Source organism: Bhargavaea ullalensis, from assembly GCF_042432615.1.
GTDB lineage: Bacteria > Bacillota > Bacilli > Bacillales_A > Planococcaceae > Bhargavaea > Bhargavaea ullalensis.
Genome location: NZ_JBHLWY010000043.1, coordinates 1 through 56,931 on the forward strand (window position 1 = coordinate 1; position 56,931 = coordinate 56,931).

General features: G+C 51.7%; 57 protein-coding genes (1 of these 57 only partly in view). 45 read left to right on the forward strand and 12 right to left on the reverse strand.

Annotation, left to right across the window (positions count from 1 at the left end):
* Positions 1-174: 174 nt before the first annotated feature.
* Both ACFFIY_RS11990 and ACFFIY_RS11995 read right to left on the reverse strand, forming a co-directional pair.
* The gene (locus ACFFIY_RS11990; protein WP_354194158.1) at positions 175-1,485 is read right to left on the reverse strand and encodes a tetratricopeptide repeat protein; all 1,311 of its coding nucleotides are present in this window, start codon (positions 1,483-1,485) and stop codon (positions 175-177) included.
* Positions 1,486-1,703: 218 nt separating this feature from the next.
* Entirely contained in the window at positions 1,704-1,994 is a 291-nt protein-coding gene (locus tag ACFFIY_RS11995) for a hypothetical protein (RefSeq protein WP_354194160.1), read from the reverse strand.
* Positions 1,995-2,087: 93 nt separating this feature from the next.
* Here ACFFIY_RS11995 and ACFFIY_RS12000 point away from each other — a divergent pair, with 93 nt between their 5' ends.
* From ACFFIY_RS12000 to glsA, 23 genes are all read left to right on the forward strand, one after another.
* On the forward strand, positions 2,088-2,648 hold the full coding sequence (locus ACFFIY_RS12000) for a hypothetical protein (protein WP_354194162.1): 561 nt from the start codon (positions 2,088-2,090) through the stop codon (positions 2,646-2,648).
* A 39-nt stretch (positions 2,649-2,687) separates the two neighbouring features.
* Positions 2,688-2,855: a thiazolylpeptide-type bacteriocin gene (locus tag ACFFIY_RS12005; RefSeq protein WP_354194164.1), complete on the forward strand. Its 168-nt coding sequence runs from the start codon at positions 2,688-2,690 to the stop codon at positions 2,853-2,855.
* 79 nt (positions 2,856-2,934) lie between these two features.
* Complete coding sequence (locus tag ACFFIY_RS12010; protein WP_354194166.1) at positions 2,935-3,102, forward strand: thiazolylpeptide-type bacteriocin; 168 nt, start codon at positions 2,935-2,937, stop codon at positions 3,100-3,102.
* A gap of 70 nt (positions 3,103-3,172) precedes the next feature.
* Positions 3,173-4,189, forward strand: coding sequence for a hypothetical protein (locus ACFFIY_RS12015; RefSeq protein ID WP_354194168.1), 1,017 nt, complete (start codon positions 3,173-3,175; stop codon positions 4,187-4,189).
* Positions 4,186-6,696, forward strand: a complete 2,511-nt coding sequence (locus tag ACFFIY_RS12020) for a lantibiotic dehydratase (protein ID WP_354194170.1) — start codon at positions 4,186-4,188, stop codon at positions 6,694-6,696. The genes ACFFIY_RS12015 and ACFFIY_RS12020 overlap by 4 nt, the downstream gene beginning before the upstream one ends.
* A complete protein-coding gene (locus ACFFIY_RS12025) occupies positions 6,669-7,409 on the forward strand; it encodes an ABC transporter ATP-binding protein (protein ID WP_354194172.1) in 741 nt (246 codons plus the stop codon). The genes ACFFIY_RS12020 and ACFFIY_RS12025 overlap by 28 nt, the downstream gene beginning before the upstream one ends.
* Entirely contained in the window at positions 7,403-8,140 is a 738-nt protein-coding gene (locus ACFFIY_RS12030; RefSeq protein WP_354194174.1) for an ABC transporter permease, read from the forward strand. Before ACFFIY_RS12025 ends, ACFFIY_RS12030 begins: the two co-directional genes overlap by 7 nt.
* A gap of 14 nt (positions 8,141-8,154) precedes the next feature.
* Positions 8,155-9,471, forward strand: a complete 1,317-nt coding sequence (locus ACFFIY_RS12035; RefSeq protein WP_354194176.1) for a hypothetical protein — start codon at positions 8,155-8,157, stop codon at positions 9,469-9,471.
* Entirely contained in the window at positions 9,465-11,189 is a 1,725-nt protein-coding gene (locus tag ACFFIY_RS12040) for a YcaO-like family protein (protein WP_354194178.1), read from the forward strand. Before ACFFIY_RS12035 ends, ACFFIY_RS12040 begins: the two co-directional genes overlap by 7 nt.
* Positions 11,149-12,390, forward strand: coding sequence for a hypothetical protein (locus ACFFIY_RS12045; RefSeq protein WP_354194180.1), 1,242 nt, complete (start codon positions 11,149-11,151; stop codon positions 12,388-12,390). The genes ACFFIY_RS12040 and ACFFIY_RS12045 overlap by 41 nt, the downstream gene beginning before the upstream one ends.
* Before the next feature lie 4 nt (positions 12,391-12,394).
* Positions 12,395-13,243 carry a thiopeptide-type bacteriocin biosynthesis protein gene (locus tag ACFFIY_RS12050; protein ID WP_354194182.1) on the forward strand — a complete coding sequence of 283 codons (849 nt, stop codon included), beginning with the start codon at positions 12,395-12,397 and terminating at the stop codon, positions 13,241-13,243.
* Positions 13,240-13,971 carry a SagB/ThcOx family dehydrogenase gene (locus ACFFIY_RS12055; RefSeq protein ID WP_354194184.1) on the forward strand — a complete coding sequence of 244 codons (732 nt, stop codon included), beginning with the start codon at positions 13,240-13,242 and terminating at the stop codon, positions 13,969-13,971. The genes ACFFIY_RS12050 and ACFFIY_RS12055 overlap by 4 nt, the downstream gene beginning before the upstream one ends.
* Positions 13,972-13,983: 12 nt before the next feature.
* Positions 13,984-14,838 carry a hypothetical protein gene (locus tag ACFFIY_RS12060; RefSeq protein ID WP_354194186.1) on the forward strand — a complete coding sequence of 285 codons (855 nt, stop codon included), beginning with the start codon at positions 13,984-13,986 and terminating at the stop codon, positions 14,836-14,838.
* A 222-nt stretch (positions 14,839-15,060) separates the two neighbouring features.
* Entirely contained in the window at positions 15,061-15,795 is a 735-nt protein-coding gene (locus tag ACFFIY_RS12065) for a sulfite exporter TauE/SafE family protein (RefSeq protein WP_354194188.1), read from the forward strand.
* A gap of 129 nt (positions 15,796-15,924) precedes the next feature.
* Positions 15,925-16,722 (forward strand): hypothetical protein, encoded by a 798-nt coding sequence (locus ACFFIY_RS12070; RefSeq protein ID WP_354194190.1) that lies wholly within the window; start codon positions 15,925-15,927, stop codon positions 16,720-16,722.
* A complete protein-coding gene (locus ACFFIY_RS12075; RefSeq protein ID WP_354194192.1) occupies positions 16,719-17,090 on the forward strand; it encodes a GntR family transcriptional regulator in 372 nt (123 codons plus the stop codon). The genes ACFFIY_RS12070 and ACFFIY_RS12075 overlap by 4 nt, the downstream gene beginning before the upstream one ends.
* Entirely contained in the window at positions 17,077-17,799 is a 723-nt protein-coding gene (locus tag ACFFIY_RS12080) for an ABC transporter ATP-binding protein (protein WP_354194194.1), read from the forward strand. The genes ACFFIY_RS12075 and ACFFIY_RS12080 overlap by 14 nt, the downstream gene beginning before the upstream one ends.
* Positions 17,783-18,712, forward strand: a complete 930-nt coding sequence (locus ACFFIY_RS12085) for an ABC transporter ATP-binding protein (protein WP_376837308.1) — start codon at positions 17,783-17,785, stop codon at positions 18,710-18,712. Before ACFFIY_RS12080 ends, ACFFIY_RS12085 begins: the two co-directional genes overlap by 17 nt.
* Positions 18,690-19,667 (forward strand): ABC transporter permease, encoded by a 978-nt coding sequence (locus tag ACFFIY_RS12090; RefSeq protein ID WP_354194198.1) that lies wholly within the window; start codon positions 18,690-18,692, stop codon positions 19,665-19,667. Before ACFFIY_RS12085 ends, ACFFIY_RS12090 begins: the two co-directional genes overlap by 23 nt.
* A gap of 143 nt (positions 19,668-19,810) precedes the next feature.
* Complete coding sequence (gene murI / locus ACFFIY_RS12095; RefSeq protein WP_354194200.1) at positions 19,811-20,599, forward strand: glutamate racemase; 789 nt, start codon at positions 19,811-19,813, stop codon at positions 20,597-20,599.
* Positions 20,600-20,801: 202 nt separating this feature from the next.
* Positions 20,802-21,266, forward strand: coding sequence for a DUF421 domain-containing protein (locus tag ACFFIY_RS12100; RefSeq protein WP_354194811.1), 465 nt, complete (start codon positions 20,802-20,804; stop codon positions 21,264-21,266).
* 77 nt (positions 21,267-21,343) lie between these two features.
* On the forward strand, positions 21,344-21,940 hold the full coding sequence (locus ACFFIY_RS12105; protein ID WP_376837294.1) for a M15 family metallopeptidase: 597 nt from the start codon (positions 21,344-21,346) through the stop codon (positions 21,938-21,940).
* A 320-nt stretch (positions 21,941-22,260) separates the two neighbouring features.
* Positions 22,261-23,190, forward strand: a complete 930-nt coding sequence (glsA, locus tag ACFFIY_RS12110) for a glutaminase A (RefSeq protein ID WP_354194202.1) — start codon at positions 22,261-22,263, stop codon at positions 23,188-23,190.
* Positions 23,191-23,333: 143 nt separating this feature from the next.
* On the opposite strand, the gene ACFFIY_RS12115 is transcribed toward glsA, so the two are convergent.
* Positions 23,334-24,209 carry a helix-turn-helix domain-containing protein gene (locus tag ACFFIY_RS12115; protein WP_354194204.1) on the reverse strand — a complete coding sequence of 292 codons (876 nt, stop codon included), beginning with the start codon at positions 24,207-24,209 and terminating at the stop codon, positions 23,334-23,336.
* A gap of 139 nt (positions 24,210-24,348) precedes the next feature.
* Between ACFFIY_RS12115 and ACFFIY_RS12120 the strand changes: the two genes are divergently transcribed.
* Both ACFFIY_RS12120 and ACFFIY_RS12125 read left to right on the forward strand, forming a co-directional pair.
* On the forward strand, positions 24,349-26,655 hold the full coding sequence (locus ACFFIY_RS12120; protein ID WP_354194206.1) for a lantibiotic dehydratase family protein: 2,307 nt from the start codon (positions 24,349-24,351) through the stop codon (positions 26,653-26,655).
* A 14-nt stretch (positions 26,656-26,669) separates the two neighbouring features.
* Positions 26,670-27,545, forward strand: a complete 876-nt coding sequence (locus ACFFIY_RS12125; RefSeq protein ID WP_354194208.1) for a lantibiotic dehydratase C-terminal domain-containing protein — start codon at positions 26,670-26,672, stop codon at positions 27,543-27,545.
* Between the two features lie 456 nt (positions 27,546-28,001).
* On the opposite strand, the gene mscL is transcribed toward ACFFIY_RS12125, so the two are convergent.
* Positions 28,002-28,403 carry a large conductance mechanosensitive channel protein MscL gene (mscL, locus tag ACFFIY_RS12130; protein ID WP_354194210.1) on the reverse strand — a complete coding sequence of 134 codons (402 nt, stop codon included), beginning with the start codon at positions 28,401-28,403 and terminating at the stop codon, positions 28,002-28,004.
* Positions 28,404-28,605: 202 nt separating this feature from the next.
* On the opposite strand from mscL, the gene ACFFIY_RS12135 reads away from it, so the two are divergent.
* The 4 genes from ACFFIY_RS12135 to ACFFIY_RS12150 all read left to right on the forward strand — a co-directional run bounded on the left by ACFFIY_RS12135 (position 28,606) and on the right by ACFFIY_RS12150 (position 31,576).
* On the forward strand, positions 28,606-28,827 hold the full coding sequence (locus tag ACFFIY_RS12135; protein ID WP_376837295.1) for a transcriptional regulator: 222 nt from the start codon (positions 28,606-28,608) through the stop codon (positions 28,825-28,827).
* A 156-nt stretch (positions 28,828-28,983) separates the two neighbouring features.
* Positions 28,984-30,333 carry a M20/M25/M40 family metallo-hydrolase gene (locus tag ACFFIY_RS12140; RefSeq protein ID WP_354194214.1) on the forward strand — a complete coding sequence of 450 codons (1,350 nt, stop codon included), beginning with the start codon at positions 28,984-28,986 and terminating at the stop codon, positions 30,331-30,333.
* 159 nt (positions 30,334-30,492) lie between these two features.
* On the forward strand, positions 30,493-30,840 hold the full coding sequence (locus tag ACFFIY_RS12145; RefSeq protein WP_354194215.1) for a PadR family transcriptional regulator: 348 nt from the start codon (positions 30,493-30,495) through the stop codon (positions 30,838-30,840).
* The gene (locus ACFFIY_RS12150; RefSeq protein ID WP_354194217.1) at positions 30,818-31,576 is read left to right on the forward strand and encodes an HAAS domain-containing protein; all 759 of its coding nucleotides are present in this window, start codon (positions 30,818-30,820) and stop codon (positions 31,574-31,576) included. The genes ACFFIY_RS12145 and ACFFIY_RS12150 overlap by 23 nt, the downstream gene beginning before the upstream one ends.
* Here the strand turns inward: ACFFIY_RS12150 and ACFFIY_RS12155 are convergent, their stop codons facing one another.
* From ACFFIY_RS12155 to ACFFIY_RS12175, 5 genes are all read right to left on the reverse strand, one after another.
* Positions 31,577-32,140 carry an RDD family protein gene (locus tag ACFFIY_RS12155; RefSeq protein ID WP_354194219.1) on the reverse strand — a complete coding sequence of 188 codons (564 nt, stop codon included), beginning with the start codon at positions 32,138-32,140 and terminating at the stop codon, positions 31,577-31,579.
* A gap of 66 nt (positions 32,141-32,206) precedes the next feature.
* Positions 32,207-33,112 (reverse strand): acetamidase/formamidase family protein, encoded by a 906-nt coding sequence (locus ACFFIY_RS12160; RefSeq protein ID WP_354194221.1) that lies wholly within the window; start codon positions 33,110-33,112, stop codon positions 32,207-32,209.
* A 71-nt stretch (positions 33,113-33,183) separates the two neighbouring features.
* On the reverse strand, positions 33,184-33,537 hold the full coding sequence (locus ACFFIY_RS12165) for an MGMT family protein (protein WP_354194223.1): 354 nt from the start codon (positions 33,535-33,537) through the stop codon (positions 33,184-33,186).
* Positions 33,538-33,540: 3 nt separating this feature from the next.
* Positions 33,541-35,076, reverse strand: coding sequence for a PH domain-containing protein (locus ACFFIY_RS12170; protein ID WP_354194225.1), 1,536 nt, complete (start codon positions 35,074-35,076; stop codon positions 33,541-33,543).
* Complete coding sequence (locus ACFFIY_RS12175; protein WP_354194227.1) at positions 35,076-35,573, reverse strand: PH domain-containing protein; 498 nt, start codon at positions 35,571-35,573, stop codon at positions 35,076-35,078. Before ACFFIY_RS12175 ends, ACFFIY_RS12170 begins: the two co-directional genes overlap by 1 nt.
* A 123-nt stretch (positions 35,574-35,696) precedes the next feature.
* On the opposite strand from ACFFIY_RS12175, the gene ACFFIY_RS12180 reads away from it, so the two are divergent.
* From ACFFIY_RS12180 to ACFFIY_RS12195, 4 genes are all read left to right on the forward strand, one after another.
* The gene (locus ACFFIY_RS12180; RefSeq protein WP_354194229.1) at positions 35,697-35,825 is read left to right on the forward strand and encodes a hypothetical protein; all 129 of its coding nucleotides are present in this window, start codon (positions 35,697-35,699) and stop codon (positions 35,823-35,825) included.
* Positions 35,826-36,009: 184 nt separating this feature from the next.
* Positions 36,010-36,297: a hypothetical protein gene (locus tag ACFFIY_RS12185; RefSeq protein WP_354194231.1), complete on the forward strand. Its 288-nt coding sequence runs from the start codon at positions 36,010-36,012 to the stop codon at positions 36,295-36,297.
* 672 nt (positions 36,298-36,969) lie between these two features.
* Positions 36,970-37,413 (forward strand): JAB domain-containing protein, encoded by a 444-nt coding sequence (locus ACFFIY_RS12190; RefSeq protein WP_354194815.1) that lies wholly within the window; start codon positions 36,970-36,972, stop codon positions 37,411-37,413.
* A gap of 372 nt (positions 37,414-37,785) precedes the next feature.
* Positions 37,786-38,634 carry a hypothetical protein gene (locus tag ACFFIY_RS12195; RefSeq protein WP_354194233.1) on the forward strand — a complete coding sequence of 283 codons (849 nt, stop codon included), beginning with the start codon at positions 37,786-37,788 and terminating at the stop codon, positions 38,632-38,634.
* A 124-nt stretch (positions 38,635-38,758) separates the two neighbouring features.
* Here ACFFIY_RS12195 and ACFFIY_RS12200 read toward each other — a convergent pair whose 3' ends face one another.
* Positions 38,759-38,986, reverse strand: a complete 228-nt coding sequence (locus tag ACFFIY_RS12200; RefSeq protein WP_354194235.1) for a hypothetical protein — start codon at positions 38,984-38,986, stop codon at positions 38,759-38,761.
* Between the two features lie 13 nt (positions 38,987-38,999).
* Positions 39,000-39,803, reverse strand: coding sequence for a ParA family protein (locus tag ACFFIY_RS12205; RefSeq protein ID WP_354194237.1), 804 nt, complete (start codon positions 39,801-39,803; stop codon positions 39,000-39,002).
* 256 nt (positions 39,804-40,059) lie between these two features.
* Between ACFFIY_RS12205 and ACFFIY_RS12210 the strand changes: the two genes are divergently transcribed.
* The 9 genes from ACFFIY_RS12210 to ACFFIY_RS12250 all read left to right on the forward strand — a co-directional run bounded on the left by ACFFIY_RS12210 (position 40,060) and on the right by ACFFIY_RS12250 (position 50,771).
* Positions 40,060-40,845, forward strand: coding sequence for a hypothetical protein (locus ACFFIY_RS12210; protein WP_354194239.1), 786 nt, complete (start codon positions 40,060-40,062; stop codon positions 40,843-40,845).
* 690 nt (positions 40,846-41,535) lie between these two features.
* The gene (locus ACFFIY_RS12215) at positions 41,536-42,363 is read left to right on the forward strand and encodes an ArdC family protein (protein WP_354194241.1); all 828 of its coding nucleotides are present in this window, start codon (positions 41,536-41,538) and stop codon (positions 42,361-42,363) included.
* A gap of 103 nt (positions 42,364-42,466) precedes the next feature.
* Entirely contained in the window at positions 42,467-43,003 is a 537-nt protein-coding gene (locus tag ACFFIY_RS12220; RefSeq protein ID WP_354194243.1) for a hypothetical protein, read from the forward strand.
* An 849-nt stretch (positions 43,004-43,852) separates the two neighbouring features.
* A complete protein-coding gene (locus tag ACFFIY_RS12225; protein WP_354194817.1) occupies positions 43,853-44,131 on the forward strand; it encodes a YolD-like family protein in 279 nt (92 codons plus the stop codon).
* Between the two features lie 584 nt (positions 44,132-44,715).
* The gene (locus tag ACFFIY_RS12230; RefSeq protein WP_354194245.1) at positions 44,716-45,378 is read left to right on the forward strand and encodes an ABC transporter ATP-binding protein; all 663 of its coding nucleotides are present in this window, start codon (positions 44,716-44,718) and stop codon (positions 45,376-45,378) included.
* A gap of 2 nt (positions 45,379-45,380) precedes the next feature.
* A complete protein-coding gene (locus ACFFIY_RS12235; protein WP_354194247.1) occupies positions 45,381-47,795 on the forward strand; it encodes an ABC transporter permease in 2,415 nt (804 codons plus the stop codon).
* A 34-nt stretch (positions 47,796-47,829) separates the two neighbouring features.
* Complete coding sequence (locus ACFFIY_RS12240) at positions 47,830-49,212, forward strand: VanZ family protein (RefSeq protein ID WP_354194249.1); 1,383 nt, start codon at positions 47,830-47,832, stop codon at positions 49,210-49,212.
* 138 nt (positions 49,213-49,350) lie between these two features.
* Entirely contained in the window at positions 49,351-49,743 is a 393-nt protein-coding gene (locus ACFFIY_RS12245) for a hypothetical protein (RefSeq protein WP_354194251.1), read from the forward strand.
* Entirely contained in the window at positions 49,743-50,771 is a 1,029-nt protein-coding gene (locus tag ACFFIY_RS12250; protein ID WP_354194253.1) for a hypothetical protein, read from the forward strand. Before ACFFIY_RS12245 ends, ACFFIY_RS12250 begins: the two co-directional genes overlap by 1 nt.
* A 913-nt stretch (positions 50,772-51,684) precedes the next feature.
* On the opposite strand, the gene ACFFIY_RS12255 is transcribed toward ACFFIY_RS12250, so the two are convergent.
* Entirely contained in the window at positions 51,685-52,128 is a 444-nt protein-coding gene (locus tag ACFFIY_RS12255; protein ID WP_354194255.1) for a hypothetical protein, read from the reverse strand.
* A 224-nt stretch (positions 52,129-52,352) separates the two neighbouring features.
* Here ACFFIY_RS12255 and ACFFIY_RS12260 point away from each other — a divergent pair, with 224 nt between their 5' ends.
* The 3 genes from ACFFIY_RS12260 to ACFFIY_RS12270 all read left to right on the forward strand — a co-directional run.
* A complete protein-coding gene (locus ACFFIY_RS12260; RefSeq protein WP_354194257.1) occupies positions 52,353-52,853 on the forward strand; it encodes an RNA polymerase sigma factor in 501 nt (166 codons plus the stop codon).
* Complete coding sequence (locus ACFFIY_RS12265; RefSeq protein WP_354194259.1) at positions 52,850-53,779, forward strand: anti sigma factor C-terminal domain-containing protein; 930 nt, start codon at positions 52,850-52,852, stop codon at positions 53,777-53,779. Before ACFFIY_RS12260 ends, ACFFIY_RS12265 begins: the two co-directional genes overlap by 4 nt.
* Before the next feature lie 510 nt (positions 53,780-54,289).
* Positions 54,290-56,931: the 5' portion of a primase C-terminal domain-containing protein gene (locus tag ACFFIY_RS12270; RefSeq protein ID WP_354194261.1), read on the forward strand. It continues 151 nt past the right edge of the window; only the first 2,642 of its 2,793 coding nucleotides appear in the window; it begins with the start codon at positions 54,290-54,292; the stop codon falls past the right edge of the window.

Below are 56,931 nucleotides of genomic sequence, written 5' to 3' on the forward strand. Positions count from 1 at the left end.
GCTCAACGCGATCGCTTTTGAGCGCAGACGCCAAACTTCGCGTTGGCGTCGGCAACGCCCGCGGTAAGTGAGGGCCCGCAGCGGAAATCCGAAGGATATTCAGGAAAAAGAAAAACTGCAGCCAAAGGAGCACTAGGCTCACTTTGTCTACAGTCTGAGACTCATGGCCTCTGGTCATGAGTCTTTTTCCAATGCGATCCGGTAATACTTTGCCGCCATCTTGTAAGCCCGCACGCCATAATAGTGATCCGCCAGTTCGGTGCTGATCTCTTTCAGGTCGGCCGTATACTTCCAGTCCATGGCGAGCTGCACTGCTTTTTGCATCTCTTTCTCATAGGCCGGCTCGTCGCCTTTCACTTTATGAAGGCCGGCCTGCTGATGAAGAAGAAGGACCTGCGAGTTCGGCAGATCATGGCGCTCCGTGACGGCATATGCCTGCTCCAGGTAGTGCTGTGTTTTTTCCCAGTCTTTCCAGCTTGCATATAACTCGGCCAGCCGGGTGAGCACAGAAGTGGTGTGATGTTCATTGCCTGCCATCAGGTCGGCCTCCAGGCTTTTCTCAAAATAACAGAGGGCCTTTTCGGACCGGCCGGTTTTCTGGTGGATCCGTCCGTAATTATAGTCAATGACCGCCTGCTTGGACAAGGAGGCCTTGCCGTCTGTTTCTCTATCCAGATCCTCCAGATAACTGAGCGCTTCTTCGTCCAGCAGATCCAGGCAGGAAAGCGCTTTGTCATAGTTTTCCATGCGGTGTGCCATGATGGCGAGGGAGGTGAGGCAGTCGGCGACGCCTTTTTTGTTTTCGATCATCCGGTAAAGTCCGAGCGCCTTTTCGCCATAATGGATGGCCATCTCCAGATCGGAGTCTTCATCGATCTGGGTGCGGACAAGTGCCAGGTTGTAATAATTCCTGGCCCGATCCGCGGTTCGGCTGTTTTCAGGCAGGTACTTTTCGATGAGCTGCTCATACTGATAGGCTTTTTCATATTGCTGTTTGGAATAGTAAAATCGTCCGGCTTCCCGGAAGTACCCGACCGCCACTTCCTGATGTCCGGCCTCCGGTTCATCCGGAAGCAGGTTTTCCGACCTCCGCACCAGTTCCTCGGTGCGCGGGGAGTGAAGGGCTGTCCGGTTGAAATGTCCGATCAGCATGGCGTAGATCTGATAAAACGCCTCAGGGGAATGATTTTCGAACGCGGTCATCTCCAGAAAAGACAAATCGGCTTCCGGCAACGGCTCCCCATTCACAAACGCCACGTAGACACGGTTGATCTCCCGGACATCCCGGTCACTGTCCGGCTCGAGGATGAGTGAGCGGGGAACCCCCAGCCTTTCCGCCACCTCCCCGATAAACCGCTCGGACGGTTTCGCTTTTCCCCCTTCAATCCGGCTGATGTAAGTGACCGAACAAATGCCCTCCACCAGTTCCGACTGTGTGAATCCTTTATGTATGCGGATCTGCCGCAGCCTTTCCCCCACTTTCATGTTCCCGCCCCCTGTTTCCGATGGTGACCCGCATGCAACTAATTAACCACTCCCGGTACTTTTTCCAAAAATCTGAAACTACTTAAACCGATTCGAGACACAAAAAAAAATCCCTTCAAAGAGGAAGGAATTGAGCGGATAGACCCAAGAAGGGGATGCCGGAATGCCTGTCGGGTCTGGATATTTTTCTCTATTATGTAGAGCCGGAGTCCTGCGGCTCAGTCGTATTCTTCGCCGCGATCTTTGGAAAGGGGACTGATGTCTCCCGCCGGCGTCCCGTTGTCCTGAATATCAGCCGACGCAAATCCCGGAATTCCGATTATTGCCATCAACAGAGCCATCGCCGTCATCATCTTCACTTTTTTCATTGTTGTTCCCTCCCGGTTTGTTGTAACTACATCGTAATGAAAAAGAAAGGTAAAAGAAAAGAGGTAAAATTCAGTTAATATTCCGGTCATCAAATTGAAATTAAACAACCCCTTTTTAGTAAACTCCGCCCGTTTTTCCATGGTTGAACGGGTGATTTTTTATGCGTGTTTTACTTATTGAGCTTTACTTTTGAACCGCCGTACGATTGGGCTACAGAAAGGAGGTGACCTGATGTGACAGGCACAGCCGGGCAGCCGCAGCTATTCGGTCCGGCGGGGGCAGGCGGAGCAACGGTTCCGTTCCGGATTTTCCGCAAAGATGGAAACGTGCGTGATCTGCCCTCTGCGGAGCCGATGATCCATCTGAACACTCTGGCCCAGATGCTTTATGAAGCATTTCATCATCGAATGCCGGTCGGGACGGAACTGGAGCCGATTGTGGTCCTGTTTGGAAGCCGTCCGGTTGATGGGCTGCCGGGTCCGGGAGTGTATCTGGCGGATTTCAACAACGAACTGTTCCGGTTGGTTGATCCGGATGACCCGCTGACCCTGCTGGGAGAAAGCGGCTTGTCGGAGCCGAAATCGCCGATGGCCATCGCATACCGGAAGACCGGAAATACCGATGAGGCTGCCGGGGATCTTCCGGAGAAAGGCCGGGCACTGGCACGGTCGTTCAGTTCAATTCTCGAGCTGCACGGCAACTTGTCGGATTCTGTGCAGCTTGCCCGGGAATTATCCGGGCAGCCGTTGATCCTCATGCAATGGATTACAGAAAGAGAAACAAGTCTTCGCTGAACCGAAAAAACACCCAACCCAACAAAAGGAGAGATGAACATGACGAAAAATACAGCAACCGATGTGAACAAAGAATTTGAGCTTGACGTGGATTTCCTGGACCTTGACGAGGTGAGCGCCATTCCTGAAACGACGGCCAGCTCGGGTTCGACCTCCTGCAGCGCCACATCCACCTGCGGCTCGACTTCCTGCTGCGGCTCTTGTTGAAAAGACCGGTGAACCGGGAGAACACGGATCTGCCCGCTTGAGAACAACCAATACATCCAACTAAAAAGGAGAACTGAACATGACAAACCAACCTGCGGAAACTGTAAAAAATGAATTTGAACTGGACGTCGATTTCCTGGACCTTGACGAAGTGAGCGCCATTCCGGAGACGACGGCCAGCTCGGGGTCTACCTCCTGCAGTGCCACATCCACCTGCGGCTCGACTTCCTGCTGCGGATCCTGCTGAGGGCCGCCTGAAAAGCAGCACGGACCACCGGCCGCACGCCGGCCAAAACGAAAAGAAGGATGCGGATATCATGAAAGACGTGAAAATCTTTAACTTCAACAGGGCAGCAGATACCGCGTTTGTCCGGACGCTCATCACCCGGGCTCGAGAGATAGGGGTCCCTTACTATATTTCGCGCTCCTGGGAATCCGGCCCCCATCTGACGGTCACGTTTGACGGAGATGCGGAGAAAACGGATCTGGAGCGATTTGCCGGACTGATGAACGTGGAAGCGGACAAGATTCCGGCCGGAGCCGGGGAACTTGCCCGCATCCGGGCCCAGTACGAGAAAAGTGCAGGCCGGATCGCGCTGCTCGAAGGAAAAGCTGTCCCGGCAGAGATGGCCGGACACGGAACGGTCAGGATTGTCGACAACCGATTCGACTATCACAATCCGGGCCTGACCCGGATCATCCATGACATGCGATTCGAACTCCAGCAGGCATTGGAAGAGACTTACTTCCGGATTCATGGGGACGGGGAGCCGGCAACTGTACTGATGCCCCTCCTGTTCCACCATGTGGCAGAAACCTACCGGGAAAGCGGAAGGAACAAAGGATACTTTTCCTTCATCTCGCACGTTCAGGGATTTTTCGAACTGGCGGAGAAGCAGGGCCTTCCATACAGCGAGCCGGATTTCGAAAAGCAGTTCCGGATTCACGCTCATGATATCAGCATGCTTGACGCAAAAGGCGATCCCCACATTAAGCACTGGAAGGAAGTGTGGGGAAAGATATCGGAGTCGTACAAATCAGAGATTCTGCGGCACATCGATGAGAGCTACCAGGAAACCATCCGACAGTCGGTGGGCGAATTGGAATCAGGGTTCAACAATGACTTCCACCGGCAGTTTGCCGCATTCTTCCATCGCACGGGCTTCCTGTCGAACATGGAGGCGATCAACTACCGCTTCATGGTCAACGTTCTGTATCTTTCCCTGCCCTTCCTGAAAGTCAGTGCTTTGAAAAAACAGCAGTTTATCTACATGGCTTACCGCTACAATGAAACGCTAACTTCCCGCACGTGGAGAGAGGAGATTGGAATTTGAACACAGAGGTGCTGAAAAACCCGATTGTTTTATACAGAGGAAGTGATATTCCGAAACACTGGTATGAGCAGATGGCCGCACAGTCGGAACCGATCCGTGATCTCATCCGGGAGCTCGAGGAAACCGGGAAACGGGCAGAAGCGGCCCTCGATGAGGCGGTCTCCAGCCTGGAGCGCCTGTTCGCCGAAACGAAAAACCCGGATTTGCTCAATCTCAAGCGGGATCTGTTCAACAAGCGTCTCGGAAAGCTGCGGAGCGCACTGGACAGAATGGGTCCGGCCGAAATGCCGGAAGCGATCCGGGCCTACGTTGAGAGAGAAACGGAACATGAGGCAGCCATGCAGGAATACCGGGATGGCTGCCGGAGGTCGATGACGGAAAACCGCCAGGCACTCTGGGAAAGCGCGTCAGATGAAAACTTGGTGAAATCCATCGCTTTCTACAATGACGAGATCTACGAAAAACTCGGCCGGTATTTGTCTGCACAACCGGAGAACCACAACAAAAAGCTGAGGAAACTGGACTTTTTCCTCATGAAGCTGCTGGTCAGGGGTTCCATGAAGACGAGCCCGTTCTCCTATCTGACAAAGACCGGACTCGCCGTCCGGGAAGAGCGGGAGTTTGAAAGGCAAAGCTTCTGTGAGATGAACCATTCCATCATGCTGAAGATCGTTCATCAGTTTATCCGGACCGACCCGGACGCACTTCGGAAAATCCCCGTGAAAGTTGAGCGGTTCGGGGTCCGCGGTGGCCGGATCTACTACGTCAGCCAGCACAGTGTGGACCAATCGCGCAAAGTATTCGAAACGAGCGACAAGTTCGTGGAGTATTCGCTTCACCCGGATCTGATCCGGTTCCTCTCCGCCCAAAAGCAGAAGACACTGACTTACGGGATGTTTGCGGAAGAGGCTGCGAAAATTCCGGAGTACCGGGGGGAGGAGGAGGCGCTGTTTGCCAAGCTGATCTCACTGAAGCTGCTCCGGCAGCAGGCAGACCTTTCAAGCGACCGGGGAATCCTTTTGTCCGCCAAGGAGCTGTTCCGGACATTCGGGATCGGTGAGCGCCTCGTTGCGCAGCTTGATGAACTGGACGCCGAACTGGAAGCGTTCGAGTCCAAGCCCGCGTTTGAGCGGATCCGCCACTGGAAACGAATCCAAGAGCTGGTCCGCGACATGAATCCGGAAAGCTCCGGGGCCGGCAGGGAACTGGTCTATGAAGATGTTATCTTCGGACGCACGAAACCCGACCTTGTATCCGGGCTGGTCGACGGGGAGTTCATGAAGAGCCTCGGAGATTTCCTTCTCCTGTTCGACGTCAATGTCCGGGTGCAGTATGAAATCGGCCGCCTGTTCAGCGACAAATACGGAAGTGAAGCCCGTCCGCTGACGGACAGCCGGCTGCTCAACGAAGTGTTTTTCAAGAAGATCCACCATTTCTACCCGTATTACCAGGACCAGCGATATCGCTTTGAGGAGGCAGTGTCTGATGAAGTCCGGCTTCTGGACCGGCTGCGCGACGAGTTCCTGGACAAGTTTGAAGGGCTTCTCGAAGCAGGCGGGGAGGAAGCGGAGGTGGATGCGGGAGAGCTGATCCGCACGTACAGCGGCCGGATCCCGGACCGGATCAAGCGGGACACGGACGTTTCCTCCTCGCTGTTTCTCCAATACGCCGGAGCGGGCACGGTCGTCCTCAACGATGTGTATGACGGGCATGAGAAGTTCATCTCCCGGTTCAAGGACTTCTTCGGGGACGGGCCGAACCCCGATTACGAAGAGTATGTGGACCGGGTGTTCCGGGACCGCAACTATTACGAAGTGGACGAACTGTTCGGGTTCAACGGGGGCATCCATTACCGGAAAGACCTGAAGACCGCCAAGCTGGAAGTCGGCTACCGCCAGTTTTCGGACGAAGGAGGCCACCCGGTGGCCGACATGACAGTCAGATACGACCCGGACACCCGCAAACTGGATTTTCTGGACCGGGACGGCCGTTCCTGCCGGATCACCTACAAATCGTCGCTTGTGCCGATTTTCCTGCCGGGCATCCTTTCCGTCATGCTGCACCTTTTCCAGTCGGGAAGGCTGAATTTCGATCTTGCCTCTCTTGCCAGGCCGTATAGCCGGGTGCCGCGGATCCGGATGGGGAATGTGGTTTTGTCCAGGCGGAAATGGCGGCTTGACACGGAAAAGCTGATGCAGCTGATCCGGAGGGCGGCGGATGCGGAAGAGCTGTACCTGGACGTGAACCGGTATTTTGATGAGCAACAGCTGCCGAAGCGTTTCTTCCTGAAATACTTCCGCAATGAAGGAGAGTTTACGGTGGAGAAACCGATGTTCTTTGATGTAACGGTTCCGCTGCTGCTCAAGTTCTTTGCAAACGAGCTGAAGGCTGGCGCCTATCTTGAAGAGCTGCTGCCCGATGCCGATATCCCGCTGAATGAGTTTCTGGTCGAATATTCACTTGAAAAGGAGCGGACAACATGCAAAACATCACCGTCAAAGGTCTGAAAAAGTCATACGGCAACAAGGAAGTCCTGAAAGGGCTGGACTTCAGTGCGGAACAGGGGGAAGTGATTGCGGTCATCGGGAAAAACGGAGCCGGCAAGTCGACGTTCCTGGAATCCCTGATGATGATCCGGGACTTCGATGAGGGCCGGATCGAGCTGTTCGGCAAAGACATCCGCAAACTGAATGCCAAGGCGGTCCGTGAATTGAAGAGAGACATGTCGACCGTCCTGCAACCGACCAATTTCTACAAGAACCTGAAGGTGAAGGAGCTCCTTTCCCTGTTCAATGCCTACTACGGGAAGGATGCCGATCTGGAAGGGACGATCCGCCGCTTCGAGCTCGGGGAACATCTGAAGTCACCGTTTGACAAGCTGTCGGGCGGGTGGAAGCAGCGTGTGGCGCTGGCGATCGCATTCATGACCTCCCCGAGGCTGGTCATCCTCGATGAGCCGACGACGGGGCTGGATCCGTATATGCGGGATGTCCTCTGGAAGAACATCATCCGCCACAACCGCGAGCATAAAGGCACCATCCTGCTGTCCACGCACTACATGGACGAAGTGGAGCGCTACTGTGACAAGGTGCTCCTCATCCATGAAGGCAGGGCCCGGGTGTTCGATAAGCCGGCAAACATTCTGGCTGCATCGGGCCATGCATCCATCAATGACTACTACCTTGCGCAGATCGGGGAAACGGAGGCCGTGCCATGCTGACCACCCAACTGAAATACGACCTGGTGATGTTCTTCCGGGAAATCTTCTACCTGATCTTCACGATCGTCATTCCGCCCGTCACCTATCTGTTCATGGGGCAGCTGTTCGGGGGAGCCACATACGGCGACAACCTGAACTATGTCCAGTTCTACACGCCGTCGTTCATCATCCTGATCACCTTTTCGGTTGTGTTCTTCGCGTTCGGTTTCGATCAGGTGATGAACCGTTCAATGGGGATTGAAAAGCGGATCAGCATCTCGCCCGTCGACATGCGCACGCTCCTGTTCTCCAACATCATCAAATCGGTGATCATCACGACGCTCGGGTTCATGACGATCACGTTCATCGGGATCACCGTGTACAGCCTTGAAATCGGGTTCGCCGACTTCCTGAAGTCCTATGGGGTGTTCATCCTCATCAATGCGGCGCTACTGACTGTTTCATCCGCGATTTACTCGTTCTTCAAAGAAATGAAAAGCGCGCTCGTCTTCTCGATCGTGCTGTTCCAGGTCGTCCTCTTCACTGCTGACTTCACGGTGCCGGTCGACGGGATGCCGAAATTCATCCAGGTGATCGCCAACCTGAATCCGCTCTACCACATCAACCATCTGTTCATCGACGTCTGGAACGGAATGTTCAGCCTGAACGGCGAAACGGCCATTTCACTCGGCTACATCGCGGCACTCGTGTTCATCTCGATGCTGCTGGTGACAAGAAAAGCGAAAAATTAAAGGGGGAGGAAAAGTTGAACCTATTGAAATACCGGTCAAACTGCCGGATTCATTACCGGGACGGGGCCATTCTGTTCACCGGTGACCGCCGGAAGTTCAGCATCAAGGCGACAGAGACGGTTTACACCGAAATCCACAGGATGATGGGCGAGCTGTCCGACGGGGTGACGGAATCCCGGCTTTCCGAAAGATATCCCGCCTACGGCAAGCTGCTCGAGCTGCTGGAAAAACAGGGCCTGCTGTACCGAATCGATGCAAGGCAGCTGGAACAACACGGCCGGACGGACTATTTCCGGATTGTCGAAACAGAAGCGGAAAACGTGGGTGCAGCGCTGCGGCAGATCGACGCTGCACGGATCTCCCTCTCCCCCCATTTTGAGGCCGGCCGGGAGCTGGCCGCGCTGCTCCGGGAAAACGGCTTGTCCGTCTGCACCGGCTGTGACCAGGAAGACGATGTGCTGGTGCGGGCCGGCGGACGGGACGGGCGCGTCAATGTCGTGGAAGGAAGCGGGCGGGTGCTGGCGATCGCTCCGGCAAACCGGCGGGAGATCGGATTTCTCGGATCACGCAGAGACTCACATGACTGGATTTCGCCCGGCCTGATCGCCCCATTCGTCTTTTGCGGGCTGATCATGGAAATCATCGGGAAGGGACCGGACGTTTTCCTGATCAATGAAGATGCGGAAGTGCAGCGGAAGCGGCTCTACCGGCCCGGGGACGGATTCCCGCTTGACGGAGAGGAGGCGGGGGAAGATTCCTTCGCCCGGTTCAACCGGCTTGAGCGTTTTGTCGGAAGCCGGAGTTCCCGGATCCTCTCGATCAACGGAAATCCGGAATATGACAGCTATCGTCAGCGGCCGCTTCAAGTGTGCACGATTCAGTATGCGGATCCGTCCGACACCGTGAATAATCTGTTTTTCGCGGATCTGGACTATGAGCGCCTCGCAGGATTCATTTCGGCAACCGCTTTCCGCGAAGTCATGCGCCGTGCATACGGGGACGCGCAGCCCGGCGAACAGGCCGGGTCCGGAACGGTGCTCGGTCCGGATGAGTTCCCGGAATGGGGGACGATCCGGCAGCTTATCGAAGACAAGGGAATGGACCTGTCCCTATCTGCCGGGGAAGCATCCGGCGGAGGGTATTGGATCCGCATCGGTGATCTGCAGGCCGGACGGACGGTTCTGTTTGACTTCCGGGTTGCACGGGACTTCCTTCCGCTTGCCGTATACAGCTACATCAGCGCAAAGGAGAACGGAGTGGACGGAGATGACCTTCCATTCTCGGTCATCGGCACAATCAGGGAACCAGTGGAGGTGAACGGCTCATGGTAACGATGTCGGACGTTGGCGGAGATGCCCGGAAACTGAGTGACGGGGAATTGCCGGTCACCGTCGCCCACCGGTTTTTGTTCATCGGCCCGCTGCGCAATCAAAACGGCTTCTGCCCGTCATGCCTGAAGCAACGGATTGAAGAGGTCGGCCTGTCGGATCATTATCTCGGCGGCGACTCACCAGCGGAACCGGACCGGGCTGAGCAGCGACTCATCGTCATGTATTCGGAACGCCTGCGGAATTCACGGGACCGGCATATGCTTTATGCGCTTGACCGCAACACGCAAGAAGTGACCGTCCTGTCCACCTACAAGCGAAGTGACTGCCCGGCCTGTTCATCAGATCCTGCCGACGCAAAGACCGGTGAGGATGCAGGCGGGACCGGCCGGCCGTTCAATCCGGCCGATCCGAGACTCCGCAGCTGGAAAGAGGTGACGGAGCGGATCGACCGTCATTCGGCCATGGTCCGGGGCAGCCGCCTGTCGATCATCAGCCGGGAAAACCGGTCGGGTGACTCGTTCGGCCTTCCGATGGTGGAGACGGAAGTCCGCCAAAACGGGGTTTCCCTTTTGTCCTACGGGCGTACCGGTACATACGGGAAATCACGATATACGTCGATCCTTGAATCGCTGGAACGCTATGCTACCGCGTTTCCTTACGGCCGTCCCGACGGCGTCTTCCGGGAAGGTGAAGATCCGAAAATCGGCCTGACCCTGTCCCAAGTGATGCAGGCGGCAGACATGGCGCCCGGTGATTACTCGGCGGACAAGCCCATCCGCTATCGGGAGGCGGAGGAGCTCCACAGCGGAGAACGCCGGCTCATTCCGGAGCAGCTCATTTATTTTGATTCTCATCACGTATCCGGCGAGCCCCGTTACTTGTTTGAAAGTTCGAACGGCAGTGCGCTCGGCTCTACGGTGGGCGAAGCCAGCCTGTTTGCCATGCTGGAGCTGTTTGAGCGGGATGCGTTTCTGGCCACCTGGTACGGACAGATCCCCCCTGTCCGGATTGCGGCAGGGTCGATCCACTCACCGGTCCTGAAAAGCTACATCGTCGCCCTGCAAAAAAAGGGGATCCGGGTGCATCTGTTCGACATCTCGATGGAACTGAGAATCCCGACGATCTGGGTCCTGCTCGAAAAAGTCGGCGCAGGCGATGAAGACATGGCGTTCTACACGGCCGCTGCTTCGTCGTTTGAATTGGAGGATGCGATTGAAAAGGCGCTGATCGAGGCAACGACCGCCATATCCGTGTTTCAGAATGTCTTCAGCACGGCGGAGTTCCGGGAAAGGAAAAAGAAGCTCAGCCGTCAACCGGATGCCGTCAGCCGCCTGGAAGACCACCTGTTGCTTTTTTCAAATCCGGAATCGGGCAAATACCTGGAGTTTGCGCTCGGGACACCGCATGAACTGTCGATGGATGAACTTGATCGGACGTACGAACGATTCGGGGGCAGCTATGAAGAAGTGCTCGGCGAATTCCACCGGATCCTCAAAGCCGGATCAGATCAGGTGTTCCGGGCGGTGACGCCAAATCCGAACATGGACGAGATTGGATTTGTGAACGTGAAGTATATCGTTCCCGGCATGCTGACGATGACATTCGGCCATCAGAACAGGCGGATCATCAGGCGCCGTGTCGAGCAGGCGATCCGCTTCAAGGGGAGGGGACGGCTGGATGAAAACTGGCTCAGAGAAGTCCCGCATCCGTTCCCGTGAGAACGGAGGGATGGATGCCGCTTATCTTGAAGCGTTCACGGACAACCGCCATCTCCACTTCGCCCACGGGGTCCCGCCGGGAAAACCGGATCCGTTCGGCCGGCTCCTGTCCCAGGCGTTCCCCGCTCCCGCGGACAAAGAGGCGGAAAGACGGCTTCTCCCCGTATACCGGCTGACCGAGCGCATCGTGCGGGTGGACCTGGCCAGCAATTATGTGTTCCATCCGGCGGCACCGGGCGCCAGGAACCTGAAAGCTGCCCGGATCATTTCCGGTCACGGCAACCGACTGTACGCGTACAATCCGCTGGCGGACCGGCTTGTCGACGTCGGGGAGGCGGTTTCCCCGGACACCGGAGATGTGCTCTTTGCCCTGCTTACGGACGACCGGAAGCTCCAATGGTATTACGGAGAGTTCCACCGGATGCTGTCGGCGCTCAACGCCGGACATGTGCTGTTCAATCTGGAATTCGCCCTGCGGCATTCCGGAAGGGAGTATGGCTTTGCCGACGTGCATCCGATTATTCCGGAGACGCTGCGGACGGATCCGGCAGTCCGGATCCGTACCGTCATCCGGGCGGGGGAACCGCACCCGGCGGACCGGCCGGAACCGGATCTGCTGTTTGAGGGGCTGGCTCCGGCAGATTTCCTCCGTCGCTCTGCCGATCAGCGCAAAGACGGGGACGTGTTCTTTCACAGGACGCTTGGCCGGCAGCCGTTCACCCGGATCCTCGCCAGGACGGCTGCCGCAGCGGAAGCGGCCGGAATCCGGCTTTACGCTGCGGTGAATGATGTGGAGGACACGGTGCCCGGCTATTACCGTGTCCACCGCGGGGGGCTGGAATGGACAGGCTCGTTTGGAAACGGTCCGGAAGATTTCCGGCTGCTGCGGGATTACCGGGAGCACTCGAATTTCCACGGCTTCAACTTCTGGCTCTTCATGACGTTTGATTTGGAAGAGGCGGAGGAGGATGCAGAGCAGCGCTTCATCGACATGGGCAGGCTCATGCAGTTCGTCTCGGTGTCCATGGCTGCGGAGGGCCGGGGCCTCCGGGGACTGAAAAATTATGATGATGCTTACTTCAGGAGGAAGACGGGCCTGCCCGGAAAGATGGCCATCGGCTATTCGGGGATCGTGTTCCCGAATCGCAACCAGGCCGCGTCCATCCGGATCCGGCACACAGAAAAAACGAAAGGGGGATGAGGGAATGTGGCATTCAAAACATATTTTCATTCATGACTTTGGGCTGATCGAACGGTTCCTCTGCGATCATCTGCGGGAATTGACGGAGCAGATCCCGCCCGATGAGTGGTTCTTTATCCGGTATTGGCAGGGCGGTCCCCATATCCGGCTCCGGTACCGGTTTGCCGAGGAAGAACGAAAAGCTGCCTTTGACCGGTTGTTGGAGAACACATTGAAGACGTTTGAGCAGTCGCACGGCGGCCATGATTTCCGGCCGGTGGACTACGATCCCCGGATTGTCCGGCTGGAGGGGGTGGACGATCTCGGGATCCATCCGAACTTCAGTATCCGGGACATCCCGTATGTTCCCGAACTGGACAGATACGGCGGGGAGGCGGCGATGCCGCATTCGGAAGCGCTGTTCTTCCGTTCATCGGTGACGGCCGCGTCGATCATCGGCTCGGTTGAGTGGCCAAAACGGTACGTGGCGGCGTTTGACCTGATGCAGTACAGTTTTGAAATAGCGGCGGCGCTCGGGATGGCAGAATCGGAAGAAGCGTTCTTCTCTGATTACCGACGGGTCTGGGATGCGTTTGAAACGGATGAACGGCAGGAAGCGGTGCGGGAAGCGCTTGCCCGCCGGATGGACCGGAATCGTGAAAGAGCGGAGATCCCGGCCGTTTACCGCTCTTATCTGGATGAACTTCAGAGGCTGATGAAACAGATTCTGGATCATCAGAACACATTCCCGCCCGGCACCGTCCATTATCTGATGGTCTCGCATATCCACATGATGAATAACCGGCTCGGCCTTTCCCCCGAGAATGAGCGGTTCCTGTCCGGAATCTTTCTCGGCAGGAGGGCGGCTGTATGAAGCTTTGGGACTTCAGCGGAGGATATGAGCAGCTGTTCCAGGACTATCATTACACGACGATCAACGACCCTGCATTCACCAGCATGCAAGTGTATAAGCACAGCGAAAGGACTCCCCCGCCCGTGGAGGGCGCCGTCGTTTATCCGCTGGCCTATGAACCGGACCCGGCAAACGGCCTTGAACGCGCGCTGATGAGCCGTCATTCCTGGCCGTTCCCGTTCCCGAACGAGCGGGTCATCGATTTGCCTTTCATATCCAGGTTCACCCAGCTGGCCTTTATCGGAAGTGACCGGGCAGGAAGGACGTATCCGTCTGGGGGGGCGCGCTATGAAGTCAAGATCCATCTGCTGTTCAACCCGTCCCGGGTGGTTGGCGGAGCGCTCGGAAGATTCAATGTGTGTGAAGTGGACGCGGACCGCGCATGTCTCGCGGGGAAAGCATCGGTTCCGTGGGAGCGGATCGAAGAAGCCTGCATCCAGAAAGAAAGCGTCGGCTCCGCGCAGTTCGCAGTGGTGCTCACCGCAGACCTCGAGGCGATCTCGGAGAAGTACAGCGACATCTCCTATAAGCTCATCCAGCAGGAGGCGGGTCATATCGGCCAGAACGTCCAGCTTGTCGCCAACTATCTCGGCATCCGGTCACTGCCGCTCGGCGGATTTTATGATCTGCCCCTCGGAGAAATCATCGGAACGGGGGACGCGGTGCTGTACACATTACTGTTAGGGTAGGTGATCAACAACATGTGGATATTAAAGCTCCAGGGCGCCCTTCATGAACGGGGCGGAATCCTCACGCTGGAGGACAATTTGAGCAAGTCGGTGGAAGGTGCGGTCCGAAAGGGCGATCTCGACTATGTCCTGCTCAGAACACTGCTCTATGAAGGGTTTGAGGGGCAGTCGGCAGACCGGTCCGCGGAACAGCAGTATGCCGAAGGCTTTTTGGAGAAGTTTCCCGGGCTGTTCACGCAGTGCGGGCAGGGAAGTGCCCGTTTTCTCCGCGCAGCCGTGCGTTCGGATTTCGACTTGTTCCGGAACCATTTCCTGACGGGCAGGCCGTTCATCCGTGCGGAGAGGCTGATCGGGCACCTTCTCGGAGAGCAGGGCCCATTCCGTGTCGGAAGCACATTGGATCCCGCACGGTTCGGAAGGCTCTCGGAGGAACTGGGGACCATTCCATATATCCGCCTTGAAACGGTGACGGATGAGAGTGCCGGGCAGTTTGACGCCCTGCTCCTCGACAGGAGCCGCCCGGCTGCGGGAGTCGGGGAGATGACGGACCGGATGATGTTCCTTCATCTCGGGAGGCGCCGAATCGAAATCGGCCCCCTCCTTTTCACGGACCGCTTTGAATGTCCGGAAGAAGAGCCGGCCGGTGACCCGTCAACGGGCAGCCCGGGGGAAGAGGCCCTGATGTATGCCTTTGTCCGCCGAATTCTCTTTATCGTACTGTTCGGGCTCTATGATGAATTGTCAGAGGACGTCGGCCTTCCGCTAAGAACCCGCCTGTCCATTGACCGGATCACCTTGGAAGCACGGGCGGAACCGGTCGCCATCAGGCCGGTCCGCCCCGAATCGGCGCTGACGAAGGCCCGCTGAACGGTTGTTTTGGAAGCAAAAAGAAAGGATGTCCGAAGCCTCTCCCGGAGGCACGGTGACGGCACCTCAAAAGTGTCCGGAATCCTCTCTTTTTGCTTTTTTTATGCCGTTGTAATTCATGTCGATAAGTTTAATTTAAGTAAATCATTCTGAAACTTAAAATTTACTTATCACCTATTCAGTAATATACTGAAGGCAACAACAAATGAAGGAGGTGCGGTGATGGAATATGTCGGACTGTTTTTCATCGGGCTTGTCGCGGTGATGATCGGGACGCTTGCAGGGGGCGGCGGGCTCATTTCGCTGCCGGCCATGCTGCTGATCGGCATTCCGGTCCACGCCGCAGTCGGGGCGAGCAAAATCTCAAATACGGTCAGCTCGCTGTCGACATTCCTGACGGTTCTGCTGAAGAAAAAAATCACCTTCAAGGAGCTGTACTGGATCATACCGATTTCCCTGGCAGGCGGGCTGTCGGGCGGCTTCATCGCGAACCGCCTGAGCGATTCGACGATGCTCAGCATCGCCACCGTCCTGCTTGTCGTGGCATTCGTCTTTTCGTTTCTCTCAAAGGGGGACTTTTCGGGAGACGCACCGCTGAAGCCGGATAAGCTGGCGGTTCCGAGCCTGTTCGGCATCGGAATCTATGACGGCCTGTTCGGCCCCGGCCAGGCCACCATCCTGCTGCAGCTGTTCGGCCATTTGAACATTGCCTATATCCGGGCGATCGGCTTCGTGCGGGTGGCGACATTTTCAAGTGCATTCGGCGCCGCCATCGGCTACATCAGCTCCGGCAACATCATCTGGCCGGTCGCCATCGCCCTGACCCTCGGGTCGCTGACGGGCGCCCGTGTCGGCGTTCACATCGCCGAGAAGCTCAATCCGAAATTCGTCAAGCCGATCCTGCGATTCGTCACGCTGCTGCTCATCGTGCAGATTGCGATCGAACATTTTATCTGATGCAAAGCGTTTTCCTCAAAAGGAAGGCGCTTTTTAATTTGTCAAAACACTTGAACAAATATTCCGAACGGTGTACTATATAACTAATACACCGATACACGACTATCATAAAAATGAGGAGTGATTTGCATGGGGCGCATGAGAGGGCTTTTGTACAAGGAGCGCGTGACGACACAGGGCGGTCTCCTGCTCTTGGCAATCACCGTGATTGTGACGGTTGGCGCAGCCCCGTTTCTGCTGCACCACTACGTTTCGACGGACACGACGGTGGCCTCCTTCTCCTTCATCCTCAGTGCAGTCTGGTTTCTGCTGCTGAGTTACATGCCGCTCATCTGGCTGCTCATGAGCCTTGCCATGGAGATGAAGCGGCCGGACCTGTGGCTGCATACGCCTGCTTCTTCGGGCTTGCTCATCGGGACAAAGGCGCTTTTCGCCGCTGCCGTCACGATTGCAACGCTCGTCTGGGTCGCCGTTGTTCTCGGTGCGGTGTTCCTGCTGTCCGGGGGGGCAAAAACATTGCCGGACGGCTTGACCGCCGCTTCATTTGCCGGTTTCTTCTGCGAAATCGGTCTGCTCATCCTACTGTTTTCACTGATGCAGATGTCGGTCGGATTCCTGTTCTGGTCGGTTTATCAGTCGGTGAGACTCAGGTCTTCCCGCCTTATTGCCGTTCCGGTGACCGTGGCGGGCATCCTGCTCTTTTTCTTCATCAGCGAGAAAATCAGCCGGACATCTGCAGGAAGCCGGCTGCTCGGTGCGGGGGAAATCGGCTTGCCGAATATTGAAAAGGTGTCCCGCGGCCTTGATATCGGGCTGGATATGAGCGGCAGCCTGTCCATGGGAGGTTTCTTGTTCGGGTCGGTCATTGCGCTCATCGCCTTCGGGCTCGGAACCTGGTTGTTCAACAGGAAGGTGGCGGGGGCATGAGCTTTGATTTCCTGCCGGATAAGCCGATCTACCAGCAGCTCATCGACCGTATCACGGGCGAGCTCATCCGGGGCGCCATCCGTCCGGGAGAGAAGCTGCCGTCGGTGCGGGATTATGCAGTGGAAGCCGGCGTCAATGCCAACACGATGCAGCGCGTTTACAGGGAACTGGAGGGGATGGGGATTACGGAGACGAAGCGCGGCCAGGGGACATTCGTCACGGAAGATCCGGGCCGTCTGGAAGTGCTGAGGGAAAAGCGGAAGGCGCAGCTCGTCGCGGATTTCCTGCGCGACATCGAAGCGCTCGGATTCACGAAGGAAGAAATCGCCGCATATATGTCGGGAGGGGAAGCGGATGATCAAAGTTGACCAGGCCGTGAAGACTTATGGACGCAAGCGGGCGCTCGACGGTGTCTCTGCAGAGTTTCGGAACGGACAAATCATCGGGATCGTCGGGGAAAACGGCAGCGGCAAGTCGACGCTGCTCAAGATGATGGCGGGGCTTCTGCTGCCGGATTCCGGGTCTGTTGAGATCGGCGGCACCCCGGTGACCCGGACACTTGCGGGGCGTGAAATCGCCTATATGGCGGACGCCGACCTGTTTTTCCCGTATTTCAATACGGAGCAGCTGTTCGGATTTTACGCCACTCAGTTTGACGACTTCTCCATCCAAAAAGCCCGGCAGGCGGCCGACTTTCTCGGCCTTGACCGCTCCGTCAAGCTGAAGAGCCTGTCGAAAGGGAACCGGGGGCGCGCCAAGATTGCCGCCACGCTCGGGCGGGAACCGGAAGCGTATTTGCTCGACGAACCGTTTTCCGGGCTGGATCCGATGGTGCGGGGCGAGATCGTGAAGGGGCTGATCCGCTTCACCGACCCCGAGCGCCAGGTTGTCATCATGACGACACACGAACTTCAGGACGCCGCTCCTCTGCTCGATGAAATCGCCGTCATGAAGGCTGGGCGGATCATTGCACACGAATCGGCGGAAGAAATCCGCGAAAATCATCGCGGCGGTCCGTCGGCCTGGATGAAATCACTTTATGAAAAGGAGCGTGATCCGATTGGCGCACGAAGCTGAACCGGTCGTCCGGCTGGAAAACCTGACGAAAACGATCAGGGGCAAGAAAATCATCGACAACGTTTCGCTCGACTTGTATCCCGGACAGGTGACCGGGTTCCTCGGACCGAACGGGGCGGGCAAGACGACGACGATCCGGATGATGGCCGGCCTGATGAAGCCGACGTCCGGGGACGTGCTCATCGCGGGCAAGTCGATCACCGCCGACTTTGAAGAAGCGATGACCCACGTCGGCGTCATTGTCGAAAACCCGGAAATGTACAAATACATGACCGGCTACAAAAACCTGCTTCACTTTGCCAGGATGCACAAGGGAGTCACGAAGAAACGGATCGATGAAATCGTGCGCCAGGTGGGGCTGGAAAAGCGCATCCATGAGAAAGTCGGAACGTATTCACTCGGCATGCGCCAGCGGCTCGGCCTCGCCCAGGCCCTCCTGCACTCGCCGGAGTTCCTCATCCTTGACGAGCCGACGAACGGGCTCGACCCGGCGGGCATCCGGGAATTCCGGACGTACTTGAGAAGCCTCGCCGAAAAAGCCGGCGTGTCGGTGTTCGTCTCAAGCCATATGCTCTCCGAAATCGAGCTGATGTGTGACCGGATCGCCGTCATCCAAGGCGGCAAACTCATCGACATCCGGGAAATGAAAGACGGAACCAAGCCGCACCACTATATCGAAGCCCGCCCGGCAGACCGGCTCGCGGCACTTCTTCAAACAAAGGGCTATGAGCCGGAAATGCTCGGAGAAGGGTTCGTCATCGAAGAAAAGGCAGACAACATCCCGGCGCTCGCCGAGGCGGTTGTCGGGGCGGGACTCGCGCTGTACGCCGTCCGGCCGCACCGCAGGACATTGGAAGACGAGTTCATCGAGATGACGGGAGGCGGACAGATTGCTGAAACTGCTGCAGAATGAGTGGATGAAACTGTGGAGCAAAAAGGCGACGTGGGTCATGGTCCTCCTCCTGGTCGTCGGAGTGGCGGGCATGCTCAGCCTCACCAAATGGCTTTCGACCATCGACGGGAATGAAGCTTCCGGGGGAAATGTATCGGTGGAAGGCCCGTCGGATGCGCCGGACTGGCGCTTGCAGGCGGAGGCGGAGCGTGCAGAAATATCTGTGCAGCTGACCGATTCAAAGCTGTCGGCTACCCGGAAATCAGAGCTTGAGGATCAGCTGAAGATCGCGGAATACCGCCTTGCGGAAGATGCACCGCCGCACGGCAGCTACAGCAGGCAGCAGATCATCAAAGACTCCTCGGGCATCGCTTCGTTCGCCATGCTGTTCGTCATCATCGTCGCGGCCGGCATTGTGGCAACTGAGTTCTCGGACGGCACGATCAAGATGCTGCTGGCGCGCCCGGTAAAACGGTGGAAAGTGCTGACTTCGAAGTTTTTGGCCACCGTGTTGTTCGGCTTGCTGCTCATGGCGGCCGGATTCCTCGTGTCGGTCCTGCTGTCCTTCCTGCTGTTCTCTCCTGACGGCGGCATCGAGCTCGCGGTGAAGGGCGGCGAAGTGGCCGAGGTGTCGATTTGGCCGGAGGCGCTGAACTACCTGGTCCTCGCGTTCGTGAATATTATCGTCTACACGACATTCGCATTCATGATCGGCAGTGTGTTCCGCTCCGGCTCGCTTGCGATCGGCCTGTCGCTGTTCATCTTCTTCACCGGCAACACGGTCTCTGCACTGCTGAGCCGCTATGAGATCGCCAAGTACCTGTTTTTCTCGCATGACCTCGTGTCACTGGCGCAGGGCATGGCGTTCATCGAAGGAGTGACACTGCCGTTCGCAGCGGCGGTGCTCGGCGTGTATGCCGTCCTGTTCCTCCTCGTCAGTTACATGGTGTTCTCCAGAAGGGACGTCACCGCCTGATTTGAAAAACATCCTTTCCGGTCCGGAGAGGGTGTTTTTTGATCATGGGAGGAACCGTTCGGCGGCCGGATGCGTTACAATGGAAGAATGACTTTAATCCGCTTCGCGAACGCCGAAGCGCTGCAGAAGAAGGTAAACAACAGATGAAAAGCATCGCAGTGATTGATTCCGGCAGCGGCGGCCTTACCGTCGCCAACAAATTGTTCGATCGCCTGCCCGGCGAGCGGATCATTTACGTCGGGGACCATGGAAACTGCCCCTACGGCAATAAAACCGAAAAAGAGATCAGAGAAGCCGTGTACGGGGTCATCCGTTTTCTCGGCCGGTTCGAGCTCAAGCTGCTCGTCGTCGCCTGCAATACGGCGACGGCGCTGATGCTTGACGACATCCGGAAAATGCTGGACTTCCCCGTGATCGGCGTGATCGAGCCGGGCGCCGAGATGGCTGCGGGCGCGACACGAAACGGAAAGGTCGGCGTCATTGCCACCCGGCGGACGGCGGAATCCCATATGTATCAAAAAATGATCACAGACAAATTGCCCGGAGTATCGGTGTTTGAGCAGGCATGCCCGAAACTGGTCGGCTTTCTGGAGAGCGATGAAAACCGGGAGGCGGAAATTGCGTCGGAGCTGGAACTGAATCTGGCACCGCTCCGTGCGGCGGACGTCGATACGCTCGTCATGGGCTGTACGCACTACCCGCTTGCGGAAAACCAGATCTTGAAATCCTGGGGAGCCGGTGTGAGCCTGATCGACCCTGCGCGCGGCACGGCGGAGCGTGCCTATGAAGCGCTCAAAGAAAAAGGAGAGCTGTCCGGAGGTACGCCGGAAGAGCATCTCTTCTACACCACGGGAGACGCCGTGGAGTTTTCGGAAAAAGTGAAGAAATGGACGCCGATCCTCCGGCCTGTGGTCAGGCCGGTGACAGACTGAGTCCGCCCGCCATCGGCACGGAACAGCCGCCCCCCTTAATTTACCGGGAGGCGGCTCTGTTTTTTCTGGCGGCCGGGGTGGTAAGGAGTAGAGAGCCGGCTTGCTTGCAGCAGGGGGGGCCGGGCTCCGGTTCCTCCCGAAGAGGCAGCATCGGCATCAGGAAAGAAGGGACGCTATGAGCATCGGATTGATGTTGGTCAAGATGGTCAGCGGATTTATAGCATTAATATTATGCATGAAATGGACAGGGGCCAAAGGGGTATCCAACCTGACGCCGATCGACTTTATATGGAGTATCATGCTTTCCGAGATTTTTGGCAACGGGCTCTATGATCCGGAAGTGAAATGGTACGTGGTGCTGCTGATGATCCTTTTCTGGTGCGGCCTAAAAGTGCTGTTTGACAATATTTTAAGCCGAACCGACAAAATCGAGAAATTTTTGACGGGTGAACATCAGCTGATCGTCCTGGACGGGGAGCCGCTGAAAGACCGTCTTCGGAAAAACCGGATGGATATGCAGGATCTGGACGAGGCGCTGAGGAAACAAGGGATTTTCTCGATCGAGGAAGTGAAGCGGGCATACCTTGAAAAGGACGGCAGCCTGACGGTCCAGCTGAAGGCGTTCGCGGAACCTGTGACGAAAGGCGACCTGAACCTCAATGAATAAGACAGGAAACGAATAGTGAACCCGGCAGGCCGTTTTTGCGTTAGAATGGATGAAAGCGCGAAGGGAGGCCTGGCGGGATGGCCCGGAAGAAAAAGAAGACCGCCGCGGCAAAACATCTTGCCAGGGCGGTGTTTGCGGTTGCCGTTGCCATGGCCATATTCATCTTCGTCCAGCGGGAGTGGGATTTCCGGGAAGAGCTGTCCGAACGACCGCTGCCGGAAGGTCTCCACCCCGCCGTAGAAGAAAAGGCGGCCGAACTGATCCGTCTCGCTTCGGACAAAGGCATTGATGTTGTCATCACGGACGGATACCGGTCCGACGAAGAACAGGAACGGCTTTATGCACAGGGGCGCACGGCCTCAGGACAGGTGGTGACCCATGCCCGTGCAGGGGGTTCCTACCACAATTTCGGCCTCGCCGTCGATTACGCCCTCCGTACGCCGGACGGCCGGATCATCTGGGATATCGGCTGGGACGGGAACCAGAACGGAAAAAGCGACTGGATGGAAACGGCGGAGATCGCCAAATCGCTCGGCTTCGCCTGGGGCGGGGACTGGAACGGCTTCAAAGACTACCCGCATCTGGAGATGACGTTCGGACTTTCGCTCCGTGAACTGAGGGCGGGCTGGCGGCCGGAAGACCGGGGTGCGGCGGAAGCTTCGGATGGACAGTGAAAGCTTGATAAATAAGACGGAAAAAGGGACTGTTCCGCATCCCGGCGATGGCCGATGCGCGGAACAGTCCCTTTTTGGTTCAACGATCAGTCCTGATCGCCAGTAAATGTGAGAATGAGGCCTGCGACCGTGCCGACGATGATGATCGCGAAAACCGTGAACAAGATATACAAAAACCACATGTGCGTCTCCACTCCTTTGGCAGGCAGTTCAGGTCCATTATAGCATCCGCAGGCCGTGCGGGCAATCCGGTGTTGGCTTTCCGCGGGCGGTTTCGGGTAGACTGTCGGTAGGATGTCATAATTCCAAGGAGGGATTTCATGGACTGCCGATCGGATGAGGAGCTTCATCAGCTCGTTCAGGAATCGAAAGTACATACACTGGAAGGCATGGTCGCCGACTACATCCCCGCCCTCGCAAAGGCCGACCTCGGTTCATTGTCGGTGGCGATGGCCTTCCCGGACGGCAACTGCTACTCGGCGGGGGACGTGGACAAAAAAGCCACCCTGCAGAGTATCTCAAAAGTGATCGCACTGGCGCTTGCCCTGCTCGACAACGGCGAGGAATATGTGTTTCAGCGGGTCGGGATGGAGCCGACGGGAGACCCGTTCAACTCAATCATCAAGCTGGAGACGACAAAGCCCCACAAACCGCTCAACCCGATGATCAACGCAGGTGCGCTCGCCGTCACGTCGATGATCAAAGGCGATTCCCTTGATGAACGGCTCGGCCGGCTGATCCACCTGGTCGAGCTGATCACGGGCGAGCGGGGCATCGGCTACAATGAGGAAGTCGCCACTTCGGAACTCGAGACCGCCGACCTGAACCGCTCGCTCGCCTATTACCTGAAGCAGTACGAAGTGATCGAGGACGACGTCGAAACCGTCATGGAGCTGTACACAAAACAGTGCGCCATCGAGATGAGCAGCATCGGCCTCGCCAAAATCGGACTCATCCTCGCCATGGACGGCAAAGACCCGCAGACCGGGGAAACGATCCTGCCCCCTCGCGTCGCGTCAATCTGCAAAACCTTCATGGTCACCTGCGGCATGTACAACGCATCCGGCGAATTCGCCATCCGCGTCGGCGTCCCCGCCAAGTCCGGCGTCTCCGGCGGCATCATGGCTGCCGTGCCGTACCGATGCGGAATCGGCATCTTCGGCCCCGCCCTCGACGAACGCGGCAACAGCATCGCCGGCTGGGACCTCATGGAGAAAATGTCCAAAAAATACGACCTCAGCATGTTCTGACCCAAAAGACTGCCTGCATCCGGAAAACACCGGAACAGGCAGTCTTTTGGCATGGAAAGGGTCGAAAATATGGGTATTTCGCATATATGCATAAGTGCATATTTCTAGTGCAAAATTCCGTGTAGAGTAGTAGGTGGGAGAGATTATTGGGACACAAGAAACTCCTGCTTGTACTCTTGAAGGATTTTCTTATAATAATCCAGCCCCAACAGATCGAAGAAGAACAACGCCCGCTGATACTCTGCTGCAATCTCCCCGGCCGGGCTCCCGAGCTTTTCAAGGATTGACCCTTTTTGGTAGTAGAGTTGGCCTAGGACTAACATGTCATGATGCTTTAGTGAAAGCTCAATGGCCTCTTCTGTCGTTGCTTTTGCATCGTTATATTGTTGTTGAAGAAACTGGAGTTTACCAACGTTGTAAAGGAACTTAATACGCAATAGTTCATATTCATCAGAGGCATTGTTCTCCTCTAGGATCTCCTTGAAAATTAAAGTGCTCTCCTCAAAAAAATTATTCTCGGCCAATATAGAGGCAATCGTATTCTTTATCCGCAGATTTAACAATACGTCTAGCCCGCCAACCTGGTGATTAATTAAATTTCGAAGCTCTGTAACACAGTACTTATAGTCTATTTTCTTTAAATAGTATAAAGAAACTAATTGGTGGAAAAGCAGATAGTGTCTTAGTTCAGGGTGTAAAATCTCTTTGTTTCCTAGCTTAGCTTCTAAGTATTTATTTAATCCTTCAAAGTCTTTTTTGGAAGAGAACAACTGTACTTCTTCTCTTATTCTCTCTGTCTTTTCCACGTCATCATGGATTAAAACTTCCAAAAAGTATGAAAGAGGGAGCCTGAGTTTTTGAGAGATGGCATGAAGAGTGTCAATACTTGGGTATGAGTCGCCTTTTTCAAGTCTGCTGATCTCAGATTGATTACAGATGCCAACGGCAAGTTCTTTTTGAGTCATCTTTCTGAGCTTTCTCCATTTTTTTATCTCGGTGCCGAGGCGTGCATGGTTCATCGATTATCACCCTTTTGGCATATGGTTCAGCTGTTTGCTGTCCTTTCTCTAATAGTAACGGAAAATTCCCGCCAATTGTCAACTTTGCGCAAAAGTATGTTTGTTTTATCAAAACCATTGATTGAAAGGATGAGGAAGCATGAATGTAAAACCCGTCAAACTCGCCGCGGAGCTCTATCCCTACCCGACTGCCTATGTTCATTCACTGCCAACCTCCATCCTCGATGGCTTTGTGGTCAGCACCACGCTTGATATTCTTCAGCAAGTCAATCGCAGAAGGGCCGCTGTGAACCATGCTGCCAAGATGGCTGAAAAGGTATTCAACCGTTATGGACTGTCCATGGACGAGTTCCAAGAGGCCGACCTTCCATCCAAGTTTATGAATGACGAAGAGGAGAACACGATCGGCACGTGGGTCCGAAGAAAAGAAGACCTGAAAGAAGCACTCGTCCGCCTCAACGTGATTTACCGGTTGGAACAGGAAAGGGTGGCGCGAAAAATCGTCGGGACTTTGGAGATGGAAACGATGAGGAAGCAGCTCGCAGTCCAGCATTCAGAGTTGCTGGATAAAATCGGCAAGGGAGTCCCGAAGAACTCGGAATCTCTCAGACAACTGGCCGAGGAGGCGTTGCCCTATGTACTGGATTTAACGATCTCAAATAACAAGTATCCGGACAACTTTAGATTTGGTTTCTCCAACAACCGTGATCAGGAAAAATCGCTTTCTGCGGAAAACAGCATTTTGCTATCCAGAAAGGTGATTCAATGCTGGCTGTCGGCCATGGCGAAAAATCCCCGGTTAAACAGTGGATTCATCTTCCGTGTCAATGATGGATTGCTTGGACAAAACGGGAAAAGGGCATGTTTGCAGACGTCCAGAGGAGCCGAATTTATCATGCATGCCGAGCCGGTGCCTTCTGTGCATTTAAAGAAAGGGACAGCCCGCAAGAAGAAAGACTGGGTGCGCTCGTTCAGGGTAGCCGGGGGAGAAGAGCAATTCAACAAGCTTGTAGCGTTGGGTCTTCTCGTTCCGATCATATCGGCTTTAAACCCAGCGAAGAGGCCTTTAAGGAGGTTGTCGGATGCGCTGAAAGGAACAGATCCTCAGGAAACCCGACGTCTTCGCCGATTGTTTCTGTTGCTTGATGCCACTCTGGAAACAATGCAAGATACAGACTCGCGAGCCATCAGGAGGCAGAGGGAACGTGCAGTCCGGTTAGTAAATAAGATTCAAAAAGAGTTAGAGCTTGCCACGCTGACTGCTGCCCAGGAAACTGTCTTGTTTGAAGAAAAACAATCGCTGGTTGACGCACCGGTGCCATTGCCGGAGAAAGTGCAGAAGGAGATGGAAGAGTTCGCCTCCGAACTCCCGCTGTCAGTGGTCCGTTCTAACCTCGCTGGCTCAATGACGCGGTTTTTTGTGGATCAAGCAGGCCGAGGCGGGACATGCCGCGATGTCTTGGAATTCATCGCCGCTTATGCAAACCGGCCGGATAAGATCGAGGAATCTATCCGGATCGCAAAACTAGATTCTGAAAGAGCAGGCAGGTCTTCTGCTATCCCTTCACGGGTCGGGCCGTCTGAAATGCACCCAAACGGGTTGATCCAGTTCCGGATCTCTGCTCATTCGTCCCAGGCACTTGAGCGGGGCGATTACCAATTGCTGATCAACGAAATTTCTACGGGGTGCAGAATTCCTGATGTGGATGCGGACTGGAAGGAGAAACTCAACCCGGGTGCAGAAGTTATTCATTTTTCCTATGGAGATGGGAATGTGGAGGGGCGGTTCGAAGGGAGAGAGCTTATCTGGTCCACTTCATGGGATCGATATGCAGGGAATTCCAAACAGTTAACCTTGACCGATCTGACACTTGAACATGATGAGCATACAGACAGCCTCAGGTTGGTGGCGCCTGAAGGTCATACAGTTTGTGTGGCCTACACGGGAGAAAAGCCGATCCATCAGTTGCCTGAAATGATCAGGCTATTCCTCTCCATCAGCAATCCGTGGGTGGGTGTTCCAAAACTGAAGTGCGGCAAACTGGTCCCCGGGCATTCTCCTCGGGTGACAAAAGGGAGAGTGGTCTCTTCTGCGGCAGAATGGCGAGTGTTGTTGAAGGATGTGCCGTTGATCGATGATCAAGAGGAGGATTTTGATTACTTTATCCGTCTTCATGACTGGCTTGCAAAGTCCGGTATTCCGAAGGAAGTGACATTCCGCATAGTGGATCCGAAATTTCCGGTCATGCTGACTGGTGAAAGGGATAAATATATCCACTTTGGCATTCCGCACTTGGTCCGCCGTTTTTGCAAAGAAACGAAAGAGGCCGGCGGCAGCATGCTCGTGGTGACGGAAGTATTTCCTGAGCGCGGGGCTCACGTTGTCGGCAGAATGGGCCACCCGTGTGTGACAGAATTCCAGGTGCCGGTGATCTGGCACGGATAACGGAGGAGAGACCGATGCAACGAGAGAAGGAATGGCATACGTACAGATTTTATCCGCGATATGAGCATCTGCTGGATGAAGTCATCCAGCAGATTATCAAACCGATAGCTTCAGAGTTGACGGGGGAAGTTCATTACTATTTCTTTATCCGCCGACAAGATCATCACGGTCACCACATCATGGCGGGTTTCCTGTTGGAGCCGGAAGAAGCAGAATCCCTAAAGATGAGGATCCGGCACGACTGCAGCCGGGCATTGCAGGAGTTGGACGGCGATCGATCAAGAGCCAGGCGGCGCCTTCTGTTTGAAGAAGAGGGAGGAGAACAGCAGCCTGGAGTCCGGCCGTTCAAGCGGGAGACGCTTTTGGGTGCGGGCGCAAAAGAAGGCGTTATCTGGCCTGACTTGTTGTTAAAGCGTTCCACCGACTTGACGTTCTCAATCATTGAAAATGAATTGATGGGAGGAGCGGATCGAACAGATGCCGTTATCTTAATGATGCATCAGGCGATTCGTTCGGCCCTCTGCAGCATGGAGGAAGCGGCTGACTTTCTTGAGCGCTACGCGGACCGATGCATCCGCCGGTGTCATGAAGCAGGCCTGGGCGATAACCTCAGCCAGGCAGCGAAGCTTAATGAACAGCAGTTTTTAATCCAGTGGGGCCGTACCCTGAATAATGTTCACCTGCTCCGGAAGATCCGGCCGTTTATTGAAGAACTCTGCTCGGTCCGCCATCAAGTGGAGGAGCAGATGATCCCATCTCCGCCGTTTGAGGAATTTCTTTTCCGCTATTTGCAGGAGACCAATAACCGTCTTGGAATGAGTCATAAGGAAGAGGCGTACATTGCGAAACTCCTACATAAGACCCTTGAAAATAGTTCAAAATATGCGTAATTCACATATTTTCTAGCACTTTTACATGCTATACTGGATGAAACCACACGAGAGGATGGATGGAAGATGAAAAAGAAGGTCTTCTTGACACTGGCTATGGGTGCAATGGCATTTGGACTGTTCTTCGGTGGAACAGTTGGCACACTTACAGAACTTCCATTTGAGATTGCTTCTTAAGTTTTAGCGTTAACCCGCAGGGAATTTCTATTTTCCTGCTAATAATGTCACGAGGTGATCCCCATATTAAGTTGGGATCATCTTTTTAGTTTTATCTTAAATGTAGTGAAAATTAGGCCAACAGGGTGACTACTTATTGAAAATGCTGGCGTTTTGAGAGCCAGCACGTCCTAGAATTGCAGGAGGATTGGTCGTAGGCTCTGCAAAAAAATGAATTCCTTTCTTTAATGGTTCAATTATCGTGATAGAGTAAACAAGAAATTTGAAGAGAACCGGAGCTCAAATACTATTATTGTTCTTCCCCTCCTTCAACAAATCCCTGATCTCCCTCAACAATTCCTCCTTCACGTCCGCCTCTTGTTTTTCTTCTTCCTCTGCTTCTTCTTCTTCTTTTGTTTGTTTGAGTTTGGACAAGAGCCGGAGCACCATGAAGATGGCGAAGGCGATGATGAGGAAATCAAAGACGTTTTGGAGGAATACTCCGTATGTGACTTTGGCATTTCCGACCTTGAATGCGAGGCCGGTGAAGTCGATGCCGCCGACGAGGATTCCGACGAGCGGTGTGATGATGTTTTCCACAAGGGAGGAGACGATTTTTCCGAAGGCAGCGCCGATGACGACGGCCACGGCAAGGTCCAGGATGTTCCCCTTGAAGGCGAATTCTTTGAAGTCTTTCCACATGCTCAGTTCATTCCTTTACAGTTGGATCTTGTTTTAGCCGATTTGTCGGCGGTCATAGTATAGCGGGAAATGCCGGGAGAAAAAAGTTTTTCATAGGATGGGACTTCTTCTTTTTGCTGAGCTCCGGAAAAACATAACAGTTGAACACGCACAAACGTTCGCTTATAATGAGAACAAACGTTCTTGAAAGGCGGCGGAGAGAATGCACAGTCTTCTGATGAAGTGCATGAAGCGGCATCAGCTTGCTGACATGATTTATATGGATTCGGACGGTTCGATCACAAAGCGCCGTGTCCGTTTGCTGAAAATCAGGCAGGACAGTGTGACGGCCTATTGTTTCATGCGGCAGAAGCGCCGGACGTTCCGCATCGACCGGATCCTGTCCATTTTGCCTGTGGCCGGACAGGATCGGCTTCCCGGCTAAGGCCGGGGAGAAGAGATCGGACAGGCAAGGTCTTAGGCACTAAGCCGGCCCCCTTCAAAACAGGAGTTTGTAACCGTTTTCAACGGCCGGGCAAGAATGCCGATCCTGACAGGAGAATCCCCTTGTTGATAGATATCAAAGAGGGGGATTCAACCAATGAAAACGAAACAGAAGTTTGCGGCGCTTACCATGTCAGCATCGCTCTTATTGTCCGGCGTCGTTCTGATGCCTGCGGACTTCGGTGGTCCGGCAACCGCCGAAGCTGCAAAGCCGGGCAATCCGGCAGCGTTTGATAAGAAAATTACCGCCAGGGTGGATGCAAAACGTATTCTTGAAGATGTGAGGAAGCTGAGCGTGGACATCGGGCCCCGGGTCACCGGCACCGCGGAGGAGCGGGAGGCGGCCGCCATGATCTATGAGCGGCTCAAATCCTACGGTTATGAAATGGAGGTCCAGGAATTTGGCATTCCTGATAAAATGGCCGGCCATTTGGCCACATCACATGGAGAGGAAGTTAAGGTTTCCATCCCATCCGGATCTGGCGTCACATCGGCAGAAGGCCTGACGGCGCCGTTGTATGATGCGGGCCTGGGCAAGCCGGAAGACTTTACAGCCGACGCGTCAGGGAAGATTGCCTTGATCCAACGCGGTGAAATCGGCTTCCGTGACAAGATTGACAATGCGGCGGCAGCCGGTGCAGCCGGGGTGCTCATCTACGATAATACTGAACAGTCGGCACCCCCGAACATGAGCATTGGAGGAGAAGTTCCGGTACCGGTCGGCGGCATCAAAAAGGTATCGGGAGAAGCGCTTCTTCAGGATGTGCTTCAAAGCAACGGGACCGTCACGTTGAGGGTGGAAGCGCTGACGGGCCTGACTTCGCAAAATGTCATCGCCAAGCGCTTGCCTAAAAAGGGCGGCAATCATGAAATCGTTTATGTGTCTGCCCATTTTGACAGTGTGCCCCTTGCACCGGGTGCCAACGATAATGCTTCAGGAACTGCCACGGCGCTGGAACTTGCCCGTGTGCTGAAAAGCTATCCGATCGACAAGGAAATCCGCTTTGTATTTGTCGGAGCGGAGGAAATCGGCCTGCTCGGTTCCGAGTATTATGTTTCCCGGCTCACCGATGAAGAAAAGGCCCGCAGCCTTACTAACTTCAACATGGATATGGTGGGCACTGCATGGGACAATGCCACCGCTATTTATCTGAACACCGTCGATGGACTGCCGAACCTGTCCACCGAATCTGCCATTGCGGCGGCACAGCGGATTGGCACGCCATCCGAGCTTGTGTTGTATAAACGGGGTGCGTCCGACCATGTGAGCTTCCATGAGGCTGGAATCCCGGCAGTGAACTTTATCCGGCGCGAACCCGGAACTGCCGCGCTGGAGCCGTACTACCATTCCCCGGAAGACACGATTGAGCATGTCAGCATGGACCGTCTGAAAGAAGCGGGCGACCTTGTCGGCACAGCTGTCTATTCGGTCATCCGTTCCAACTAAAGTCACTCCCACGCGCCGTCCGGCCTTCTGCCGGACGGCGTTTTTCTTGGTTGGTCCATTATTGTTTAAGAAGATCATGGACAATCGGCGGGTCATGAGCTATCATTTATAACAAGGTACCAGTAACGTTTAATGCAAGATAGTGGGGCGGTGAGCAAAATGTCGACAAGCCAGATGCTGAAGGGTGTGCTGGAAGGCTGCCTGTTGGCAGTGATCGGGATGGGAGAAACATATGGTTATGAAATGGTGGAAAAGCTCGGGGAGCATGGGCTGACCATGGTAAGTGAAGGAAGCATTTACCCGGTGCTCCTGCGCTTGCAGAAGGAAGGGTACGTCATGACGGTGACGAGGCCCTCGCCCAACGGACCGAGACGGAAATACTATCGGCTGACCGAGGCCGGGGAAGCCGAGCTTGCGGCGTTCAAACAACGGTGGGACGTGCTGGCGGAAGCGGTCGGCCAGTTGATGAAAGGGAGTGGGGGACATGAAACTATCAGCAAAAAGTGAAGAATTCCTCGCCAATCTCCGGATGTATCTGATGACTTCCGGAAAAAGTGAGCGGGAAATCGATGAAGTGGCGGATGAGCTCCGTGATCACCTGCAGGAACTGGAAAGTCGGGGAGAAAGCATCGACAACATTACAGGCGGCTCTCCAAAGCGGTATATGCAATCGCTGGAAGAAGAGATGGCGGATGATCGTGCAGGATGGTTCAAATACCTTCCGGCGTTCATCCTGTCGTTCGCCGCGTTTTCAGCCATGGGCCCTGCCATCCGGGGAGAATTTGAACTGAATGTGGTGCAGTTGATCGGATTTCCGGCGGTTGCGTCGCTGACTGTTTTTCTGTATTGGCTGCTGTTCCGCAGAATGGCAGGCGGTTCCTGGAGCAACCGCAAGCTGTTTGGGATGGGAGCCGGACTGTCAGTGCTGACCATCGTTTTGTTCGTCGCCGTTCTGCTTGTCGGCTCGCTCCTTATGGAACCGTTTTATTCCGCTTCCTCAACCGGAAATGTGATTGTCATTCTATTGTCTGCCACCGCCTTTGCGGCAAGTGCGGCCATGCTTCGCTCGTGGATCCTCGTATTCATTCCGATGGCTCTTTTTCTGCCCGAATGGCTGATCCGCCACTCGGCAATGGAGGAGGAGACGAAGCTGATCGTCTCCTCGTTCGTTCCGTTCCTTGCAGTGGCTGTCGTGATCGGCCTCGTGTTGGCCTTTGAGCGGCGAAAGGCTTCCAAGGCCTGATCAAAGCCGGATTTTGCGTCTGAAAACCGGCTCTCTGCGCTCGGTTTCGGTTGTCCGGATCACTTGCGTCAGGGTGAGAAGGTCATATACGGATTGCTTGCGCTGATTTAGAAACGGGACGATCATGTAGAGGGCCATCAGGGCATAGATGAGAATTCCGAGGATGGACAGGGAAATGGGGACCCCCTCTCCATCACCCGTTCCGACCAGCCGGTAGACGAGAAAATGGGAAAGCTCCCACGGAAGAAACTTCAGTGCGGTTCGCAAAATCGAGCGCGGAAGGGAGAGCGGCCGGCAGCGGAGATCGGTGACCTGGAGTCCGACTATCCGCTTGCCGAGAGATCCTCTTCCCGCCGCAGAGTCGCTGATGATGAAGTAGGCGGAAACGGGAAGCGTCATGAGAAAAAAGCCGGCAGTTTGTGCCAATGCGGGCGGGCCGGCAAACAGACGCTGGATTTGGGGAAAGAGGAAAACAGACACCAAACCGAGCAATATGATGTATGCGGCAATCAGCAAGTAGTCAATCAGAAATGCCTTTATCCGAACGGGCACACCTGCATGCATTTCAGTCGCCTCCATCCGTAAAAAGCCGGTTTCCTCTCGGAGACCGGCTTTCGCTGTTTTCCATTCTTACCTAAACACCTTGACCCCGTATGCCTCCAGCACGTATTTCGGCACGAAGAAACGGGCGGTCATGAGCGGGTCGACGATCTGGCTCACCTGGACTTGTCCGGCTGCGCTCAGCAGCATGGCCAGATCCGGAAGATTCATTTCCATGCGGGGAAGGAGGAAGTCGGCCATTTCTTCGACGGCGGTCTTTGCGGCTTCATCGAGTGTCGGGGCGGAAACGATGAAGGCGATGCCGTCTTCGTTCTCGACGAGCGGATGGCGAAGCGCCCCTTCCTTGAGCACCTGGAGCGTCACGGTCGCCTTGCCCGGAACTTCGATGCCGGACACGCCGACTTCTCCGTCGCCCATCGCAGCATGGAAATCGCCGAGTCCGAACAAGGCGCCTTCCGCAAACACCGGAAAGTAAAGCGTCGCCCCTTCCGTGATGAGCTTCGTGTCCATGTTGCCGCCGTGGGCTCCCGGCGTTCCGCACGATACCGGCTCGCCGGCGGGGGCGACGCCGATGACGCCGATCATCTTGTTGAGCGGGATCTTCAGCTTGTCGTCAAAGACGGCATGTTCCTCATCGACTTTGATGATCTTGGAGGCGAGCTCCTCCAGGCGGTGACCGAGGATGCCGAGGTCGGGCCCGGTGGCCATGACGCCCTGGCCGCCGATTTCGAGCTTGTCGATGCGGACTTTCAGGACGTCGCCCGGTTCGGCACCTTCCACATAAACCGGTCCGGTGGCGGGGTTGATCTCATCCCAGTCGATGCCGGCGACTTTCGTTTCCGGCGAAGTCACCTGGTTTTTGAAGCAGTCGTATGTTTCGATTTCAATCGTCGTTCCGGAAGCCACGTGCTTGACGGGCACGTGCTCTTTGCTGAATGAATAAATGACGTCTTGGCATGCGAGTGTTTCGGTCATCGGTCGGATTCCCCCTCATCGATTTGCCAATAGTCTATCAATGGGAGAAGAAGAATGCCAGTGACACCTGTTCAGCGGCCGCTTCCGTCTTCTCCGTCAAACCGGTCTTCCGCTTCAAAGCCAGGGTCCCAACGGTATTCGTGCAGATCGACCCTCCTGCCGCCGGTGACCGGCACGCCTTCTGCGGACAGCAGATCTTCCTGTTCGCGTGCGATGTCGGGGTCGCCGACGGCAATTTCCCCTTTTGCGTTGATGATGCGGTGCCAAGGGATGCCGTGTCTGCGGCTCATGCTGTGCAGGATGCGGGCGACCTGCCGGGCGGCGCGGGAGTTTCCGGCGAGCCGGGCGATCTGTCCGTATGTCGCGACTTTTCCGGCCGGCACTTTTTTCAGCAGGCGCACAACCTGCTCGGTGAACGGTTCCAACGGCTATCCCTCCTTTGTTTCCGAGATGAGTTCCGGAGAGCGTCCGGTGTACCACTGCTTGAATGTCCCGGCCGCAGCCTCCGGCAGATCGTTCAGGTCTTCATGATGAACGGGCTTGGACCGGTTCACGGTCTTCACCGACACGACGCCGAACGGCTTTTGCAGCCGGGATTGGGAGACGGCGGCTTCAATGACTTTTTCGCGCTTCGTCACGAACGTCCTGCGCCACAGTCCGCCTTTACGGAACTGGACGAGCGGTCCGTTGATCAAGTACCGGGTGTTGCGGTAGTCAAACAGCCGCAGCAGCCATGTGCCGGCGAACAGCAAACCCCCAAGCACCCACCACTGCGGGATGAACGGAAAATCGGGCTTCCAGATAAACAGCGCGGCCGTGCCGATGAGGGCGAGCCAGGGGAGCCGTAGCATCCGGACGGCAAGCGCGCTTTCCGGAAGCTTCTCCATCTTTTCTGAGACTTCGATATCGGGCAGCAGTTCGCCGATAATTTCGATCGCCCGCTTCCTCGGAAGGTATGGATAAAGGGAGTTGATGTCCTCCAGGTCCTCGCCGAAGCTCCCCACCGTAATGAGTTTTGCTTCCGCCATGCCGAGCAGGCGCCTGACCGGTGTTTCTGTGATTTCCACGGCCTGGACATTTTTCTTGCGGACCGACAGTGCCTGCTCGGACAGTACGCCCCGCCGGATGTAGATGCGTTCCGCGTCCGACGAGATCTCGTAGCGGCCGTACTTCAGCCATGTCCTCACCATGCCGAAAATCACGGCTGCCAGCACAAACAGCATGATGACCGCGGCCAGCCTGAACGATGAACCGGCGAGTGACGAGAAGATCCCTTCCGCCCGGTTGTCCAGGTCGGTGAAGTCGTCGATGTTTTTGTAGACGGTGGCCACAATCGGAATCAGTGCGATGAAGCTGAAGGACAGAAATGAAGCCTTGATGATGTCTTTCCTGGAAGGAGTGAAATGGACGACCCGCCCGTCCGGGGGCAGTTCTCCGGATGGCATGTCATCCGGTTCGGATCCATCCGGGATTTCCATGACGGACTCTTCCTGCTCGGCTTTCCGGCCCCGATATCCGTCAAGCGCCGCCTCGATCCGTTCAGCCTCCTGTTTCGTCACCGCCGTGAACCGGACAGACGATTCTTCACCCCCGGCCCCCGTCTCGAGCGTCAGAGAGGTCAGGCCAAGAAGCTTCAGCACGGCCGGGACTTGGCGATTGACGTTCTGCACGCGGCGGAACGGGACGCTCCGGTGTTTTCTCACAAAGATCCCGCTGTCGATCTTCACCGAGTCCCGTTCGATCCGGTAAGTCTTCCGCCACCAGGCCGGCAAGAGGGCGAGCAGGCTGACGGCCGTGACGGCCAGGTAAGTGATCTTCAGCACGATCACCCATGTTGCTTCCGAACCGGCGCGGAAAACAAAAAGGAACAGGATGACGAAAAACGTATTTTTTATGTAATCAACAGCAGACCGGAGCATGCCGGCCGGATGCATTCTGCGTCTTTCCGCTGTTCCGTTTGCCATCAGTCTTCCTCCTCCCGGATCTTTGCGAGGTGGGCGATCCGGTCTCGGAATGTACGGGCCTCTTCCTCGGGAAGTGCCGGAACCGAGTGGCTCGATCCCATCGTTTCGATTTCCAGCGAATAAAGCCCGTATCTGCGAAGCAGCGGACCCTGCTTCAGATTGACGACTTGTACTTTCGTCATCGGGATCGTCTGCTCGGAGACGTTCCAGATGCCGCTGCGCAGCTTGATGAACTCATCATCCGCGCCGTATCTCCAGTATCGCTGGGTCAGCACCGGCTCAATGAAAATGGAGTAAATCGCCGACAGAACGCTGGCCCCGCCGACGACCCATAGCGTGATGATCAGCCAGCGCCACCAGCCGAAGTGAATCCCCGCTGCGAGAAGGGCGGCGATGACTAGCAGGATGGCCGCCTCCCCGATGAGATTGGCGAGCCTCCATACCTTGACCGCCTTTTTTGAAATCCGCCCTTCAGGCGGAGAGATTGTGTCCAACATCGAGAAGCACCTCCAGGTCTTGTCTTTCTTCTACGGGAGAGGATATCTGCAAGTTTCATTTGGGAACCTGGAGCGGGTCCGGCCCGTATACGATACAATCAGTTTAGCAAAGGGGGCGGCCCGATGAAAAAGAGATACGCCGGCGCGGCTGCGGTGATCCTGCTGCTCATCGCCTTCATGCAGGCGGTGCCTGTTAAAGCGTCGGACCTGAAGGCATCGGATTCCCAGATCCGGATCTCTAACTGGCCGTAAGCTTGCCAAGGAACGCAAGCCAACGGCCACTAAGTCATTGGGCTCCACTCGATTTCTAACGCCCCATCCCAAAAGCAGGGGATGGGGCTACCCCTCACTGGCGAGCGCGCAAAATCGGCGCGCCCTTCCACTGTTTGCGCGAATAGTTGCGCCGTCTCCGAACAAAGAAAGGAGAGATGGACAGATGAAACTGAAACGGATGTATGATGAGCAGGGAGTCTTGGACTTTAAGAAACTGGCCAGGATGACCGATGCAGAATTCGCCGAGACGGTCCAATCGTATTCCAAGTATCATTTCTTCAATCTGGAGGAGGGCAGCGATGGGGTGACCGTCTATCTTTTCCGGCAGGTCGATGAGGTGGATGCCTCGCTTGTCATCTGCCAATATCGAACGGCCGACCGGTACTATAGCACGATGACGATGAGCAGGTGGGAGTTTGACCTGGCGCGTGACGCATTTGAAAGCTGCTGAATCGCCCAGCTGGGTCTTCACAGGAAGATCCAGCTGGGCTTTTCTTTTGGAGGAAGGCGAGATGGCGGGGGCATCGAACCCCCGCCATCCCGACATCAGGCGCTATGTCGCCTGATGTACGCTTCGCCTTCCGGCTTCCTGCGGAAGGGCCGGAAGGCTCGCTTCCTCATTGCCGGCTTCGGGCATCGAGCCCTTGCCGTCAAGCGGCTGCATCCCTTACGGGATCTTGCGCAGCCGCCCAAGAGCCGTTCTGGCGTTTTCCCGGCGGCGTCGAGCCGCCAGAAAAACGATTGGAGAGGCGTTGCCATCTCCAATACGCTGCCCGTTGCAGCCCTTCCTCCGGAAGCGCTACAAGGGCGCTATAGCGGGTGCAGTCTGCCTTCCTTCGTTCTCCTCAGTGTAACCATTCGCTTATGACAGCGGGAAGGGCGGGCGTTCGGGGAAAGAAATCGGCGGAGCCAAGTCGGCTAACTGGCCGTAAGGCTTGCAAAGGACGCAAGCCAACGGCCACTAAGTCATTGGGCTCCACTCGATTTCTAACGCCCCATCCCAAAAGCAGGGGATGGGGCTACCCCTCACTGGCGAGCGCGCAAAACCGGCGCGCCCTTCCCCCTGTTTGCGCGAATGGTTGCGGTCTCTCCGAACGATGAAAGGAGAGATGGAGAAATGGAAATGGAAACAGTCTATGAAGTGGTGCGGATCAAACAAGTGATTCAGGAGATCGAGCCCGATGAAAAGTATCAGATCCGATCCCCAGAGGATGCGGCCGCCGTCGCGGCTGAATTCATCGGAGACGAGGACCGGGAGGTGTTCCTGGTGATGTGCCTCAGCATCAAGAATCAGGTGGTGGCCGTGCATCGCTGCCATGTCGGCTCGCTGAATTCGAGTATCGTTGCGCCCCGGGAAGTGTTCAAGGCTGCGATCCTCAACAACAGCGGATCCATCATTGTGTCGCATCAGCATCCGAGCCAAGATGTCACGCCGTCCCCGGAAGACATCGAGGTGACCAAGCGGCTGGCGCAATGCGGCGAGTATCTCGGGATCGAGGTGCTGGATCACATCATCGTGAATGCGAAAGCTGAATTTTGCAGTCTAAAGGAACGGATGGCCTTCTAGAAATAGAGGGCCTTCGACCTTTACACTTACACTTGTAAGTGTAAGTGTAAGTGTAAGTGTGTTTCTCGAAAGAAGTTGTTGAATACCTGTCTCGCAACGGTTTTCATTAATTAAAAAACACTTATAAGTACACTTATACTTGCAAGTGTACTTATAAGTGGAGTTCTCTTAGAAAGATAGTTCGAATCAGTTGTGGTCAATCCAATAACGCCCAAGACTGGGTGTTCTCCAGTTATATCTTTAAATCCTGGACAGTTTCGGGGGCATCAAGCCTTTGGAAATATCGTGCGATTTTTTTGGAGAATTGCTTTTCTAAATACGTCCATACTACCTAAAATATGAATTATTGCGGTTTGAACAGGGGATGTATTGATGAAGAAAATAATCACTCTTACCTTGCTGTCACTTGTTGCAATTAACTTTATTTTGATGACTGTTCACGCTAATCAAGGTCAGAAAAAAGACCTAATGAAAATTGTTAAGGCAAATATGCCACCGCACTCAACGCTTATAAGTCCTGAAAAGCCTTCCTCCACACAACCAATTCAACTCTATGACTTTAATCACGACGGGCAGAAAGAAATAATCTTTACCTTTGAAATCAAAGAAAAAGTACAACCTTCCCCTTCCCAGTTTGGTGCAATCGTACTCAAAAAGGATAATGCTGATTGGCGAAAAATTCGGGAAACTAAAAAGAAAGGAGTTGATTTGGATTTTTCAGGTTTGGTCGATATTACTGGTGATGGAACAAAAGAATTTTTATTCGGCGTTACAATCGGCGCAGACATAGGAAGCGAACTTGAAGTTTTCCAATGGGTTAATAACTCATTCAAAAAGATTGCTGATGTTCCTTATCATCAAATTGACATTGTCAAAGGAAATCAAAAAGTTGGTATAGCAGTTTGGCAAAAGTATGTTGGCGATAGTTACTTAGTCGATGTACTAAAATGGAATGGTGAAAAGTTGGTTTATGATAAAGAATTGTATTCCAAGTATTATCCGGTAATCGAAAAGTTTTATAACGATAAAATTTCTGAAATGGACGCTTGGTTTTATTGGTATTCCCTTGCAGATGCCCAAATTAAAGCAAATAAATTTGAAGAAGCTTCTAAATCTATTCGAAATGGAATTTCTGTAGCTGAAAATATACCAATGCTAGATGTAGTCCAAGACTTTAATGATTTAACTGAAAGACTGGAGAACAAGAGAAGAGTTCAATAACAATCTTCATATATCGGGCGTGATCACTGCAGATCAAAAGCCTAATTCCTCGATTTGCGAACGCACTTATAAATACACTTGTAAGTGTATTTATAAGTGCGTTTTCGGTTGTTTAGAGGCAAGCTTAATTGTGGTCTATCCAGTAGCCGATCAGTTCGCTTGCACTCATGTCGAGATCATCGGCCATCCGGCGCAGTTTCTTTTTCTGTGTCGGCGTCAGCATGATTGACATCTGTTCCTTGGTCTCTTTTTTCTTTTTGTCCGGGAGGCCGACATTTCCTGCGGAAGTTGAAGTGGCATTGGTTTTGGAGAGTTCCTCCTGTGCTTTTGCGAAATCGTTGAATTTGCTCATATCCATGGCTCCTTTATTGGTTTTCAGCGGCTTGGATGACCTTTTTAAAGACGGCATCGACATTGGCGTAGAACTTTTCGTGTTTAGCCTGTTCGGCAGGGGACATTTCCTCGCGCATCTCGAAGATGCTCTTGTCCTGAAGAAGGGTTTTTGCCAGAAGCTCTTTTTTCTGGATCATGCCCAGGTAATTGGGCTGCAGTTCGACCATTTCCAGGAATTGCTTGCTGCTGGTGCCGATATGCTCGACTTTGTTGGCAATCAGGTAAGGGGTGGCCGTCACATACGTTTTCCGGGTCATCACATCGATGATTTCGGACTTCAGGTGATCGATGGTGTCCTCCAGCTCGAGCCATGCCCGGAACCCGTTCCGGGATGGCTCCGAGACGCCCAGTACGATATCTGCCACGGCGAGGAAGTTGTAGGTGACCAGACTGGTGTCGTTGTGGGTGTCGATCAGGATATAGTCGTATTCATTCAACCGGTCCACATTATCGGCAATCCACATGAAGAACAGCATGCAGTTGTTCTGTCTGGATTTCAGGTCGAGCTCATGGTCATCCAGCTGCTCGGATCCTTTGATAAAGTCCAGATTCTTGCCGACCTGATGGAATTCCACCGGACGTCCAGTCTTTTCAAAGATGTCCAAGATCGAGGAGGCTCCGGCATCCGGGAATGAAAAACTCAGGTTGCAGGACCGGTCCCCATCGATCAGCAACACCTTTTTGTTCTTTCTGAGGGTCAGCCATTTCGCCAATGTATAAGAGATCGTCGACTTTCCAGTCCCGCCTTTGTTGACGTTTACGGTGATGACTTTCATGTGCATTCTCCTTAAACATTACACTTATAAGTACAATTGCAATTGTACTTATAAGTGTAATTGCAAGTGGTCTATATTCCATGGCTTTAATGTAATATAATATAAGTATAAGTGCAAGTATACTTACACTTGCACTTATAAGTGTTCTTTATATAAGCAGTAATTCAGATTTTGTTACTGACAACATGAATTGTGTGACAATGGGTTGTAAATGTTGTATACTTTGTAAACAGACAAGTGATTGGGAGGGTACTTTATGAAACAAGCAACAGGACGAATCGTTGAGCACTTCCCGATTCTTAAAGACAAAATTAATTTTACCGATAGTGAACGGGCAACAGAAGCGATGGAAGGGCTGAATGAAGCAGAAGCCACTTTCCTTCAGCTGGCTTGGTTTTTTGAGAGGCCTGATGGCGCCAAATTTGATCTGGGCGAGTTACATTCCCATTTGAACAATGACTGGCTTGAGCTGGCTCTGGAGCTGATCACGGAATATTTCCGGGAAGACACATACCTGATCCAGAAGCCCACCTACTCGTTGGTCAAGGACAGTTCCGACTATTTTTCAATGACTCAGTTTGCAGAAGAGCTGACGCGAAGGGGAATCAATTATCCCCGGCAGAAGGTCTACAGTTACTATACTCGCGGGAAAATCCCTGAACCGGATTTGATTGTAGGCGGGATGAAGTATTGGCATAAGGACGCTGTTGATGCTTATTACCAACATGAACGGGACCGGATGCTTGGGTTGTCGGATGCATCGGACGGCGGGAAGACGGCTACCAAGATCGAGCGAATCGAGCTCCCGAGCCTGACCGACTGGGGAATTCTTCAGATCAAGGGATTGGGCAATACCTATTTCCGATATAGCTTCGAGGGCGACCGTCCCGTTTTGGAAGAATCCTATTTCGTGGACAATGCAGAAAACGTAGAAGACAAGCATCAGACTATGTCCCGGAACTCGGATCTCTACAAGGCCGTTCAGGAGCAACTGGATGCGTACTTTGAGGAGAGGGAAAAGAGCGAAGTCAGAGAAGGATGAAACCTTCTCTTTTTTGCGTGAAGCAAAAGGGAGGAGTTGATTGGCGGGCCGCCTCAAGCCGGAAAAGCATCATTCAGGAAAAGAGGGAAGGGATTGAAAGCTTCCTTCGGGCGCCTGCACGACAGGCTGTAAAAAAGCAAAGCACGCTTTTTAACAACCTGTAGCGTGTCGCTGCGGTATTAAATGAGTCGATAACCACGGACTGTAAAGAAAGGAAGCCCGCCTTTCTCAACAGTCCGTAGGTTCCTGTCTCATTTACAGCTTCGCCGCCATACCGCACGAGGCGAAGAACGTGAGATCAATACCTTGTAGACCAAAAGGAAGGCAGCCTTGAGGCTGCCTATTTTCATATCATCGGACAGCAGCCTTCAAGGCTGCTTTTTTCATTGGCTTTTGCCCATTGGCCTCCGAATCGTAAAACATCGCAGGCCGACTAAGCCCGCCGCGGGCCGAGCCTCGTAGGCGCTGCCCTCCACCCGCCGCGGGCCAAGTCGGCGAGCCAAGCCGGTCAAGGGGCAAAAAACTTTTTGCCTAACTCCGCGCTTGCGCAACGTCAAAAACTTTTTGTGCTGGTTCCCTTGACCGCTTGGCTATGCGTGTTTTCCGGTTCTCCATGCCAAAGGGGCAAAATCCTTCCCTTCGGGAACGGAAGCGCTTCGGAGGCCAAAAAGCCAAGGGAGGCAAAACCAAATGAAAAAGAACGTCTATGAAATCGTAACGGACAAAATCATCGAACAGCTGGAAAAGGGGGTTGTACCGTGGCGGCAGCCCTGGGTTGGCGGCGGGGCAGTCAACTGGAAAACCCAAAAGCCATACCGGGGAATCAATATTTTCCTGCTGGAGCCCAGAGAATACGCGACCTTTAAGCAAATCCAAGAAGCCGGCGGCAAGGTGAAGAAAGGTGAAGAATCCCACATCGTGGTATTCTGGAAATGGTTGGAGAAAGAAAATGAGGAAATCGGCGAGCCTGAGAAAATCCCATATCTCCGCTATTACCGGGTATTCGAAATCAATAAGCAGGCGGAAGGGCTGGAAAGCAGACGAAGTGCCTTTGACCACGATCCGATTGAAAAGGCGGAAGAGGTAGTCCGAGGGTATCTGAACGGCCCGACATACAGCTATCAATCCGGCCGAGCTTACTATCAGCCGGCGAGGGACCACATCAATGTTCCGCCCCTGAAGGATTATCTGGATGCTGCAGGATACTACAGTACCCTGTTTCACGAGATGGTCCATTCCACCGGCCACAGGAGCCGGCTCGCCCGTCCGGGCGTGACCAGACAGGAAATTGCCTTTGGTGATGAGGTTTACTCCAAGGAAGAGCTGGTGGCGGAGATGGGGGCAGCCATGCTGTGCGGCGTGGCCGGCATCGATAACGAGACCATCCAAAACAGCGCGAGCTATCTTCAGTCTTGGCTCCGGGCCTTAAAAGAGGACAGCCGGCTGATTGTCCAAGCGGCCGCGCAGGCCCAGAAAGCAGCTGACTATATCCTTGGCCACAAGCCAGAAACCGAGTGATCTGTTTTAACCTATGAAATCACAAGCATAAAAGGTGGCCATCTTTCCTTCATTCCGAAGGAAAGATGGGCTCCAATTCATCGGTAAAAGGAGAGGATCCACTGTGAAGGAGTCAGATCTCATTACCTGCCCGTATTGCGGGTGTGAACTGGTCCATCAAGCGGCGACGTATTATTGTGATTTTTGTGTGATGCAGATGGGGACTGATCAGATTCAGCACAACCATGAACGGCTGGCCGTGCGCGTGCGCGACTTTGTACCGGGTGACTATGTAGAGAAAACGACGCCTGAACTGATGATTCTATCCACTTATGAGCTACTGTGCCTGCTAAAACAAGTTCGCGCAGAACGGACTGCCATGTATCAGCTGATGAACACTTTTTACAAGGCCCGGAAGCATCAGAATTCCGATAATTATCGGAAAGAAGAGGCGTACAGCGGGCAGGAGTACGAGCGCATAACCCGCAAGATGTTTGTACTCGAGAACCTGATCCGCATGCGTTTGGGGTATGTTCCAAGCCGTATAACCGAACAGCATTTAAACCGTTATTTGGAGAATATACGGAAGGATAAGCTAAAACCCATGTTCATCCGAAAGGAACGGCGCGCAGGTATACCGGATCGTTCTGCAAATGCTTAAAAGCTTGTACTTGAGTATTGTAGCGTTAAAACCCTTTTTTCTATAATAGCAAAACCCCTGCGGAGACAGCAGGGGTTTTGGTCCTTAGTCATGTTCTTGATGGGGTGCGGCGCGGGGATGCCGCAACTCAAATATATGACTATTCAGAAACAAGAGCAAGACAAAAAGATGATTTCCCTTTACCAAGGGGATTAGGATACGAAGCAAAGACAAGGGAGCAGAAGACCTTGAGAGTCTGCGGAGGAAAGATGAGCGTATAAGAAAGCAAACGATTGAAATTGAGTTACCATCGCGTCTTATCGTAAAGATTGAGAGACTGGTAGCCAAACAAGGCAAGCCCATGGACGTCGTAATAGATACAGGCGTTTCGTTGTATTTACAGCGGTTTGCAGAAATTGTGGATGAAGAGGAAAGCGAAGAAGATGATTCATGATTCATTAAGTAAAGAGTCTTTATCTTGACGCTAACCCGTTCAGTGGAGTGGTGCAAACATGCGAGTTAGCACAACAATTAGCAGAGATTTTAGCAAGACATTAACATCATTTTCATCATTCATTTTGGTTGCGTGAAGGTTTACACTTAAACTAACGAGGCAGGTTAATTTATATAGTGAGATCTTTATTTTGTGGATAATAAAATGATTTTCCAGAAAAATATCGCACTATATAACTGAACGGGTTATCTTGATGCTGGCTCCGTCTTTTTGCTGTTCCAATACTTCGTACATGACCGGTCTCTAAAGAGACTGGTTTTTATTTGCTCTTTAATATGGGAACGTAAGTTCTATAATTGGAGTTGGGAGGCGATATCATGATACGTGACCGAGGAAATATAAAATGGACGGCCATGATGCTGCCAGAGCATTTACGAGAGCTCCGGAAGTGGCAGGCGGAGGATGACTTGGTTAAACGGCCAAATCTAAGCGAGTGGGATTTACAGCAAATCCAGCAGGAGATAGACCGGGCTATACGCAGTAGAGAACTGACTGAGGTCCAAACGTGGAGAGATGGAATATTACATAAGCACACCGGAATCATTGTTTCGGCCGATATATCCAGCCAGAGAATCCAACTGGACGAGAGGTGGATAAAGGTTGCGGAGATCGTGAGCGTTAACGTCTTAGAGTAGGGGAGAGGCATAAAAAAATCCTGTCTGAAATCTTTTTGGCGGGGAATTGTTCATGAATGAACTAAAACTTCTCTAGGAGCCTGCTAAGCGGTTTTGTAGCAACGTGGAGAAGATAGGTTCGAAACAACAGTCTGAGGCATCCTCAAGGCTGCCTATTTTCATATCATCGGATAGCAGCCTTCAAGGCTTCTTATTTATGGTCTTTTGCCCATTGGCCTTCGAATTGTAAAACATCACAGGCCGACTAAGGCTGGTCAAGGGGCAAAATCCTTCCCTTTGGAAACGGAATCGCTTAGGAGACCAAAAAGCCAAGGGAGGGAATAGCGATAGTTGATTTCTAGTACCAGTCTGTTTTTTATAGTTGTTGTAGGGATTGTAAGGCGGTTTCAGTTGGCTATAGAAGGCCTGAAAACCAAGCGTTCTAAGATGGCATTTGACAACAATCCGGTCCGACTTTCATAAGTGTGCTTAGCATCCATAGATCCTCGGTGAACAGAAAATGTTAAAATGAATTATAAATAACTCGTAAGGGTTATTTATACAACGGTGATTTAAATCAATATCGAGTGAACATGGAGGAGAATATGGATAATCAATTGATTGCAGACAACATTTCTAAATCATTCAATGGAAAAACCGTGGTCCGTGCAACCAGCCTTAAAATACGAAAAGGCAGTATACATGTGATTGAAGGGAAGAGTGGATCGGGGAAATCGACTTTGCTGAGTATGTTGGGTGGAATGGAAAAGCCGGACAAAGGGGAAGTTCGCTTTAAGGGATCTTCACTTTACCGACTAAATGATACCGAGCAATCAAAGGTCAGGGGAACCTCTTTCGGTTATGTCTTTCAATCATTTCATTTGATTCCTGAGTTGACGGTGAAAGAGAATATTGAGTTACCTCTGCAATTCAATCCTCGAGGCGTTAAGAAACACAGGGTTGATGAGATTGCGGATGCGCTGGGCATTTCATCTCAGTTGGAAAAAAGACCTGACTTTCTATCCGGCGGTGAACAGCAGCGGGTTGCCATCGCGAGGGCCGTCATCACGAATCCTGACATCTTATTTGCAGATGAACCAACTGGCAACTTGGATCAAGCCACGTCTAAAACTGTTGTAGAACTCTTAACCACTCTTGTGGAGTCTATGCAGATCAGTTTGGTTGTAGTGACACATGAACAAAACCTCTTTTCTCATCCACATCATCTCTATCAGATGGAGAATGGTCGTTTAAGAGAGGTGGATTGAACGTGTTTAAACTAGCGATGAAGCTAATGCTCTCCAGAAGAAAATGGTTAATCGTCATTATTTGTTCGTTTGCCCTAATGCTTGCCGCCACTTTCTCCATCCTGATGGCTTCTGAAACGATCAAGTCAAACCTAAAAAAAGCGGCCTATCAAAATTACGGGGAACACACCGGCGTTATACTGGGCGCGGAAGCTTTGAAAGAAGATGTCCGTAAGAATGCCGATAGCGTCGGTGAGTTTGCATTATCTGATCGGCTGATATTGAAAAACGGCAAAGTGGTATCCGTTGGATGGTTTGATGAAGAGGCACTTAGGCTAAGTCACATCCGGTTATCCGAAGGTACATTTCCAAGCAAAGCAAATGAAATCGTGATTGAAAGTTCCTATAAGAAATTGCTGGATAAACAGGATGGTCAAGTGTGGAAGATCGGAGAAAGCAAACTTCTTGAATTTGAAAGCGGCCATGAGCAAGTGACATTAGCCGGAGTCATTGAAGATTATTCAGCAAACTGGTCGGTGCCGGCAGGTGTGGAGAAAGGCAAGGATGATTTCCCGAACATCCTAACCTTGAAGCCAGAAATCACCCCCTATCAGACGCATAACTATATGTTTCAAATCAAGGCCAATAAATACACTGCCCTTGATCAAAGTTCCAGTTTGATCAGTGATTACGGCGAGGGCTTTATTAATTCACGACTTTTACATACGGGGCTTATCGATTATGGGACTGTCTCAACCGTGGCCTTTGCGTTTCAAATCGTGGTCATCTGCCTGTCCATTATCAGTATTTTAACCCTGCTCTCCTTTTATTTTGCAAATACAGTGAAGAAGATCGGCATATTTAAAGCGGTTGGCGCGAATACCCGAAATATATTTTCCATCATCAGCTACCAATATTTGATTATGCTGTCTGCCGGCATATTGCTTGCAGTTCCGATGTCCATCCCGCTTACCACTCTGATTGTGGAGAACACATATGACAATGGAAAACCGAACGATTTAAATTGGGCCTATATCATCGGGCTGAATCTTGTCATGATTTTAATCATTTCTCTGTGTGTGGTTTTGAAGACCATTCAAGATGTTAGAAAGGTCCATGCATCTTCTGTTGCCTCTTCCATGCGCGGCAACACTCAACAGCTGGATATTTCAAAGCTGAGAACTGAGAAGTTTATTCTTAAACAGTTATACATGCAAGTTGTGACATATAAAAAGTGGTCCATCCTTACCGTTCTGTCATTATCTCTCTGTATGCTGGTCATCACCCTGTCAATCTTCATTCAAAAAGAGACAGCTGGGATTTGGGGCAGCGATGTCGACTATTACATCTCAGCCCAAGAGTTGTTTCAGTCCAAAACGATTGGCCATCTGGAAGTTTTAAAAGAGGAAGGGCTCACAATTTCAGCAAATGACGTCAATCGGATCGAAAGCTTACCTTTTGTCTCCAATGTAGAGAAAACTCCCTTCATGGTCGATGTCCATCCTTTAATTGAGGAGGAGTTTATCCCGCAATCGCTTGGAAATTGGATATCTTCCCTAGACCCTGAGGAGGGGGCATATAAGGATAAACGAATCATCCCCCATGCCAATTACCAAGTGGTAGATGCAAAAGGATTTGAAGAATTATACGGAAAGAGATCGTTCGAAGAATTTCAGGGAAAAGTGCTTCTATTGTTACCCTCAGGCATTCATGGCGAAAACTTAAAAGGGCATGAGATGCAATTTGTGAGGAAATACAATAGCGGATCTGGTCTTAAAACACAGGAATGGACGTACCCCATCCATGATGTCATGGATGCTTCGGAAGTAGGAAGGGAAGATTTGGCTTTCACGGTTATTTTAGACGAGGAAACTGCTATTAAAAATGGAATATTCCGAGGGTATTATAATCTCTCCATTTCTACCAAGGATTATTTGTCCGAAAAGCAAACTGATGAGCTGGAATCCATTCTGAGCGAAATCGTTTCCACGACACCGGGGAGTCTATATCAAAAGATTTCCGATTTTGAAATCGAAGACACAAAGATTTCGTTCTTCTTCGGTTTCCTGGGCAAACTCTCCTATAGCACAGCCATTTTGTTGGCTGTTATCAGTACGATCACGATGATATTCGGTAAATACAACAACCAAAAGCTCCGTTGGGGAACTTATATGTCCTTAGGGATGAGTAAAAAGCGGGTAATACAATATCTGGGGTTGGAGTTGCTCCTTTACCTGGTCTGCGGGTCCATCATCAGCACGCTGATCTTTTTGTCCATGGCGTTCTGGATTGGCCATGTATATCCAATATCCCTCTACTTGCTGTATCACTTGCTTTCGATTGCAATGATCAGTCTATTGCTTCTGACAGGCATTTGTTTAGTCAGAAACCAGATTAACAGACACTCGATACACGATTTGCTGAGAAGAGATGAATAAGTAAGATGAAATTTTTAACGCGGGGTGGATAAAGGTGAGACTGGCAGAACTGATTGGGATTGTGAAAGAAAATTTTTATCTGGCTGTAGTAGTGGTCATTGCATTAGGTGTCCTGTTTTTCCTGTTGAACAGGAGTTCTATGCATCATGGAAAAGGAGATACCAAAAAGCGGTTGGTTTTGTTGGCCTTGTTCATAGGCTATTTGATCATGGTCATCGGCGTCACCTTTCTGAACAGGGGACCGGGCTACACGAGCAACGTGGACTTGTCCCTTTTCTCCTCATACCGGGAAGCTTGGTATCTTTACAGTACCCGGCACTGGCAGTTCATCTATTTGAATATCCTGATGTTTGTCCCGTTCGGCATACTCGTTCCGCTGCTGAACCCGCGCTTTAAACAGGCGCTTTGGATGATCGGGGCAGCCATGCTGTTCACACTGTCCATTGAAAGTCTCCAACTGATCACGGGTTACGGGACGTTTGAGGCGGACGACCTGTTCAACAATCTGTTGGGCGCGGTCATCGGATACGGTCTCACAATGGGTTTCCTTTCCCTGAAGGAGAAGAAGGGAGTAAAAAGCTCCCTCATCTATCTGACGCCCTTATTGGTCACAGTCATTTTGTTTGGAAGCATATTTGCCTATTATCATTCCAAGGAGTACGGGAATCTCTCCATCGTCCCGGCGAACCGGGCAGACATGAAACAGGCCGAAGTAACGACCAACGTAACGTTGGATGGCAGCCGAAAAACTGTCCCCGTCTATCGGGCACCCAGTTATACGAAAGAAAGGGCAGACGAGTTTGCCGGAGAGTTTTTCGGAAGGATGAAGATTGATCCGGCGGAAATTGAGGATATTTCGTATCCTGATGAAGGGCTGTATCGGGTACATGGAGATTCCGCCTACCAACTGTCATTTCGGTTTCTGGATGGAAGCCATAGCCTGACAGATTTTTCTCTGTTGGATGATGGCCGTGAACCGGAAGACGCAGACGAGGGGAAGGTAAAAGCAAGCCTGAAAAAGTACGGGCTGGAAATTCCCTCGGAGGCCAGCTTCCAAAGGATCGATACGGGGAAGTATGAGTGGACGGTAGACCAAGAGGCAAGCGGGAACCGGCTTACAGACGGTGAATTGTCCGTCACCTACTACAATGACGGGACCGTGAAGGAATTCGATAACCGCCTGGTTACCTATGAGAAACAAAAAGATGTCCGGATCAAAAGCGAACAGGAGGCCTATCAGGAGCTTTTGAAAGGGAAGTTCCAGACATACTTAGAGGACCGTAAAATTAGTAGCTTGCAAATCAATGATGTGAAGATACGCTATACGTTAGATTCGAAAGGCTACTACCAGCCGGTATATGCCTTCGAGAGCGAAGTTAATGGCAAGGAAATGAATATTTTGGTTCCAGGGATATAGAGAGTTTTATTTGCGGAAATTAGGAGTTAAGCACTAGAAGTAGAAGTTTAATTGTAATAAAAGACATACTTGTTACTTTATTGAAATGGTGTTATGTTTATCTTGTGTTAAAAAAATACTTTTTGGGGAGAGAGTTATATGAGAAAGGTAAAAAAAACATTACTTACATCATTGTTAGCAGGTGCTTTGCTTCTACCAATGTCTGTCTCTGCTTATAGTGGTACATATTCATTCGACATCCATAGCAGTGTTCAAGGTACTAAAGTGCATTCTCTAGCACAAAAAAAGACAACTACAAAATTAACAGCAAACAGTTATGATTCAAACGGTAATATTTCTTCTACTAAATATAAGTATTCTGTTTCTCTTGTTAAGTTTTTGAAATCTTACTCAGTTAGTGCAACTGCAAATGGTTATAGTACCACTAAAGATTTCGGTACTGTTAATGCAGGTGACTATAAAGTGAATGTACTGAAAAATACTGGAACTATCTACAATAGAGTTAAGGGTAGTGGGACAATCAATCAGTAATGAGAAGGGGGAGAGTTAAGATTAATAAGAAGAAAATTTATAGTTTCCTAATAGGAGTTGGGGTGTTTCTTCTAAGTTTTTCTTTATTCGAATTAAAAGGATTTGCACAAAGTATAAAAATCGATGAGTGGATAGAAACAGAGCAACAATCTTCCATAGAAATAATTGATAGAGAAGAAAAAAAATCTGCTTCACAAAAATCTACTAACGAAAATTTCTTATTGCTTCATAATAATGGTGAGCCTATTAACACCAATATAATTAATGGGAAAACAGACTTTTACCTTGAAGCTATTTCGAAAAACAAAGTAAATGGAATGGAAGTCATTGACTACTATTTTAATCAGGTAGATAACAAAGAACGTGATTTATCTGACATCAAAGAAACGGCTTCGGAGCGCAGTAAAGAAATCTTAAACGACATTAAGAACGAAAAAAACATCGATTCATCCCAATACTCGACATTTGCAGTAGCTAGTGTTTCCAATCCTGTGGTCAGAAATTTCAATTGGACGTTTAATAGCTCCAGTCATTATTTAACTACAACTGTTGAAATGAGCAGAAGGTCTAGTAATGCATCGATTAACGGTGTTAAAGGATCGGTTTGGGACGTCATTACTAATACTCAATACGAGCGTAAAACTGGTCTTAGATATTTAAACAATCTATATACTAGGTTAGCTGTTCCTTATACTTATCAAACTTTGTTAGACTGGGGTCCAGCCAGTACAAATAGTGGTGACGTCTCAGTGTCATTATCAGGAGCCGGTGTACCGGGCATAAGTTATAATTTCTCAACTGGTACTCTTTATAATACTAGCGATCTTTCCTCTAAAAGTTCTAAATACGGTAGATGGAAATTTTCTAGGGCGGTCTATCCTGTATATGCAAATAGATTAACTACTCGTCCAGCAATTAGATCATCAAATACAAAAGGAAATTTTGCTCTTCAATTAAGCCATTCACTCGTATTTGACAATGTTACAAATAATACTGGCGTTATAACTATCACTACACCAGACCGATAAAACACCTTAAAAAGATGTAGCTTGATTGTAGCTCATCTTTTTAAGGTTTTCGATTGCTCTAATTACGTCTTTAGTTTTTGTCCTTTGGATAAAAAACATATCTTTTAGCACTGGAGTTATTTTCTTTTTTGATTTAATATCACTATAAGATATTTTTGAAAAGGGTGGATATAATGGGAAAGGCGTTCAAAATCTTATTAACTATTTCCTTAATAATTTTGGCTTTTAATAGTTTTTTTTTAGTAAACTATTTAAAAAATATAACTGAATTAATGGGTGCATTAATAAATTCGACTTACTAAATATTTTTATAAGTTTAATTCTAAATAACACCCCTGCAAGTGAACCACCCCCGAATTACGGACACTTTAAGTCCTGGTTCGGTTTTTTTGTGTTGCCATAACTCCGTTATACTGGGCAGAAATTTGAGCGGAGGAGATTTTGATGAGCTGCCCATCCAATAGTGAACCTAATCGCGGACCTCAATCATAAAACTCTCCCTTGTCGATGGTGATGTTGTTGTCTGAGAGAGACGTGGGAGCATCGGCAGTCCAGCTATAGGGGAGCAGTCTGCGAAGAATAGTTGAAAAAGGATCAAGAGAAACATTGCCTATCTCTACAGGATTGCAAGAGACCGCTGTCAAGGTATGAATGGTTAATTCGCCGCGAGTCTCGAGACCTTGTGGGAAACGAATTAAGTCTCTTTGATCCTTAGGCCAAAAGCCGAACGTTCAGCCCTATAGGAAAATCAATTATGGTTGTTTGTCGTGTTAGATCAGTCCAAACAAGCAAAGGCTTGAGTAGTAGTTGATTAAATTCTGAGGTCAACAATCGAACGTCATTTGAAATGATAAAACCTGAATTCTATGTCTTTTTATCAACAGAGAATTCAGTCAAATTCACATAGAATCAATCAGTCGTAAATTGACACTGTAAATGATGTGCCGTAATGGCTCACAAGACCTAAATCATACGTTCCTTTAGAGATTCCTCTCCAAACTGCACAATTATCACCCTTGACACCAGAGGTAGTTCGTTCCTTGTCAAACAAGGACACAGGCGCTTTTTCTAACCCGAAGGTAACTTTAGTGGTACCTGGAATGCAGGCCTTTAAATCGCCACCCCCAGATTGAATCCGAACTACTTTCGACATAGTGTATGTACCGATATGGTCCCACTCTCCAGCTCCAAACACTGTAATTGGAGGGGGAACTTCGGGTAGGTCTTCTACTAATACACCATCAACAGATATAACAGTTGTATTAGTATCATCCGATTTATCAGAGGCAAACACAGATTGACCTGTACTGAAAACCAAAGCTATTGAAAGGAAAAATAAGATTAATCCTCTTTTCAATTATATTCACCTCCTCCCATAATAAAACAATAACATATTTTTGATAAATATACATTAAAAACTATTATTGTTTTAAGTTTTATTTTTCCTTTTAATTTACATTAATTACATCTGAGAAAAACTATCTAAACTGCTTGATTTGACGCAAACCTAGTTAGTGTTAAGCCATCAAAAATCTTGTTTACCTTTTCTTAATTCAATCGTTAATTAATTAGGAGGGTATTATGGAAGAAGAACTAGGTGTTTTTCTATCAACAAAACTTGAAAAAGTATATAAAACACTAAGAAAGGTGGGAGCCGATAAGGAGGATGCAGAAGATATAATTCAAGAAACAGCCTATCGATTTATTTTATATATTGAGGGAATTGATATCGATTATTCAGAAGCATGGCTGCACCGCGTGGCCATCAATCAGTTTTACGATTTAATGAAGAAAAGAAAAACGATTGGGGGTTATCTGGAGAACATCAAAATTGAAGACTTACTTGATTATCATACTCCCGAACAAGTAGTACTTGACATTGAAAGCCGTCAAAAAATAAATAAATGGTTTGATAATATATCCCGAAAAGACAAAGAAATGATTTTACTTAAATACGTGGCAGGGTTATCACTTAAGGAAATCGCAATCATTTATAAAACAACCGATAAATCTGTCAAAACACAGCTCGCAAGATCTAGAACAAAATTGAAAAGGTTAATTCGTTGGGAGGAGAAAGTATGAAGGAACATCCAAATCGAATCTTTGATAAAGGTTTATACGATGACGTATTAAAAAAAGCAAAAAAGCGATCGAATCGTAGAACTGTTATTATTTCGTTGACCATTACATTTATAGCTTTTTTATCGCTGGCGACACTTTTATTTTTTGCGTACCAGAACATGAAGAACTCTATGGAAGACTACTCGGAATTTAGATTAACAGAATCAAAAATACAAGGCGCAAATATTAATCATGATAAGATTACAATCAGCTATGGTATAGAGTCAGCTATCACTCAAGAACAGTACATAAAGAATATCGCAGGTTTACCTTTCACGTGGTACAATGAGCAAACTCTCTATAAAATTTATGATAATCCAACTACAATTATGGATAGCTCGATTACCTCAACAGATGGGATTCAACATTATAGAAATGGGCAGAGGGTAATCAATTTTAGATATCCAACTGCTGGTGTTGCCAATGATGATCGCGAGTTGCTGAAGAACCTTCCTGCCAACGCAAAAGTTGAAGTAGCTCTCTCTTTTAAGAAAGCTATGAAAGTTGAGGAACTCGCTGATTATTTCCCGAATGCCCAGTGGGGGTGGGTGGCAGATCCTAAAATGGAGGAAAGAGTGGAAGAAGAGCTTACATCTGTCACGAGCACTGAAGAGAGAAAACGTATAGGATATATGATTGGTGATTATGCATATGGTTTTAAATTGGATAAGGACGTAAATAAGTCTTCCACCCATTTTATAAAAGCATTAAAGAAATTAGAGAAACAAAATCATCAAACTGCAACTTCTATTTTGTCTAAAACAACTACTCCAGAAGACTTGGAGATATCAGGGGTTGTGGTAACGGGATCCGCTTCTGAATTGTCTTCGCTCAATCATATGGACCTCATTCAATTTGTCAGTGTAGGTGTTATCATTCCATATTAAACCTGAATATAGAAATTTCATTTTTAGAAAAAGAATCACAAAACGGAGAAGAACATTTTGTTCTTCTCCGTTTTCCTATTGTTCTATGAAATTCTAAGGAAATGGTAGACAATCCAAAGAGCAATGCGGTATAGTTATGAAAACACAATGTTTACAAAGTAATCAATAGCCGTTATTAAACTAACCATATAAAAAGACAAAAATAAAAGAGCAGTGCAGCCAACACTACTCTTTTGGATCAAGCTTAGCCCTCTAAAAGGTTCGCCAACCTAGTCTAAGCTTTGATAGAACCATGATGCGCCAACATCATGGTGGTTCATATAATTATATGTACCCATATCATATAGTATTTGAACCGGTTGTGCAACGATTTTTGTTCGTGTCCTCTCGACGTTTGTCGAGACTGCACGGCATTTTTCGGACCCTTCTATCTATCAGAGCCACATTCAGGACCGTTGCGGGCATAAGCTTGCGACGGTCTTTTTATGTTGGCCGGAAGGAGTCCCTATCGTGAGTGCCCTGAGAGAGATATTCGGTGATCAGCTGACCGAAGCCCCGAAGAAACAGGTACATAAGCAGAATACCGGCTACAGCAGTCATTTGGGCTGGGTTTTCGTCTGCAATGAGTTCCAGGAACGACCAAAAGCCGTCCGGACTTATCATTCGCTGTTTGGTGCTTCTGAAGCCTATACCTATTACACGCCGAACACCTTCTACCGGAATGACCAGCGTCATGCCGGGAACTTGCGCTGGCTGAATGCCATGGTCGTCGATATCGACGTCAAAAACGGCCAGAATCGTGGAATGTTGCTTCCTGACGTTCATGATGCCGTAAGCCGTGCAGGGCTCCCGACACCTTCCCTGATCGTTTCGACCCCATCCGGCGGTTTCCATGTCTATTGGTATTTTAATCGTCCGAAACGGGCTTTTCCGAAGGTAACGGACCATTATAAACACATTCAGGCTGCCATTGCTGAAGTGCTGCAAGGAGATCCGCAAGCCGTAGGGGCTGAGCGTTGGTTCCGCATGCCTACAATCCGAAATACAGCTTACCAGAGCGCCAGCCGGGTTTCGTTCGATGATCTGTGTGACTGGCTGGCCATCCGTCAGGAAGAGCGTTCCGCCGAACGCAAGGCAGCCTGTGTCGGTTCAGCCGGACTCCTGCATCATCCTGCCATCCAAAAGCTGTTATCCGGCGTTTCGGAGGGCCAGAGGGACAATACCTGCTATACGCTCGCTCTTGCATTCAAATCATCAGGCTACAGTGCAGAAGAGGCCGAGTTCCGTCTGAAGGAATGGAACCAGCGGAACGATCCACCGATGCGCGAGCTTGAAATCAAACGAAAGGTTAAGAGCGCCTTTAAAGAAGGGGCTCCCGCCGGACCATCCGCCAAGTGGATCCGACAGCTTTCCGGCATGGCGTTTGCCTATCAGGTGTGGGAAGAAGCGAAACCGCGAGAGGAACGCACCTACAGTCATTTTGAAGAATGGAAACAGGATGTGATCCGTTACCTGAAGGCACAGGGCGGTGTAGTTTCTGCTGCTCAAAGATCGATTGCTCAAGCAATCCGATCGTCTTCAGACCGGACGAAAAGCATCCCTTATTCGACGTTCAAAAAAGTCATTGAACACCTTATTGAGATTGGAATCATTACAAAAGCAGTTGAAGGAAAAGGCCGGGCTGCCGTGACGACGCTGACCCTCATCAAGCCCTCCAAGGTCATTCCTTTCATCCGAAAAGATGCCCTTAAAAAGAATGGGTTCAATTCAAATAGGGTGCGCGCGGACGGCACGCTCGATGTGAATGAAATCCATACATACCGGCTTCCGGGCGGGAAGCAGGAAATCCTGAGGCGATTTCCGGAAGCGGCCGATTTCCGGGTCCGAAATTTTTCTGCAGGGCAGGTGACCGGTGGCACCGGCCGCATCGGGGAAGTGGCGAAAGATGAAGTCCGGCCGCTTCCGTCAGCACTGGACGGCGCGGAAGCCCGGATCGGCGCTCCGGAGGGCGCCGGGGAAGCGGTGCTCATCTACGCCTACCAGCTCGACGGCCCGCTTTCCGCATACAAGGAATTCAGCGATCTGGACGTCACTTTCTTTTCGCAGTGGAGCGAAGAGTTTAAAGGGTTGCGGGATCTGGAAGTGTCGGTCGTGCTGCCGGGCAATGCCGGGGAGTCGTCCATCCGGCCGTTCACGCGGAACATGAACGGATCCGACGTCGATGTCCGGCCGAACGGGCTCACTTTCCGCGATCCGGTGGTGGAGAATCCCGAAGAGGCGTCTTACCGGGTGTTTTTCCCGTCGGATCTTCTGGACGATGCAAAGAAGACGCCTGCCCCGATGTCGCTTGAGGAGGCGTATGCCGAGGAGGCGGATCAGTTTAAGCGCAAGGCGGAGATGAAGCCGTTTCTGGACAGGTTCGTGGAGTACGGGGGGCTTGCGGGTTTCCTGCTTTGCCTGTTTGCCGCGGCGACGCTGTTCATTCCGCAGAGGGTGCCGGTCATGATCAACCGCCCCGGACTGATCCTCGGAACGGATCCGCTTTACCTCCACATGATCCAGCGCGCGGGGCGGTTTTCTCCGGCGGTGCTGGACGCGGCCGTGTTTTCCCTGCTTGAAAAGGGGAAGGTCGCCGCGACGGGACAGGGGGCGGCAAAGGAATACCGGTTGCTGTGCCGGCCGGATGAACTGCTTTCATTTGAGCAGGCGTTCGTTGAGGGATTTTTCAGGCGTGAGCCGGGGGATGTGCGGCTGCTCGCTCCCGCGGACGCGGAAGCCGCGCGCGGTGACCGCCGGCTGCGGGACTGGCAGAAGAAGCTGCTGCCTTTGTTCGAGGAAGCCGGGACGCTTGGACGGAGGGCCCCGCGGATCGTGCTCCTGACGGCAGCGGTCATTCCGGCCGTCATGTGGGTGGCCGGAGCGGTCGTCGATGCCCGGCCGCCTGGATGGATACTGGCGTTTGCGGCGCTGCTCGCCTTTTCGCTGTTCCTGCATGCCAGGAAAGAACCGCTGCGCAGGTGGGCGCTGCTGCATACGGCACTGCTCGCCGGAACGGCGCCGATGTATGACTCGTCGGGTGCCGGCACGGTGGTGATCTTGACGACCCTCGCTTATCTGATCGTCTGGCTCACTTTTCCGAGAATCCTGCTGCG

What these genes read in the sequence shown, in the direction of transcription:
- glsA (WP_354194202.1), top strand. Translation starts at nt 22,261, where the DNA reads ATGGACTGCCGATCGGATGAGGAGCTTCATCAGCTCGTTCAGGAATCG.
- ACFFIY_RS12040 (WP_354194178.1), top strand. Translation starts at nt 9,465, where the DNA reads ATGGTAACGATGTCGGACGTTGGCGGAGATGCCCGGAAACTGAGTGAC.
- ACFFIY_RS12120 (WP_354194206.1), top strand. Translation starts at nt 24,349, where the DNA reads ATGAATGTAAAACCCGTCAAACTCGCCGCGGAGCTCTATCCCTACCCG.
- ACFFIY_RS12195 (WP_354194233.1), top strand. Translation starts at nt 37,786, where the DNA reads ATGAAGAAAATAATCACTCTTACCTTGCTGTCACTTGTTGCAATTAAC.
- ACFFIY_RS12245 (WP_354194251.1), top strand. Translation starts at nt 49,351, where the DNA reads ATGAGAAAGGTAAAAAAAACATTACTTACATCATTGTTAGCAGGTGCT.
- ACFFIY_RS12080 (WP_354194194.1), top strand. Translation starts at nt 17,077, where the DNA reads ATGATCAAAGTTGACCAGGCCGTGAAGACTTATGGACGCAAGCGGGCG.
- ACFFIY_RS12205 (WP_354194237.1), bottom strand. Translation starts at nt 39,803, where the DNA reads ATGAAAGTCATCACCGTAAACGTCAACAAAGGCGGGACTGGAAAGTCG.
- ACFFIY_RS12100 (WP_354194811.1), top strand. Translation starts at nt 20,802, where the DNA reads ATGGTCAGCGGATTTATAGCATTAATATTATGCATGAAATGGACAGGG.
- ACFFIY_RS12175 (WP_354194227.1), bottom strand. Translation starts at nt 35,573, where the DNA reads ATGTTGGACACAATCTCTCCGCCTGAAGGGCGGATTTCAAAAAAGGCG.
- ACFFIY_RS12025 (WP_354194172.1), top strand. Translation starts at nt 6,669, where the DNA reads ATGCAAAACATCACCGTCAAAGGTCTGAAAAAGTCATACGGCAACAAG.
- ACFFIY_RS12185 (WP_354194231.1), top strand. Translation starts at nt 36,010, where the DNA reads ATGAAACTGAAACGGATGTATGATGAGCAGGGAGTCTTGGACTTTAAG.
- ACFFIY_RS12200 (WP_354194235.1), bottom strand. Translation starts at nt 38,986, where the DNA reads ATGAGCAAATTCAACGATTTCGCAAAAGCACAGGAGGAACTCTCCAAA.
- ACFFIY_RS12005 (WP_354194164.1), top strand. Translation starts at nt 2,688, where the DNA reads ATGACGAAAAATACAGCAACCGATGTGAACAAAGAATTTGAGCTTGAC.
- ACFFIY_RS12160 (WP_354194221.1), bottom strand. Translation starts at nt 33,112, where the DNA reads ATGACCGAAACACTCGCATGCCAAGACGTCATTTATTCATTCAGCAAA.
- ACFFIY_RS12060 (WP_354194186.1), top strand. Translation starts at nt 13,984, where the DNA reads ATGTGGATATTAAAGCTCCAGGGCGCCCTTCATGAACGGGGCGGAATC.
- ACFFIY_RS12070 (WP_354194190.1), top strand. Translation starts at nt 15,925, where the DNA reads ATGGGGCGCATGAGAGGGCTTTTGTACAAGGAGCGCGTGACGACACAG.
- ACFFIY_RS12225 (WP_354194817.1), top strand. Translation starts at nt 43,853, where the DNA reads ATGCTGCCAGAGCATTTACGAGAGCTCCGGAAGTGGCAGGCGGAGGAT.
- ACFFIY_RS12210 (WP_354194239.1), top strand. Translation starts at nt 40,060, where the DNA reads ATGAAACAAGCAACAGGACGAATCGTTGAGCACTTCCCGATTCTTAAA.
- ACFFIY_RS12050 (WP_354194182.1), top strand. Translation starts at nt 12,395, where the DNA reads ATGTGGCATTCAAAACATATTTTCATTCATGACTTTGGGCTGATCGAA.
- mscL (WP_354194210.1), bottom strand. Translation starts at nt 28,403, where the DNA reads ATGTGGAAAGACTTCAAAGAATTCGCCTTCAAGGGGAACATCCTGGAC.
- ACFFIY_RS12075 (WP_354194192.1), top strand. Translation starts at nt 16,719, where the DNA reads ATGAGCTTTGATTTCCTGCCGGATAAGCCGATCTACCAGCAGCTCATC.
- ACFFIY_RS12260 (WP_354194257.1), top strand. Translation starts at nt 52,353, where the DNA reads ATGGAAGAAGAACTAGGTGTTTTTCTATCAACAAAACTTGAAAAAGTA.
- ACFFIY_RS12105 (WP_376837294.1), top strand. Translation starts at nt 21,344, where the DNA reads ATGGCCCGGAAGAAAAAGAAGACCGCCGCGGCAAAACATCTTGCCAGG.
- ACFFIY_RS12215 (WP_354194241.1), top strand. Translation starts at nt 41,536, where the DNA reads ATGAAAAAGAACGTCTATGAAATCGTAACGGACAAAATCATCGAACAG.
- ACFFIY_RS12010 (WP_354194166.1), top strand. Translation starts at nt 2,935, where the DNA reads ATGACAAACCAACCTGCGGAAACTGTAAAAAATGAATTTGAACTGGAC.
- murI (WP_354194200.1), top strand. Translation starts at nt 19,811, where the DNA reads ATGAAAAGCATCGCAGTGATTGATTCCGGCAGCGGCGGCCTTACCGTC.
- ACFFIY_RS12170 (WP_354194225.1), bottom strand. Translation starts at nt 35,076, where the DNA reads ATGGCAAACGGAACAGCGGAAAGACGCAGAATGCATCCGGCCGGCATG.
- ACFFIY_RS12155 (WP_354194219.1), bottom strand. Translation starts at nt 32,140, where the DNA reads ATGCATGCAGGTGTGCCCGTTCGGATAAAGGCATTTCTGATTGACTAC.
- ACFFIY_RS12145 (WP_354194215.1), top strand. Translation starts at nt 30,493, where the DNA reads ATGTCGACAAGCCAGATGCTGAAGGGTGTGCTGGAAGGCTGCCTGTTG.
- ACFFIY_RS12140 (WP_354194214.1), top strand. Translation starts at nt 28,984, where the DNA reads ATGAAAACGAAACAGAAGTTTGCGGCGCTTACCATGTCAGCATCGCTC.
- ACFFIY_RS12135 (WP_376837295.1), top strand. Translation starts at nt 28,606, where the DNA reads ATGCACAGTCTTCTGATGAAGTGCATGAAGCGGCATCAGCTTGCTGAC.
- ACFFIY_RS11995 (WP_354194160.1), bottom strand. Translation starts at nt 1,994, where the DNA reads ATGGAAAAACGGGCGGAGTTTACTAAAAAGGGGTTGTTTAATTTCAAT.
- ACFFIY_RS12190 (WP_354194815.1), top strand. Translation starts at nt 36,970, where the DNA reads ATGGAAACAGTCTATGAAGTGGTGCGGATCAAACAAGTGATTCAGGAG.
- ACFFIY_RS12045 (WP_354194180.1), top strand. Translation starts at nt 11,149, where the DNA reads ATGAAAACTGGCTCAGAGAAGTCCCGCATCCGTTCCCGTGAGAACGGA.
- ACFFIY_RS12230 (WP_354194245.1), top strand. Translation starts at nt 44,716, where the DNA reads ATGGATAATCAATTGATTGCAGACAACATTTCTAAATCATTCAATGGA.
- ACFFIY_RS12250 (WP_354194253.1), top strand. Translation starts at nt 49,743, where the DNA reads ATGAGAAGGGGGAGAGTTAAGATTAATAAGAAGAAAATTTATAGTTTC.
- ACFFIY_RS12055 (WP_354194184.1), top strand. Translation starts at nt 13,240, where the DNA reads ATGAAGCTTTGGGACTTCAGCGGAGGATATGAGCAGCTGTTCCAGGAC.
- ACFFIY_RS12015 (WP_354194168.1), top strand. Translation starts at nt 3,173, where the DNA reads ATGAAAGACGTGAAAATCTTTAACTTCAACAGGGCAGCAGATACCGCG.
- ACFFIY_RS11990 (WP_354194158.1), bottom strand. Translation starts at nt 1,485, where the DNA reads ATGAAAGTGGGGGAAAGGCTGCGGCAGATCCGCATACATAAAGGATTC.
- ACFFIY_RS12115 (WP_354194204.1), bottom strand. Translation starts at nt 24,209, where the DNA reads ATGAACCATGCACGCCTCGGCACCGAGATAAAAAAATGGAGAAAGCTC.
- ACFFIY_RS12150 (WP_354194217.1), top strand. Translation starts at nt 30,818, where the DNA reads ATGAAACTATCAGCAAAAAGTGAAGAATTCCTCGCCAATCTCCGGATG.
- ACFFIY_RS12265 (WP_354194259.1), top strand. Translation starts at nt 52,850, where the DNA reads ATGAAGGAACATCCAAATCGAATCTTTGATAAAGGTTTATACGATGAC.
- ACFFIY_RS12065 (WP_354194188.1), top strand. Translation starts at nt 15,061, where the DNA reads ATGGAATATGTCGGACTGTTTTTCATCGGGCTTGTCGCGGTGATGATC.
- ACFFIY_RS12180 (WP_354194229.1), top strand. Translation starts at nt 35,697, where the DNA reads ATGAAAAAGAGATACGCCGGCGCGGCTGCGGTGATCCTGCTGCTCATC.
- ACFFIY_RS12030 (WP_354194174.1), top strand. Translation starts at nt 7,403, where the DNA reads ATGCTGACCACCCAACTGAAATACGACCTGGTGATGTTCTTCCGGGAA.
- ACFFIY_RS12125 (WP_354194208.1), top strand. Translation starts at nt 26,670, where the DNA reads ATGCAACGAGAGAAGGAATGGCATACGTACAGATTTTATCCGCGATAT.